Below are 57,671 nucleotides of genomic sequence, written 5' to 3' on the forward strand. Positions count from 1 at the left end.
CGCGCCTGCCTTCGCAGCGCCGCTTCGCGGCAAGGAAGCGCACCTTGTCGGAGGGCATCACCCTCACCGCCGCCGAGGCCGCGCAGCTCGACCGGCTGGAAGCGCTGGGGCTCGATGCCGTAGCCTGATGCCGATAAAAAAAAGCCCTCCACCGGAGGGCTTTTTGCTGGCCGTTTCCGTGACGCGGGATCAGGCGGCGTTGCGCGTCGCAACGCCGGACTGCTTCGACCAGCCCGCATACCAGTCATCGAACAGCTTCAGCTGCGTTTCCACGAAGCCGCGCTGGCTGGCGCTCAGCGTATCGCTCTCGTTGAAGTGGAGTTCGTATTCCGGGTTCCCCTTCAGCACCATCATGTGCTTGAAATAGAGCACCAGATCGGGGCCTTCGTCATAGGCGGAGAGCACGGCGAGCGCCTGCTCCAGCTCCTGCGCAAGCCGGCGCGCCCCGACATCGCCCTTCGCCGCCGCCTGACACAGCGACACCAGATGCAGCACCTCGCGTGGTAGCACACAGCCGATGCCGGTGATGGCGCCGGTGGCGCCGCAATTGACGAAGCCATGGAAGACGCAGGTGTCGACGCCCACCATCAGCGTCACCTCATCGCTGCCGCTGGTGATGTTTTCTGCGGCATAGGTCATGTCGGCGGCGCCGCCGAACTCCTTGAAGCCGACGAGGTTCGGATGCTCGGCCCTGAGCGCGAAGAACAGATCGGCGCGTGTGGCGAAGCCATAGTAGGGGCTGTTGTAGATCACGGCCGGCAGGTCGGGAGCTGCCGACAACACCGCCTTGAAGTGATTGCGCTGCGCGGCCGGAGAAGGCCCGCGTGACAACAGGCGCGGAATGACCATCAGGCCCCTGGCGCCCACCTTCTGCGCGTGGGCGGCATGGGCCGCGGCACTTGCCGTGTTGACCGCTCCCGTGCCGACGATGACCGGCACGCCGGCCTTCACCAGACGCTCCACGCCCTCCATGCGCTCGGCGTCGGTCAGCAGCGGCCAGTCGCCCATCGAGCCGCAATAGACCACGGCCGACATGCCGGTGGCGATCAGCTCCCTGCCCTTGCGCACCAGCGCATCGAAATCGGGTTTGCGGTCAGGGGTGCAGGGGGTCATCAGCGCCGGCATGCAGCCGGAAAAGATCTGCGCATTCATGAGGGCTCTCCCTTGTGCCGGATTGGATGAATGCCATAATACCATTTGTATTTTATTTGTCGACAAGAAATTGCGTGGCAGAGAAAGGCACTGGCGCAAGCTGTTGCGCTGAAGGCGGGCGGATGGGGATTGCGTGGCTACAGCGCGATGGGCCGGCGGCGGTCGCGGGCGATCATGTCCTGTATCTGGCGCACGATCTGGTCGGCATGGGCACTGGCCAGCCGGTCGGCTTCGGCCACGTCGCGCGCCCCGATGGCTGCGATCATGTCCTCGTGCTCATCCACATAGCGGCGGGGCAGATGGTCGTCGAAGGACGAATAATAGACGCGCAGAATGCGCCGTCCCTCATCCAGCAGGCGGCAGAACAGGCCGGTGTAATAGGGATTGCGCCCCGCCTCGGCGATCGCGGCATGGAATTCGCGGTTGGTGGCGATCATCGCCAGCGCATCGTGCGCCTCGACCGCGCGGGTGAACTCAGCCTGCCGCGCGCGGATGATCTCCAGATCGTCCTCGGTGCGGAATTCGGCGGCCAGCCGCGTGGTCACGCGGTACATCAGCGTCAGCGCGTCGAAGAAAGTATGGAGGTTGAGGAAGTCGATGCTGGAAACCACGGTCGAGCGGTTGGGCAGCGTCGTCACCAGCCCTTCGGCGGCCAGCCGCACCAGCGCCTCGCGGATCGGCGTGCGCGACATGGAAAGCCGCTCGGCAAGCTGCACCTCGTCGATGGGGCTGCCGGGCGCCAGCCTCAGGTCGAGGATGTCGTCGCGCAGGATTTCATAGACGCGCCGAACCCCCTCTCCGCGCTTGCGCTCTGCCTGTGATGTCTCCGTTTTTTCGCTCATGCCGCCACCTGTTGTCGACATGACGAATACTGGTTTCGCGCATCGCCTTCAACACAGGACCCGGCCGCCATGGCCGGCGGATACGGTATAAACTTGATTATTTTAATCATATTATGTAGTAAACCGGCTGATATTGCAGTCGGATTCCCCATTACGGGCGAGAGAATGCAAGAAATGGCGATTTATGGACAACCGCATCCCTGAGCAGGGAATGACCCTCAACGATCTCGTGCGCCTCGGCGCCGAGCTTGCGCTGGGCGTCGAGCCGGTCGATGTCGGCCCCCGGATCATGGAAACGCCGATATATACGGGAAGGCTGCTGGCGTTGGAGGTGCAGCCCGGCCTGATGCTGAGCGCCAGCGACGTGACCTATGCCAGCAACCAGAATTTTGCCGTCGAGATGGAGCCGGCGCTGGTCTGCGGCATCATGCTGAGCGGCGGGCCGGTGACGTCCATGGTGGAAGGCTACGGCCGCTTCGTGCGCTATCCGCAGCAGGTGTCTCTTATGGGCTTCAACGCCCCGCTTCGCTATTCGACTCCGCTCCGGCAGGGCGCGCATTTCACCTCCGCCGGCTTCGTGCTGCGGCCTTCCTTCTTCGAGCGGTTTGCCGATGGCGTTGCCGACGACGGGTTGATGGCGCTGCGGGAACTGACGGAAGGCGGCTTCCGCACGGGCGTCATCTCGCATTCGCCCCTGATCACCGAAATCGCCAGACTGTGCCTCGACCATCCTTATACGGGGCAGCTCGAAAGGCTGTTTCTGGAAAGCAGGGCGCTGGCCTTCGTGATCGAGGCGGCGCAGGCCCTGAAGGATGAGCGCCGGCTTGTCGCCATGCTCGGCCGCCGCGAATATGACCGGGTGATGCATGCGCGCGAAATCCTCGACGCCGATCTCGTCGCCACGCCCACCACCATGGAGCTGTCGCGCCGGGTCGGCATCAACGTCACCTCCCTGCAGGCCAACTTCAAGACGGTGTTCGGCAAGACCATTTTTGCCCATGTGCGCGAGCAGCGGCTGATGATGGCGAAGGTCCTGCTTCAGGAGCACCGGCTTTCGGTTTCGGAAGCGGGCCGGCGGGTCGGCTTTTCCCGGCCCTCGGCCTTCAGCGCCGCCTACAGGAAGCATTTCGGCCATCCGCCGCGCGCGGAATTTCAGCCGGCGCGCTCCATGCATGTGATCTGATCGCCACCCGATCTATTGGGTTTCGCGAATGTTTGCCTGCGTTTCGCGAAAGTTGAGTGCTGGTATCAGGAACAGGCCGGCCGGTATTCATAGCCCCTGTTCGCAAACTCCGGGGCATCTGCATGAACACCATCACGCGCACGCGTCTGATTTCCACCACCGCACTGGCTCTGCTGGGCGCCGGCTTGCCGGCGAAGACGGCTTTCGCGCAAACGGCCGATGCGCCTATTGTGCTTGCGCCGATCGTGGTCACAGGCACCAAGCGCCCGCAGGACGATGCGAAGCTTCCCGTCGCCACCACCATCCTCGACCAGAGCAACGTGCCGCCTGCGACGCTCGATCCGATCACGGAAATCGCCCGCCAGTCGCCAGGCACGAACTTCCTCGATTTCGGCCGCTTCGGCGAAAGCTACATGACCATGCGCGGTCTCAGCACGCTGGGCACGGCCATGAATTCGCTCGACAGCGTCATCGGCATCTCCGTCGACGGCGTGCCGACCACGCTGTCGGGCATCGGCGCGCCCATCCTCGACATGGAGCGGGTCGAGGTGCTGAAGGGTCCGCAGGGCACCACCTTCGGCCGCAACGCCTTTGCCGGCGCGATCAACATCGTCAGCAAGCCCGCCGACGGCACCCGCGAAACCATTCTCAGCAGTGAGCTGGGCTCAGACGGCCATGCCTTCCTCGAAGGCACCACCGGCGGCTGGCTGCTGGAAAACGTGCTGGCCGGGCGCGGCACGCTGCGCTTCCAGAATTACGACGGCGACGTGCCGAACCCCATCACCGGCCAGAAGGAGGGCGGCGCGCAGCTGGGCGCCGGCAAGGCCTCCGTGCGCTACACGCCGGACGATACCCTCACCATCGACCTCAGCGGCGGCTTCTCGAAGGAGACGCGGCACAATTCCGCCTTCGTGTGGCTGGAATCCCCCAATTTCCCGGAGAGCGGCGCGGATGTGCGCCCCGACAACCGCCAGCAGGTCGCCAATGGCTCCCTCAAGGTGGCGAAGGAATTCGAGCCGTTCACGCTCACCTCGACGACCAGCTATCAGGACGTGAAGATTCACAACAAGGGCGACTTCACCGACGCCTTCATCTTCAGCCGCATCACCGGCCTGCCGCCGGCCTATTTCAACGATCACAACGCCGAGAAGGTGGATCTGAACGACCGCGAGCGGGTCTTCAATCAGGAGGTGCGCCTCAACTCGAATGAGGGCTCGACGATCCAGTGGGTGGCCGGCGCCAGCTATTTCAGGTCGGATTACACCAGCTACCGCATTCAGAACGCCGGCATCTATGCGCCGACCATGAACGGCACTTTCGACAACCGCATCGAAAGCCAGACCGTGGCGGCCTTTGCCGATGCCAGCGCGCCGCTGGGACAGGGCTTCAATCTGTCCGGCGGGCTGCGCGTGGCCCATGACCGCCAGAAGCTGGACGCGCTCTATGTTTCCAACGGCTTTCCGGGCACGCTGCCGGCCTTCCAGCAGGACAACACTTTCAGCGACACCTATGTGACCGGGCGCATGGCGCTGTCCTATGAGTGGAACGACCGGGCCATGAGCTATGTCTCGCTGGCGCGCGGCTATTCCTCCGGCGGTTTCGAGAAGACCACCTCCTATGCTGGTTACGGACTGGTTACCGAGGCCTTCCTGCCGGCCACGTCATGGACCTATGAGATCGGCACCAAGGCCGAGATCAACGACAGGCTGCGTGTCAGCGGCGCCATCTTCTACAACGACGTCAAGGACGGGCAGGTCGTCGGATTTGATACGAACACCTCCCTGCCCTTCATGACCAACCAGAATTTTGAAAGCTATGGCATCGAGGCCAATGTCGACGCCACACTGGCCGAGGGGCTGGAACTGACGGTCGGCGGTGCGCTGATCGGCTCGCGTCTCGTCGATGTTTCGGCAACTTCGCTGGGCCTTGGCGCGCTGCCCGGCAACGAAGTGCCGCAGGTGCCGGGGTTCTCCGCCAATGTCGGGCTTTCCTATCGCTTCCTGGCGGATGCGGTGGGGCTGCCCGGCGAGATCACGCTCAGCGGCACCTACCAGTATGTCGGCACCCGTTATGCCGACATCCAGAATGCCGCGAAGATGGACGACTATCACATCCTCAATGCGGAGATCGGCTGGGAGAAGGACAATTTCCGCGTCTACGCCTTCGGCCGCAATCTGCTCGACGAGCGCCCGCTGTCCTACGCCTTCACCTATCCGGCGCTCATGCCCGGCGGAGCGAGCGGAACCACCGCCTATTTCGGCCGCGGCCGGGTGGTCGGCATCGGCACCTCCGTGCGCTGGTGACGGCGCGCGATCCGCACACGGGGCAAGTGACATGATGTCTTCCTGCAACCCGGTCGCCCTGTTGCGGGGCGGCCGATGAGCGCGCGTTTCCAGCGGACCATGATGAAGGCCCTCGGGGCCACCGATCACATCATGACGGTGCTGTCGGTGACGGACCTGACGCCGGGCTACCGGCGCATACGCTTTTCGGCCCCCACCATGATCGACGGCCGCGAAACCCCCACCGCCTCCTTCGTGCGGCTGTGGGCGCCGGACCCGGACGATCCCGACAAGGTCCATCAGCGCGGCTACACGCTGGTGGAGCCGGATGCTGAAAAGGGCGAGGTGAGCTTCGACTTCGTGCTGCACCAGCCGATGGGGCCGGCCTCGGCCTGGGCCGCCGCCGCGCAGCCCGGCGACACCATCGCGGCCTCCTACTACATGTTCCACAAGTTCGAGCCGCCGGAAAACCCGGAGGGCTATCTGCTGATGGGCGATCCTGCCGCCCTTCCGGCCATCAACGCCATCCTCGAGGTGCTGCCGCCGGAGGCCGACATCGTGGTCATCCTTCAGGCGCATCTGCCCGAGGATCGCGATATTCCGGTGACGCCGCATCCGGGCGCCGAGGTGATCTGGACCGGGCCAGGCACCAATGCGCTGGCCGAAGCGGTTCCGGTGCGCGACTGGTCGAACTGGTATGCGTGGGTGGCCGCCGAAAACGCCGCGATCAAAGTGCTGCGCGCCACGCTCAACCAGACCCACGGCTTTCCGCTGACCGACATCAAGCATGCCGCCTACTGGATCAGGGGCAAGGCCATGCGGCTGCGCAAGGAAAGCGGCGCGGCCGAGGCCGAGCCAGCCCCCCTCCCGCCGCCACCCGCTGAGACGGTGGCCGCGCGCGAAGCCGCGCCGGCAAAGCCCCGCTGGCGCTCGCAGCGCGGACAGGAGCTTCTCGATTCCCTGCGCTGGAAGCTGCGCGCCGCCGGCCTGTTGCAGGCCATCATCTCGCTGATGCAGCTTGCGCCGCTGGTGCTGCTGGCCGAGCTTGGCCGCCGTCTCCTTGGCGGAGAGAAAAGCTGGGATGCGCTTTCGCCACTGATCATCTGGGCTGTCGTCCTCTATGGCGCGGCGGCGACGCTTTCGGCGGTGCTGATGCTGTGGCTTCACATGGTCGATGCCGGCTTCGGCCATACGCTCAGGCAATCCATCATCGCCAAGCTGGCGCGGCTGCCGCTCGGCTGGTTCACCGACCGTAACGCCGCAAGCGTGCAGCAGGCCGTGCAGGAGGACGCCGGGCGGCTGCATTACATGGTCACGCATGCCGTGCCCGACATCGTCGCCGGCATCGTCACGCCGGTGGCGGCCATCGCCTATCTGTTCACGGTCGATGCAGCGCTGGCCGGGCTGCTGTTCGTGCCGCTGCTCGCCTTCGTCTTCCTGTTCGCCAACATGATGCGCGGCGTGGCCGACAAGCTGGTGCAATATGCAAACTGGACCAAGCGCGCCAATGCCGCCGCCGGCGCCTTCATCGACGCGCTGCCGGTGGTGCGCGTGTTCGGCGGCGATGGGCGCTCGGTGCGCTCGGTGCTTGAGGGACAGGCCAGTTTCATCAATGGCTGGCAGCGGCCAATGGCGGGGCGCAAGGTGGCGGCCCAGCTTTCCATCCAGCCGCCGTCCTTCCTGCTGCTGATCGTGGCTGTCGGCAGCTGGCGCATCATCTCCGGGCGCATGGAGGCGGCAGACCTCCTGCCGTTCCTGTTCCTCGGCACAGCCTTCGGCGCGCAGATCACTTCCGTCCTCTACGGCTTCGTGCCCATGCGCGAGGCAAGGCAGGCCGCGCGGCGCATCGGCGACCTGCTGGAGGAAACCGAGCTCGACCGCAGCCGTTCCACCGGCGTCATCCCGCCGGGGCCGCTCGGGCTGCGCTTTGCGGATGTCAGCTTCGGCTACCGGCCGCGCAAGCCGGTGCTGAAATCCATCGATCTCGTTCTGGCGCCTGGCACGCTGACCGCGCTCGTCGGCCCGAGCGGCGCCGGCAAGTCGACGCTGGCCGGCCTGCCGGGGCGCTTCCACGATGTAACCGAAGGCAGCATCCGGCTGCTTGCAAGCAATGGAGAGATCGACATCCGCGACGTGACGCCGGAGGCGCTGCAGCGCAGCGTCGGCTTCGTCTTTCAGGATGTGCGGCTGATCGGGGGCTCGCTGAAGGACAACATCGCCCTTGCCCGCCCCGGTGCCTCCATGGCCGAGATCGAGGCTGCGGCGCGCGCGGCACAGATCCACGAGCGGATCGTGGCCGCCCCGCGCGGCTATGACAGCATCGTCGGGGATGAGGTGCGCCTCTCCGGCGGCGAGGCGCAGCGCCTGTCGATCGCGCGCGCCCTGCTTGCCGATCCGCCCATCCTCGTGCTCGACGAGGCAACCGCCTTCGCCGATCCCGAGTCCGAGCATCTGGTGCAGAAGGCGCTCGGCGCGCTCATCGGCCGGCGCACCGTTCTGGTGGTGGCGCATCGCCTGCACACCATCGTCCATGCCGACTGCATCGCCGTGATGCAGGACGGGCGCATCGTCCAGCGCGGCCGCCATGAAGAGTTGCTCGCCCGCCCCGGCCTCTATCGCGACCTGTGGCAGGCCGGCGAAAAGCGGCCACCCGAAACGAAGGCGCCCGAGCCTGAAACAATGGCGGCAGAAGGCAAGGCATCATGATCGTCGCCTCCCTGTTTCCACCGCAGGCACGTGCCCGCCTTCCGCTGTTCACGCTTTTCGGCCTGACGGCGGCGGCACTCAGGGCGCTGTCGGCGCTGCTGCTCGTGCCGCTGCTGGGCAGCCTGTTTTCGCCCGAACCGCGCGCGGCTCTGCCGTGGCTCGCCGCGCTGGCCGCCTGCGTGGTGGCCGGCTGGATGCTGGAACGGCGCATGGTGGTGCGCGCCTTCGATCTCGGCCTTGCCATGATGATGTCGATGAACACGCGCCTCGTCGACCATCTGCTTGCCGTGCCGATCGGCTGGTTCGGCACCGGGGAGCAGGAAAAGGCAAAGCGGGCGCTGGCGGGTGCGGTTCCGGAACTGTTCGCCAGCACCGTCAATCTGGGCACGCAGGCGCTGATCTCGATCGCGCTGCCGCCGGCCATCGCGCTCGGCCTGCTGTTCGTGGCGTGGCCGCTGGGTGTCGCGGCGCTCATCGCCGTGCCGCTCCTGTTTGGCGCGCTGCTCGCCGGCGGCGGCTTCATCCGCCGCGCGGAAGCCGACTTCTCCGCCGCTTCCGGCAAGGCCGCGGCCTGCACCGACGAGTTTGCCCGCAACCAGCTCGTGCTGCGCGCGGCCGGGCGCACCGGCACCGCCGGCACGCCTCTGGGCGAAGCCATCGAGGCCCAGAAGGCCAAGAGCCTGCGCCTGATCTGGTTCACCGTGCCCGGCACGCTGCTGTTTTCGCTGGCCATGCAGGCCACGCTGGTGGCCATGATCGCCATTCTGGCGCTGATGTATGCGCAAGGGGCCATGGATGCCGCCCGCACCGTGGCGCTGATCGTGGTGGTGCTGCGCTTTCTGGAGCCGCTGAACACGCTGTCGGATCTGTTCGTGGCGCTGGAATCGACCCACGCGGCGGCGCAGCGCACGCTGGCCGTGCTCGACGTTCCGGCCCTGCCGTCGCCGGCGCGCGATGCGGTGCCGCAGGCGCCCGCAATTGCGTTCCGCAACGTGCATTTCCACGCCAACGGCAATCATATTCTCGACGGCATCAGCTTCGATGTGCCGGAAGGCAGCACCACGGCGCTGGTCGGGCCGTCGGGATCGGGCAAGAGCACCATCCTGTCGATGATCGCGCGCATGCATGACGTGAGCGAGGGCGAGGTGCGGGTCGGCGGACATGACGTGCGCGCCTATGCGCCGGAGACCCTGATGGACCAGCTGTCCATCGTGTTCCAGAACGTGCAGCTGTTCGAGGGCGGCATTGCCGAGAACATCCGCCTTGCGCGCCCGGATGCCACCGATGCCGGGTTCATGGAAGCCGCGAAAGCCGCCTGTGTCGATGAGATTGTCGAGCGGCTGGGGAGCTGGGATGCGCCGGTCGGCGAAGGCGGCGGCAATCTGTCGGGCGGCGAGCGCCAGCGTGTCAGCATCGCCCGCGCGCTTCTGAAGAATGCGCCGATCCTGCTTCTGGACGAAGCCACCAGCGGTCTCGACACCATGAACGAGGTGGCGGTAGCCGCGGCGCTCAGCCGTTTCGGCCATCGCACCGTGCTGGTCGTCGCGCACCGGCTGGAAACCATCGCCCGCGCCGACCATGTGGTCTTCGTCGAAGGCGGCCGCATCGTCGAGGCGGGCGAGCGCGAGGCGCTGATCGCTGCCGGCGGGCGCTTCGCCGCCTACTGGAGCCATCGCCGCAGCGCCCGCGACTGGACCCTCGATCATCAGGATAAACCCCGATCCTGATGGTCAGCTGTGCCGCAGCCCCGCTTCCGGGGCTGCGGCATTTCCGTGCGTCAGCGCACCACCAGAACAGGCAGCGTGGTGTGTGCCAGAACCTCGGAGGTCTGGCTGCCCAGAATGAGCCGCGCGGCTCCGCGCCGGCCATGCGAGGACATGACGATCAGGTCGCAGCTTTTCAGTTTCGCCGTGCGCACGATGGCCTCGGCGGGATGGTCGTCGATCTCGTGCAGCAGATCCACCTCGACGCCATGTTCTGCGGCGCGCTCCTCGATCGAGCGGAAGCGGTTCTTCATCTCCTCGTCGATCTGCTGGTCGTAGCGGCCGATCGGATCGGCGATGCCGCCGATGGCGGCGGCGCGTGCGGCTGCGGTGTCCAGAGGCTGCGACACGCTCAGCACCGTCACTTTCGCTCCCAGCGGGCCGGCAAGGGCAAGGCCCTGCTCGATGCCCCTCGCAGCCAGTTCGGACCCGTCGGTCGCAATAAGGATATGCCTGTACATCTTCACCCTCGCTTTTGTTGCGTGATCTGCGGCCGTCATATGATCAGGGTTTCTCGACCCGCGCCACCTGATAAGTCTGCATGGTTCCGTCCTGCATGATCGAGACATATTCCCCGGTGACGAAGCTTTCCTCGCCGAGGCGGAAGCCGATCTCGTTGTCGGCGTCGCCTTCCTCATAGTCGAAATACCATTGCCCGCCCGGCTTGCGCCGCAGGCGGCCGATGCGCTCGTCGCCATCATCGGAAAAGCGCCGGACACGGCAGAAGGCCTGATGGGTCTTCCATGTGGCGGCGTCGAGGCGTCCGGCCTCGTCCAGCGGTACGAGAAGATCGTAGCCCTCTTCGCGGTCGCCCTGCGGGTGGCCTGCGGTCCGCGCGAAAAGAAGTCTCACGTGGCGGAAGTTCGGTGTCAGGTCCTTCAGTGCCGTCATGCTCTGGTCTCCTTTTCTTCCACAATGCCGGGGATTGAGCACCTTGCCTTGATACGGATCAAGAAAACAGAGAAGGACTATTGTCGCGGATGACAATAACGTCTTTGCGCCACAGTTGCTGTTACAGGATATGTGCTATAGGCGAATCGCCGGAGCGGCCTTTCCATGCTGCGGCTGAATCAGGTCCCGTCAAATCAGGCCGGCTCCGCCCGCCATAAAGAACGAATCCCGATATCGTGACGACCATCCTCTCCTACCAACGCTACACCGTGTTCGTGAGCGTCGCGCTCATCACATTCGCATCGCTCGCCGGGGCCGCGCTCTACAGCAAGTGGCTTCTGGTGCCCGCCGTCATCGCCGGCGCGCTGTTCCTGCTCGGCGTGCATGACGTGCGCCAGCGCCGCCATTCCATCCTGCGCAACTATCCGGTGGTCGGGCATCTGCGCTTCCTGCTGGAAAGCTTCCGGCCGGAAATCCGCCAGTACATCATCGAAGGCGACCATGACGAGGTGCCGTTCAGCCGGCAGGATCGCGGGCTCGTCTACCAGCGCGCCAAGGGCGTTGAGGACAAGCGCCCCTTCGGCACCATCGAGAACGTCTATGGGTCCGGCTATGCGTGGCTGACCCATTCGGCCACGCCCGTCACCATCGCCGATACGGATTTCCGCGTGCGCATCGGCGGCTCGGCCTGCCGGCAGCCCTACAGCGCCAGCCTCTACAACATCTCGGCCATGAGCTTCGGCTCGCTGTCGGCCAACGCCATCCTTGCCCTCAACACCGGGGCCCGCAAGGGCGGCTTCGCCCACGACACCGGGGAAGGCAGCATCAGCCGCTATCACCGTCAGGGCGGCGGCGACCTCATCTGCCAGATCGCTTCCGGCTATTTCGGTTGCCGCAACGACGACGGCAGCTTCTCGCCCGAGAAATTCAGGGTGCTGGCCGCCGATCCGCAGATCAAAATGATCGAGATCAAGCTGAGCCAGGGCGCCAAGCCCGGCCATGGCGGCATGCTGCCGGCCTCCAAGATCTCGCCGGAAATCGCCGAGGCGCGTGGCATTCCCATGGGCGTGGACTGCGTTTCCCCGGCCGCCCACAGCACCTTCTCCACGCCCATCGGCCTGATGCAGTTCATCGATCAGCTCCGCACCCTTTCCGACGGCAAGCCGGTCGGCTTCAAGCTGTGCATCGGCCACCGGCGCGAATTCATGAGCATGGTCAAGGCCATGCTGGATACCGGCATCATGCCCGACTTCATCGTCGTCGACGGCGCGGAAGGCGGCACGGGCGCTGCCCCGGTGGAGTTCGCCAACCGCGTCGGCATGCCGATGCTGGAGGCGCTGACCTTCGTGCACAATACGCTGAGGGGCGCCGGCATCCGCGACGAGATCAGGATCGGTGCGGCCGGCAAGATCATCACCGCCTTCGACATCGCGCGCACGCTGGCGCTGGGGGCCGACTGGTGCAATGCCGCGCGCGGCTTCATGTTCGCCATCGGCTGCATTCAGGCGCAGGCCTGCCACACCAATTGCTGCCCGGTCGGCATCGCCACCCAGGACAAGGGACGCCAGCGGGCCATCGACGTGGGCGACAAGAGCGAGCGCGTGGCCCGTTTCCACCGCAACACCATGAAGGCGCTGGGCGAGATCGCCGGTGCCGCCGGCCTCACCAATCCGAGCGACTTCATGCCCTACCACTTCATGTTCCGGCAGAAGGACAACGAGTTCCTCGACGGCAACGAGGCCTACCCCTATCTGCCGGAAGGCTTTCTGGTGGCGGGCAAGGAAATTCCCGAGCTTTCCGAATGGTACAGCCGCTGGGACCGCGCCAACGCGCAATCCTTCGCGCCGCCGGAAATCCCGCACGGGCCGTTCCAGAGACGCCGGGCAGCCTGATCCCTCTCCGCGAAACGAAAAGACCCCGCCGGCCGGCGGGGTCTTTCTTTCGTGTGCCCGATGCACCGGGCCGGCAGCCCGGTCGCGTTCAAGAATCCCGGCTGCCGGCGGCGGAAACCTGCTTCGCCGAAAGGAACATCAGCGTCGAGGCAACCGTGCGGCGGTCCCAGCCGGCCTGTTCGGCCCGGTCGAGAAGGTCTTCCAGCAGTGGCAGGAATACCTTCCGGCATTCCGTTTCATGCGCCAGAAACGCACCGGCCGGCTGCGTTGGCGGGGGAACGTGGTCTGAAAGCTGCATTGTCGTCACATCGTCCTGCGACCCGTCGTTGACGGCCCGCCCCCTTTTTCAGGGGAAGCGGGCCTTTCACGACCGGATCAGAAGTCCATGCCTCCGGCGGGCATTGCCGGGGCGGCTTCCTTCTTCGGCTTCTCGGCGATCATGGCCTCGGTGGTGACCAGCAGGCCGGCGACCGAAGCCGCATCCTGAAGCGCCGTGCGCACCACCTTGGCCGGGTCGATCACGCCCTGCGCGAACAGGTCGCCATAGTCACCGGTCTGGGCGTTCCAGCCATAGGAGAACTCCGGCTTCTCGCGCAGCTTGCCGACGATGATGGACCCTTCCGCACCGGCATTCTCAGCGATCTGGCGCACCGGCGCCTCGATGGCCCGGCGCACGATCTCCACGCCGTGCTTCTGGTCCTCGTTGTCGATCTTCACGCCGTCCAGCGCCTTCGCGGCGCGCAGCAGGGCAACGCCGCCGCCGGGCAGGATGCCCTCCTCGACGGCCGCGCGCGTGGCGTGCAGCGCATCGTCGACGCGGTCCTTCTTTTCCTTCACCTCCACTTCCGTGGAGCCGCCGACGCGGATGACGGCAACGCCGCCGGCGAGCTTCGCCAGCCGCTCCTGAAGCTTCTCGCGGTCGTAGTCGGAGGTCGTTTCCTCAATCTGGGCCTTGATCTGCTTCACCCGGCCTTCGATCTCCTCCTTCCTGCCGGACCCGTCGATGATGGTGGTGTTTTCCTTCTCGATGACGATCTTCTTCGCGCGGCCGAGCATCTCCAGAGTGACGTTTTCCAGCTTGATGCCGAGATCCTCGCTGATCGCGGTGCCGCCGGTGAGGATGGCGATGTCTTCCAGCATGGCCTTGCGGCGATCGCCGAAGCCCGGCGCCTTGACGGCGGCGATCTTCAGGCCACCGCGCAGCTTGTTGACGACCAGCGTGGCCAGTGCCTCGCCCTCCACATCCTCGGCGATGATGAGCAGCGGCTTGCCTGATTTGACCACCGCTTCGAGCACGGGCAGCAGGGCCTGAAGGTTGGACAGCTTCTTCTCATGGATGAGCACATAGGGCTCTTCCAGTTCCACCCGCATCTTCTCCTGATTGGTGATGAAGTATGGCGACAGATAACCGCGGTCGAACTGCATGCCTTCCACGACTTCCAGCCCGGTCTCGGCGGTCTTGGCTTCCTCGACGGTGATGACGCCCTCGTTGCCGACCTTCTGCATGGCCTCGGCCAGGAAGCGGCCGATTTCGGTGTCGCCATTGGCCGAGATGGTGCCGACCTGCGCGATCTCGTCGTTCTTCGTGATCTTGCGGGCATTGGCCTTCAGTTCGGCGACCACCGCATCCACGGCCCTGTCAATGCCGCGCTTCAGGTCCATCGGGTTCATGCCGGAGGCGACGGCCTTCGCGCCTTCCCTGACGATGGCCTGCGCCAGAACGGTGGCGGTGGTGGTGCCGTCGCCGGCGAGATCGTTGGTCTTGGAGGCGACCTCGCGCACCATCTGTGCGCCCATGTTCTCGAACTTGTCCTCAAGCTCGATTTCCTTGGCGACGGAAACGCCGTCCTTGGTGATGCGCGGCGCGCCGAACGACTTGTCGATCACCACATTGCGGCCCTTGGGACCGAGGGTGACCTTCACCGCATTGGCGAGAATGTCGACGCCGCGCAGCATCTTCTCGCGGGCTTCGGTGCTGAATCTGACTTCCTTGGCAGCCATTGGATCACTCCTTCATTAGGCAGCTTACTTTGACTGGTTGATGGGGACTGGTTGATGGGACTGGCTGATGCCGGAAGAAGCCGTCAGGCGGCCTTCTTCACGGCGGCGGTCTCCTCGATCACGCCCATCACGTCGCTTTCCTTCATGATCAGCAGGTCCTCGCCCTTGAGCCTGATCTCGGTGCCGGACCATTTGCCGAACAGGATGCGGTTGCCAACCTTGACGTCGAGTTCGACCAGCCTGCCGTTTTCGTCACGGGCGCCGGGACCGACGGCGATGACCTCGCCTTCCTGCGGCTTTTCCTTCGCGGTGTCGGGGATGATGATGCCGCCGGCCGTCTTTTCGTCGGCCTCGATGCGGCGCACCAGAATGCGGTCATGCAGGGGACGGAACGTCATGTCTTTGTTCTCCTCTCACGGACAAACGGACTGCACCGTTCCACCCGGATCGTGCGAAGCGGAACGGCACGCGCGACCCTTTCCGGCGTCGCGCGGCTATCGATCTGGTTTCTCGGATTTCGGGTTTCAAGAGGTGTCGGCAAAAATTTTGGCACTCGCAGCACATGATTGCTAGTGCTATGAAATCACGATGTTTTTTACACCGGCAAAGCTTTTCGATCTTGAATTTGAACGATGATCGGCCACACTGTGAAGGCGTGGGTGGAATGGTGCCGGCGGCAGCGCGCAAGGGAGGTTACGAAACAGGCCCGCCTTCATCCCAGCGTCACCCGCATCCGACCGTCGCCTTGCGACCGGGGCAGGCGCGGTCCGGACACGCACTCCCAGACAGGCATCCCCGGACATGCGCAAGGATGTACCAATGGCAACCACGGCACGCAGCGATTTCCAGCTCCAGATGATGGGCTACGGCCTGACCACGGCCGAAATCCATTACCATCTGCCCGATCACCCTTCCCTGCTCCAGCTCTATATCTGGCAGGAATATGACCTGGCCCCGCATTTCCCCGAGCTGAAGAGCTTCCTCGATTACTGGGCGCGGGAACTGGATGGCCCGCTGCATTCGGTGCGGGTTGCCCATCGCCACCTGATCACGCCCGCCGAGTGGCGCGCGGTGGACAGGGAGATCTCCATTCACTGAGGGCCGACCCCGAAGCGCGATCACCGAGGGCTCTCCCCTGATGCGGCGCGAACCTGCCGCGACCGGCACGCCGGATCGCCGACATGAGCAGCCCATATCGTCCACATTGCCCGCTGGCCGGTCCAGCGGGCAATATGCTTAGGTCCACGCCATCTCCTTCCCGTTGACGCCGCATATGTAAGAGATAATTCTAATCATGCGGAGATCCGCAGGATTTCATCCCTGTATGAGGGTCCGGGCTTGCAGGAGAATGCCGCCAATTCCGGACGCTGCCGGACTTCGTGATCCATTGGGCATCGTGCTACCGGGCATCGATCCACTTCCTCAACGCGTTCTGGCGGAGCAGAAAATGAACATTATTTCCCTTTCCCGGCGCACCCTTTTCAAGGGTTCGGCACTTCTGCTGGCCTCCACCGCCCTGCCCCGGTTCACCTTCGCCCAGAGTGGCAGCCGCCTCGTCGTCGCCGCCGATTCCGAGCCGCGCAACCTCAACCCGGCCATCGTCGCCTCGAACGGCGTGTTCTTCATTTCCTCCAAGGTCATCGAGCCGCTGGCCGAAGCCTCGTTCGATGGAGGGGGCGATGGCGAGGGCGGGCTCGCACCGCGCCTCGCCACTTCGTGGGAAGGCTCGGACGACGGGCTTTCGGCCACGTTCAAACTGCGCGAGGGCGTGAAGTGGCATGACGGCCAGCCCTTCACCTCGGCCGACGTCGCCTTTTCCGCGCTTCAGGTGTGGAAGCCGCTGCAAAACCTCGGCCGGCTGGTGTTCGCCAATCTCGAAGCCGTCGACACGCCGGACGACCACACCGCCGTGTTCCGCTTTGCGAAGCCGACTCCGTTCCAGCTCATCCGCAACGCGCTGCCGGTGGTGTCGAGCGTGGTGGCGAAGCACATCTTCGAGGGCGAGGCCGACATTGCCGCCAGCGAGGCCAACAACAAGCTCGTCGGCACCGGCCCGTTCCGCTTCGCCGAGCACCGTCCGGGCGAATATTACCGGCTGGAGCGCAACCCCGACTACTGGGGCGAAGGCGAGCCGAAGCTGGACGAGATCATCTTCCGGGTGCTGCCCGACCGCGCGGCGGCGGCCGGCGCGCTGGAAGCTGGCGAAATCCAGCTTGCCGCCTTCAGCCAGGTGCCGCTGACCGACCTCGACCGCATCTCGAAAGTGCCGGGCATCGAGGTCTATTCCAAGGGGTATGAGGCGCTGACCTACCAGCTTGGCGTGGAGATCAATCACCGCCGCGCGGAACTGGCCAACGTCAGGGTGCGGCAGGCCATCGCGCACGCCATCGATCGCGATTTCGTGGTGCGCACCATCTTCCTCGGCTATGCGGAGACGGCCACCGGCATCGTGCCGAAGAACGCGCCCGAATTCTACAATGGCGACGTGCCGCTCCATCCGTTCGACGTGGACAAGGCCAACGCCCTGCTCGACGAGGCCGGCTATCCGCGCAAGGACGGCGGCGCCCGCTTCGCGCTGCGCCTGCTGCCCGCGCCCTACTTCACCGAGACGCGCCAGTTCGGCGACTATCTGCGGCAGGCGCTGGCCGCTGTGGGCATCGACGCCACGGTGGTCAACAACGATGCCGCCGCGCACCAGAAGGCGGTCTACACCGACCACGATTTCGACCTCGCCGTCGCGCCCACCGTGTTCCGCGGCGATCCGGCCATATCCACCACCATTCTGGTGCGCTCCGGCACACCGGCCGGCGTGCCCTTCTCCAATCAGGGCGGCTACGAGAACAAGGAGATCGACGCGCTGATCGACAAGGCCGGCGAGACGGTCGACACCGCCGCGCGCACCGCGCTTTACAAGCAGCTTCAGGTGCTGGTGGCTGAAGACCTGCCGATCATCAACGTTGCCGACTGGGGCTTCATCACCGTGGCAAGCTCACAGGTGAAGAACGTGTCCAACAATCCGCGCTGGGCGGTTTCCAGCTGGGCCGACACCGAACTGGACGCGTGACAGGTCACGGCCTGCCCCGCCGGACCATTTTGGGCGGGGCATGGAATTTCGATGGTCGCGCATGAAGCACCCCTGCCCTTACCCCTCCACAACGGGCCGACCTCTCGCAATTCCCTCTCTCGCGGGAAGGGATCAGTGGCGGAGGGATGCTGCGGGCCGCTGCCGCCGAAACCCGAACCGATCCGGGGCAGCCGGCGTTCTGACGAACGCAGCGCCGGTGCTCCAGCTTGTTTTCCGTGGTGGCATTCGTGCCACGTCAGGCGATTCCGTCTGCCTGCGAAATGCTCTAGAGTCTGACGCATGAACCGTGCGCTTCGCCTTCTCCGGCGCAGGCTGATCAGCAGCATTCCGGTGCTGCTGATCGTCATCGTCGGGGCCTTCTTCCTGCTGGAGCTTGCGCCCGGCGATGCTGCGGACGCTTATCTTCTGTCCATCGGCGGCGGCGATCCGGCGCTGGTGCAGGCGCTGCGCCAGAGCTATGGCCTCGAAGGCTCCACCCTGTCGCGGCTGTGGCTCTATCTCACTTCGCTCGCCCGGTTCGATCTCGGCTGGTCCGTCACCTTCAACCGGCCGATCGCGGGGCTGATCGCGGAGCGGTTGCCCAACACGCTGTGGCTGATGGTCGGCGCGGTCGGGCTTTCCTTCACCGCCGGCTCGCTGCTCGGCATCGTTGCCGGCTCGAAACCGGGAAGCTGGCGCGACCGGCTGCTCTCCACCGGCTCGCTGGCGCTTTATGCGGTGCCGAGCTTCTGGCTCGGCCTCGTGCTGATCGTGCTGTTTTCCGTGCAACTGCGCTGGTTCCCGACCTCAGGCATCGAGACCATCGCGTCGGGCAAGCAAGGACTGGCGCGGGCGCGCGACATCGCATGGCATCTGGCCCTGCCGGTGGCAGCGCTCGGCCTGATCTATCTCGCCCTGTTTTTGCGCATGATGCGCGCCGGCATGGCAGAGGCCTGGCGGCAGGATTATGCGCTGGCAGCCCGGGCGCGGGGCATCGGCCCGGCCCGCATCGCCGTGTTCCACATTGCCCGCAACGCGCTGTTGCCGCTCGTCACCATGCTGGGCCTGCACGCCGCCTCGATGCTGGGCGGCTCCGTCGTCATCGAAAGCGTCTTCGCCATTCCCGGCTTCGGGCGGCTGGCGCAGGAGGCCGTGGCCGGGCGCGACGCGCCGCTGCTCACCGGCATCATCCTCGTCAGCGCCGTGCTGGTCATTCTGGTGAACCTCGCCGTCGACATGGCCTATGCCTTTCTCGACCCGCGCGTCGGCGCGAACGAGGTGGTGGCATGAGCGCCATAAAACGCCTCTTGCGGTCTCCCGCCGGCGTGGCCGGTCTGGTGCTGCTGGCCCTGCTGGTGCTGGCCGCACTCAGCGCGCCGCTTCTTTTCCCCGGCGATCCGCTGGCGATTGCCGGCCCGCCGCTGACGCCGCCCTTCACCGATCCGGCCTTTCCGCTCGGCACTGACCGGCTCGGCCGCAACGTGCTGGCCGGGCTGTTCCATGGCGCGCAGGCTTCGCTGGCCGTTGGGCTGGCGGCTGCCGCCGTCTCCATCATTTTCGGCGCGCTGGTCGGCACGATAGCGGGTTTTGCCGGCGGGCTGGTGGACGAGGCGCTGATGCGCGTCGTGGACGCTTTCCAGACCGTGCCGGGCTTTCTTCTGGCGCTGGCCTTCGTCAGCGTTTCGGGCGCGTCCCTGCCCGTGGTCATCCTCGCCGTCGCGCTCGGCGCATGGACCGGTCCCGCCCGGCTGGCGCGCGCCGAGGTGCTGTCGATCCGCGAGCGCGACTATGTGGCGGCGGCCCGCGTCATCGGCATGCATCCGGCCGAAATCGCGCTGCGCGAAGTGCTGCCCAACGCTTTGCCGCCGGTGCTGGCGCTGGCGGCGGTGATCGTCGGCAACGCGGTGCTGATCGAATCCGCGCTCTCCTTCCTCGGCCTCGGCGATCCCAACATCGTCACCTGGGGCTCGATGATCGCGGAGGGGCGCAACGTGCTGCGCTCCGCGCCCTTCCTGTCCATCGTGCCGGGCGTCGGCCTCGTCGTCACCGTGCTCGGCGTCTATCTGCTGGCTGAAGGGCTTTCCGATGCGCTGGCGAGCAGAAAGGCGCGGCCATGATGAGCGATGTGCTGGCCAGCCTGCGCGGGCTCACCGTGACCTATGGCAGCGGGGAAAGCGCGCATGTCGCACTTCACGGCCTCGACCTCGACATTCTCAAAGGCGAGCGGCTGGCCGTCATCGGCGAAAGCGGCTCGGGCAAGTCGACGCTGGCGCTGGCGCTGGGCGGCCTGCTGCCGCCGGAAGCGCGCATTGCGGGCCACATCGGCTGGCCGGGCTTCGCCGCGCAGCCGCGCGCCGGCCGCGACATCGGCTTCGTGTTTCAGGATGCGGGCGCCAGCCTCAACCCGGTCATCCCGGTCGGCCGTCAGATCGCCGAAGTCGCACGCCTGCATCTCGGTCTCACGCGCCATGCGGCGCGGGAGCGCGCCCGCGCCTTGCTGGAGAGGGTGCGCATTCCCGACCCCGACCGCGCGCTTGGCGCCTATCCGCACCAGCTTTCCGGTGGCCAGCGCCAGCGCGTGGCGATCGCGGCGGCCATCGCGGGCGAGCCGTCGCTGCTGATCGCCGACGAGGCGACCAGCGCGCTCGACACCATCGTGCAGGCCGAAATCGTGGCGCTGCTCGACGAGCTGGTTCGTGCCGAAGGCATGACGCTGATCTTCATCACCCACGACATCGCGCTCGCCTCCGGTTTCGCCGATCGCATCGCCGTGCTGCACGATGCGCGTCTGGTGGAAGCCGGCCCCGCCCCCACCCTGCTCGGCGCACCGAAAGAGGCCTACACGGCAAAGCTGCTCGCCAGCCATATCGGGCTCGACACGCCGCCGCTGATCACGGAGAAGCAGCCATGAGAGCGCCGCTGCTTGCCGTTCACAACCTCACCAAGACCTACCGCTCGGGCGGGCGCGAGGTGAAGGGGCTCGACAATGTGTCGATGTCGGTGGCGGCCGGCGAAACCATCGGACTGGTAGGGCCGTCCGGCAGCGGCAAGTCCACGCTGGCGCGGGTGGTGATGCGGCTGATCGAGCCGGATTCCGGCACCATCGCCTTCGGCGACGAAAACCTCGGCGCGCTGAGCGGCAAGGCGCTGCGCTCCATGCGCAAGCGCATCCAGATGGTGTTTCAGGATCCCTCCGCCGCCTTCAACCCGCGCGCCACCGTGGCCGACGTGCTGGCCGATCCGCTGCGCATTCACGGGCTGGCCTCGCGCGCTGAGCGCCCGCGCCGGATCGCGGAACTGCTGGACAGCGTGGGCCTGCCGGCAAATCTCGCGGCGCGGCCCGTCCATGCCGTTTCCGGCGGCCAGCGCCAGCGCGTCGCCATTGCCCGCGCGCTGGCGACCGAGCCGGAGCTGATCGTGCTCGACGAGGCGGTGTCGGCGCTCGACGTCACCGTGCGCGGCCAGATCCTCGACCTGCTGGTTGCCCTGCAGCGAGAGCGCGGCCTCGCCTATCTGTTCGTCTCGCACGATCTGGCCGTGGTGCGCGCCGTCTCGCACCGCATCGCCATCATGGATCGCGGCCGCATCGTGGAAGCCGGCCCCGCCGCCACGGTCGTCGCCGATCCCCAATCGGAAACCGGCCGCGCGCTGGTCGCGGCCATCCCCCGCCTTCACATCCCCCGGCTTCACACCTTACAACCCCACACCTCCCAACCTCATGGGGAAGCATCCCAAAATGCCTGACTTCGACCGCCATTCGCTGCTCGACCTGCCGCCCTATCCGGCCGCGGGATATGCAAGGCTTGCCGACCGCATCGCGGCGCTGATCGGCACCGGCAACGACGTGGTGTTCGTGCAGGCGGAAGCTGTGGTGGCGCTGGAGGCGGCGGCGACCAGCCTCGGCCGGCCGGGCCTGCGCGCGCTCAACATCGTCACCAGCCCCTATGGCGAGCTGTTCGGCGGTTGGCTGAAGCGTGCCGGCGCAGAGGTCATCGAACTGAGGGCCGAACCCGGCCTGCCCGTCACCGTCGAAGCGGTGGCGCAGGCGCTGGCCGGCGCGGACGGCATCGATCTGGTGGCGCTGGTGCATGCGGAATCGGCGTCCGGCATCCTCAATCCGCTCCCCGAAATCGCGGAGCTGGCGCGCGAAAAGGGCGCGCTGCTGCTCGTCGATGCGGTGGCATCCGCGGGCGGGCACGAACTGGATGTGGACGCGCTGGGCATCGACATCGCCGTCATCGGCCCGCAAAAGGGGCTGGGCGGGCCGGCCGGCATTTCAGCGCTCTCCGTCAGCCCGCGCGCATGGCAGGCCATCGACCGGACGGACACGCCGCGGCACTCGGTGCTGTCGCTCGTGGATATAAAACGCAACTGGCTGGATGCGGGGCGCGGCGTGCTTTCCGGCATGCCGTCTGCGCTGGAGTTCCACGCACTGGAAGCTGCGCTGGACCGGGTGGAGGCGGAAGGCATCGCCGCCGCCATCGCCCGCCATCTGCGCGCCCAGCGCGCCGCCCGTGCCGGGCTGCAAGCGCTTGGCGCGCGCCTGTGGGTGAGCGATGAAAACGAGGCCTCGCGGCTCGTCACCACCATTCTGCTTCCGGAAGGGCTGGATGCGCACCGGCTGGCGCAGCATGGGGCGGCGGTTGCGGTGGGCTTGTCCGCCGGGGTCGGCGTGGTTGCTTCGAGGCTCTTGCGCCTTGATCATACCGGCCCGCGCGCCAGCCGGGACACGGTTCTGGCCGGCATCCGCGCCGTTGCCCGCGTCCTGCGCGAGGCGGGCGTGGCTGTCAGCGAAACGGCGGCCGAAGCCGCCGTCGATGCTCTCTGGACCAGTTGAAGCTACCCGTTCAGAACTTGTAGCTCAGGCCGAAGCGCAGGTCGTGCGAGCTGTCGATCGTGACCTTGCGGTCGAGCCCGGCAGCGGAGAAGTCGGCGCTGCCATAGTCGGAGTAGCGGTATTCGGCCCTGACGATCGCCTTGTCGGTCACGGCATGCTCGATGCCGGTGCCGATGGTGAAACCGGTATGGGTCTTGGAACCGCTGACCGGATCGCGCGGCGTGGCCAACCAGCCATTGGTGAAGGAGGCTTCGTGCTCGTATCCGGCTACAGCGACGCCCGCCGCGACGTAAGGCAGATAGCGGCCATAGGCATAGCCGATGCGGCCCCTGAGCGCTCCCGACCAGCTCTGCTTCGACTTCAGCGTCGCGTTCAGGTAGTCCGATGCGTTGGCGCGGTAGACGCTGAACGTGTCAGGCCCGCCGGAGCTGTCGGCAATGTTGAGGTCGGCGTCGACGCCAGCCACGAAGCCGTTGCCGAAGTCGTGATTGTAGCCGGCATAGACGCCGCCGAGGAAGCCTTCGAGGCGCTGCCTGTAGGAGCTGGTGTAGGATACGCCCGAGGCATCCAGCGCATAGTCGTTGCCGTTGCGCGACCAGTCGTGCCCGGCGCTGACGCCCGCATAGAAGCCGCTCCAGTCATAGGAAGCCGGCGCGACCATGCCGCCCTTCTGGGCCGCGATCGCCGCCATGATGCCTGCATCCGGGTCGGCGGGCTTCGAGGACATGCCCGGAACGCCGATCTTGGTGCTGAAGCCGGCGATGAAGGTGCGGCCCTTGCCGGCAAGCTGCACGCCGTCGCCGCTCAGGGGAACGGCATAGACCTTGTTGGCCACGTTCTCGACGGAGAAGAACAGCCGGCTCGCCTCGTTGAAGTCGTAGGAGCCGTAGATGTCGAAGAGCGTGTAGGAAGGAACGTCGGTGAGGGTCGCTTCCGGAGTGGTGAAGCTGATGGTCGCGTAGGTGCCCTTGCCGACAAAGCGGGCCTTGCCGCCGAGGGCCAGCTTCTCGTCGAAGAAGCGCATGCCCACATCGACCATGCCGTAGTATTTCGGCAGGATGTCGATGTCGGCATTGCCGCCGCTGCCGACCATGCCGCCGGCGGGGGTCTTGGTCGTGGCGTTGGTGTAGGAGAAGTTGGCGTAGGCGAAGCCGGCATCGTATCCGCCCTCGATCTCGACGCCGCGCATGCGGGTGGTGCCCGGCACGTTGATCCACATCGCCGTGTCGTACCAGCATTCGGCGGCACCCGCGCAGCGCTCCATGCTGATGGTGCCGTTGGTGATGTAGTTCTTGATGCGGTTGTCGAAGTAGCCGACCTTCAGGCGCGCGGTGTCCTTTTCGAAGAACAGGTCGTTCTTGGCGATGTTGAAGCCCAGATCCCAGCCCTTGCTGGTTTCGGGCTCGAGATCCATGTTGTTGTAGATGCCGCTGCCGAGCTGGGCGCCGATGCCGACCAGACCCCAGAACGACTCCTGCGCGGTAGGCGGACGATAGGTGTGCGAATAGGTGGTGTAGAGCTGGAGCCAGTTGGTGGGGTTGGCCGCCAGCGTGAACTTCGGATTGACCTTGCCGCCATCGCGCGAAACATGCTCGGCCGGGCAGTTTTCCGGACCCACGGGACATTCGGCGGTGCCGCCGGCACCCGTGCCCTGCGTTCTTGCCTGCCGGGTGCCGGACAGGTGCCAGTGGTCGTAGCGCAGTCCGGTGATGAAATCGAACATGCCGTAGGAGAGCGTTGCGTCGGTGAAGGCGCTGGCCTTGGCGAGCTTGCCGGGCTGGTTCACGCCGCGCCGTTCCGAAACGCGGTAGTCGTCCATGTGGTAGGACACGCCATAGTCGAGCTTCAGGCCGAAGCCCTTGGTCAGGTCGAAGGTGCTGGTGTTGGTGATGTCGCCGCCGAAGGAGATGGCATCGGTTTCACGACCCGCATAGCTGCCGCCGCCGGCGCCGGGGTCGTAGAGCATGTTGGCCTTGTTGTAGTAGAGGTTGATCTTGGTGTCGAAGAGATTGCTGTCCGGCGTGAAGGCGTAGTTCAGCGAATAGGTGTTGTTCTTCACGCCCCACATATAGCCGGAATTGCGGAAGTCATTGTCGTAATAGACCCAGCCCAGCTTCAGCGCATGGGTGTCGTTCGGCTTGATCTCGATCTTGCCCAGCCCGCCGAGCGGCCGGTTGCGCTCGTAGAAGGTGGTGCCGTCGCCGTTGCGGTAGTCCTTGCTCTGGCTGTCGGCCCAGGCGCCCATGACGCTCATCTCGCCCTCGCCGCCATTGATGGCGGTGCGCATGCCGGCAGCGGTCATGCCGCTCCAGTCATAGCCGTTCGAGCCGACTTTCCATTTGGTCATCACGCCGGCGTTGGAGCCGGGAAGCAGGATGTCGTCGATGCCGATGGAGCGGAAATTGGCCGCGCCCGACAGCGTGCCCGAACCGGCCGCGCCGGAAACCGCACCGCGCGTGATGTCGACGCCGGCGATGAAGTCGGGCTGCAGATAGAGATAGGTGCCGCCATAGGCGCCGTGGCCGGCGCCGTTGCGGAAGGTCTGCGGCACGCCGTCGATCATGGAATTGACGCGGCCGTAGCCGCTCATGCCGCGGATGTTGACGGAAAGTCCGGGCTGGTTGCCACCGGGGCGCGAGAAGGTGCCGGGGGTGTTGCGCAGCGCCTGATTGACGTCGCCGCCATAGCGCCCCTGCAGATTGGCGGCCGTGGTGGTGCTGACCGCTGCAGGCGTGCGGAACGGCGCATCGCCCACGCCCTGCGCGGTCACGTCGATGGTGTCGAGCACCACCGAGCCCGCTGCATCGGCCGTGCCTTCGGCGGCGGGAACGGTCGAGATCGCGACCGTGTTGGCGGCGGTGAAGGAATAGCTCAGCCCCGTGCCGGACAGAAGCCGCGACAGCGCGCCTTCGCGCGTGGCGGTTCCGCTGAAGCCGGCGGTCGTCTTGCCGGCGGCCGTGGAGGCCAGGAACGTGACCTGAAGCCCAGCCTGCCTGCCATAGGCGGTTATGGCCTGGCTGAGCGGGCCGGCCGGAATGTTGAAGCTGATCTGCGCAGACTGCGCCGTTGCCGGCCCCGTGGTGGCGGGCAGAAGAACGGCGAAGGCCGTGGTGCCGAGCAAGGCGGCGGCAAAGGCCTTGCGGCCAACCCTGAACACAGCCCGATTGCTGAACGCGTAACCCATTGCAGACGACTCCGATCGATCGAGAAAGATTTGGACTCGCCTGCCTGTTTGCTGGGTAACACGGTCTCCTGAGGCTGTTACAATCGGGGGCCGGAAATATTCGGGCCTGCCTGCAATTTTTTTTCCGGCACGCGCCGGATCGGCCCGAACAGGAAAAATGCGCGTCAGATCGGGGAAATCACCGTCAGCCCCGAAGAGAGGCGGCGCACGCGGGCGCCGGTCGGCTGCACCACGGCCTCCAGCGCGGCAAGCGGATCGCGCAGGTCGTAGAGACCGCTGACCCGCTGTGCGCCGATGGACGGGTGGGCGCTGACGACGGTGCCGGGTATCCAGCGGCTGATGCGGGCGACAAGGGCGGTCACCGTTTCCCGGTCGGCGACGATCGTGCTGTCGCGCCAGCCCGCCACCTCTCCCGGCTCGCGCCTGCCTCGGGTCACCGTCGCGCTGGCGGGATCGTAGGACAGCCACTCCCCCAAGGTCAGCATCTCGTGGAGCGCCGGCGCGGTGCCGGGGGCAGCCGCTTCCACGGCCCCTTCCGCAACGGCCATGCTGACAATGTCGGCATCGCTGGAAAGCTCGAAGGCCGTGCCGAGCGCCCTTGCCTCGACGCCATCGGCCGAAGCGACGAACGGCCGGGCGCGGTCGCGCGCCACGTCGAAGAAGCACATGCCCATCAGCAGTTCGACCCGGCGCTCGGTGCGCGTCAGGGTCATGGCGAGCGCGGATTGGGGGCCGAGCGTCGCCATGCTGCCGTCGGGCAGCTCGATGCGGCGGATCTCGCCCGTGCCGGTCACATGGTCGGCCTGCGCGCGCACCAGCGCGCCGGGTATCGTCAGCGCGCCGAGGCCGGCCACGCCCGCCACGCCCAGTGCGCCGCCGATGAGGTTGCGCCGCGTGACGTTGCGCTGGCTGCGGCGCTGTTCTTCCAGAAGCTGGCCGGACGCACCATGGATGCCGCTGACACGGCTCCAGATGTCTTCGTGCCGTTCGCTGCGGGCGCGCCAGCTGCGCGCCATCTCCACCGGCACGGGATTGGCGGGGTCGTTCTGCATGCGGATGACGATATCGATGGCTTCCGAGACGAGCCGATCAAATTCGTCTGAGTTCTCGCCCATGGAAAACCTTCAAGGCCGGTCGGTTGCCCGCGACATGCGGACGCCTTCCTCATGATACAAAGCAGAGTGGAAAATATTCACCCCCATCACGCAAGAATCGGGGCGGAAGAATTACAGATCCGCCCTCAATTCCCTGCGACGCCTATTCCACCCGAAGCAGAAGATGCCGATAGGCGCGATGGACGAGTTCCCATGCGCGCGTGTTTGAAAGCCCCAGCCGCTCCGCCACTTCCGCAATGGTCATGCCATCGATGCGATGAAGAATGAAGGCCTCGCGCGTCTTGTCCGGCAATTCTTCGAGCGCATCGGCGATCTGCCGCAGCATCTGGCGCGAATAGACGACCATTTCCGCCGAGGGCGCGGGGTCGGCCACGCGGATCATGGCATCCTCGTCGACATAGACGGTGGGGTCTATGGCCTGCCTGCGGTGATAGTTGATGCTGAGGTTGCGGGAGACTTCGAACAGATAGGCGCGCGGATTGTGGTTCTGCGTCGCCTCGCCCGGCGGACTGGCCATGACGCGCAGGAACGTATCCTGCGTCAGGTCGGCGGCCACGTCCTCAGCCAGCCCGCGGCGGCGCAGCGCGCGGGCTATTTCCTTCGCATGTCTGCGGAACAGTTCCTGAAAATCCCAGGCCAACGCCCCGAACCTTTTTGTTTGTGCAAAACCGTTGCGCCTTAGCGGAAAGGTAAAAATCACGCAATGGCAACAGCTTAGAGCGAGATGAGCGGGTCTCGTGAAGTGGCGGCCCGCTGCTTCTGAAACTTAACTAAAATTATCATGTTAATATGGGGTTTGACCAGTTCCGCAGCCGGCACGGAATAAAAAAAGCCGGTATAACCAGCTTCTCTGGATCATCTTTTGTCCAAAACTGGATCAATGGGGGTGGCTGGCTCGCGGGTCAGGCGCTGGCTGGCCCCTTTGGCTGGCCCTTTTGGCCGGCTTTGGGGGAAACAGGTATTCTGAAAATCAGTCGTCGTGGTGACCGCCGCTTTCTTCCTCGCTCCTGCCTCTGCGCCAGTAGGAAACGACGAGGTGGTCGGCCCGGGCGAGCCTGACCTCCTTGCGCAGATAGGTGCGGATGGCGCGGAAGGCATCGAACTCGCAGGCGGCCCACGCATAGACTTCGCGGCCATCCCTGGGGAAGGACACGCCCTTCACCGCATCGGCAAGCTGCGTGGTGGTTCCGGCCTCCGCGCCGTTGCGGTGCAGCCAGCGGATTTCAAAGCCTTGCGGGGCGGCAAGCGCCTGCTCCTCGCCGGCATCGGCCACCTCGACGATGACATGGCCGCGTGCCTGCGGCGGCAGGGCTTCCAGCATGCGCCCGATTGCCGGCAGTCCGGTTTCGTCGCCGGCGAACAGATACCAGTCCGCCTCTTTCAGGCCGCCGCCGCCGGGGCCGATAATGCCCATGGGCTGGCCGATGGCGGCATGGCGCGCCCAGTCCGCCCCCGGCGCGGTTCCCGGTCCGCCCTCCGTGTGGGCATCGCCGTGGAGCACGAAGTCGAGATCCATGGTTCCCGCCGCCACATCCACGTTGCGCACCGTGTAGACCCGCAGGCGGGGCCGGTGCTCGCCATCCGGCCAGCGCACGATGCCGTTGGGGTCGAGCGTCGGCCATTGCGGCGTGGGCGCCTCGGGGTGCTGGACGAGGATGCGCAGGTGCAGCGCCTCAAGCGTATCGAAGCGGGAGAGATCGTCGCCGCGCAAGGTGATGCGGCGCATATGCGGGGTGACGTCGCGGACGGACGCCACCTCCATGACGCTGAAATTGGGCGGCACGGTCAGGTCGCTGCCATCGCCCGTCCAGGCGATGCGGAAAGCCTCGTCGCCCACGAACTGCATGACCTGCTCGGCAATGGTCATCTTGACCAGATAAAGCATGTCGAGGCTGGAGGCTTCGGCGCGGACCAGCAGGCGGTCGGTTTCGCTCTCGAAGCTGCTGGTCCACAATTCGGTCGAGGCATCGAGCGCATTGTCCCAGCGGGAAAGCTCCGCGCCATAGAGCTTCAGATGGTCGCCGATCCTGCTGATGAAGGCCGGCGAATTGCCAAGTTCGATCCGGGCTTCGGTGAAATATCCGGTCATGTGAACTCTCCTTGTGTCTGCGTGCGTGAAACCGCAGGTAAGTCCCACGGTTCCTTCCGCATCGACCGCACTGTGCGGCTCAGGCCATCGCGCCCGCGGTGCCGGCCGTCTGGAGGCGCTGGCGGGCCTTGTCGAGCGCATCTGCCTCGCTTGTCGCCAGCACCATGGGATAGGGCGAGGCCTTGGCGCGGCCGGGCAGCGCCAGCTCCATGGCCTGCCGTTCCGCTTCGTCCTCGAAGATGAAAACGGTTGCCGCGACCAGTCGGCCGAGCTCGGCCTTGCGCGCCTTCATCCACAGCACCATCGGCTTGCCGGCGCCCGGCTGCGGCCGGTCGCCCTCGCGCACGATGACGACCATCGCGCGGCCACGCGCCAGCAGCGCATCATATTCCGCGACCCAGTCGCGGCCATCCTGCTCGGTTTCGAGGGCGCCGACGCCCAGATGGATGTCGGGTTCCAGTTCGCGGAAGAATTTCATGTCGCTACTCCTCGATAATGATCAGGCTTCATCCATGGCGGCAGCGGCGGGCGCCGCGCGGCGGCCACGAACGGCAATCGCCAGCGCAAGGGCTGCGATCAGGCCGCATATGCCGGCGATGGCGGTGGCGAACGAAAAGCCCTGGGCGAAGGCCGATGTCAGCAGCTCCCGGAAGGCGTCGGGCGCCATGTCGAGCCCGGCCGGCATGGCGTGGCGGCGCACGGCGCTGCCGGCAAGGGCTGCGGCGTCCGCCACGCCCGAGCCGGCCAGCGTGTCGCTCATGGAGGCGATGGCGCGGGCGCCCATCACCGTGCCCAGAAGGGCGATGCCGATGGTCATGCCGCCCTGACGCAGCGCATTCATGGTGGCCGAGGCCGTGCCGGTGCGCTCGCGTGGTGCCGCCTCCATGGCCGCCGCCCCGGTCGAGGGCACCGCCAGACCCATGCCGATGCCCAGAAGGGCAAAGAGCGGGGCGATCGCCAGATAGGAGGTGTGCGAGGTGAACAGCACCATGGCCAGCATGGATCCTCCCAGCAGCACATAGCCGAGGATCATCAGCCGCCGCAGGCCGTGCGCACGCGCCAGCCGGCCGAACAGCGAGGCGAACAAAGCCATGGCCGCAAACACCGGCGCCATGCGCCAGCCGGCCTGCGTGGCCGACCAGCCCTGCGCCTTCTGCAGGAACAGCGAAAACAGGAACAGGCTGCTGTAGCCGGCAAATCCCAGAATGAAGGAGGCGAAATTCACCGAGGCGAAGGCGCGGTCGCGGAACAGGTCGACCGGCAGAACGGGCCTGGCAGTGCGCATCTCGGCCAGAATGAACAGCACGAGCGCAACGACGGCGACGGCAAGTGCTGCCATCACCACCGGCGCGCCCCAGCCGGCGTTCCCGGCGCTGATCAGCGCATAGGTGAGCGCGCCCAGAAACACCACGCTCAGCAGCTGTCCGGCCGGATCGAGCGCCGCGTGATCGGGATCGGCGCTTTCCCTGATGCCGGCCATGCCCAGCACAAGCGCTGCCGCGCCGACCGGCAGGTTGATGAGGAAGATGCTCTGCCAGCCGATATTGTCGACCAGCAGCCCGCCCAGCATCGGGCCGACGATCAGGGAAATGCCGCTGAACGACGACCAGCCGCCGATAACATGGGCGCGCTCGCCCGGATCGGGGAAAGCCTGGGTAAGGATGGAAAGCGCACCGGGAATGACCAGCGCGCCCGCAATGCCCTGCAGCGCGCAGCCGGCGATCAGCACGGCGAGCGAGGGTGCGGCCGCGCAGATCGCCGAGCCGGTCACGAACAGCGCCACGCCACCGAGCCATGCGCGCTTGCGGCCATAGCGGTCGCCGATCGGACCCGCCGAAAGCATGAAGGCCGACAGGCACAGCGCGTAGGAGCCCACCACCCATTGCAGGCCGGCTAGATCGGTGGACAGCCCTGCCTGTATGGCGGGCAGCGCCACGGTCACGATGCTGATGGCGAGCGTGGCCATGAAAGTGCCGAGATAGACGGCGGCGACCGCCATTCCTTTGCGGGATCCGGGGCTTTTTGGCGAGTTGGGCATGCGTGTGAAACCGTAATGTTGAGTTTATTGCTCATCATTTATATTATCGACCGACCGTCGGTCAATAGCTTGATTGTTTGCCAAACCCGTCCAATATGCAATAGAGCATCGATGGAGAGGCTGGCGGGCCGCCTCTGTGAGGAAGCATGTGAAAACAACCAGATAGGATGCTTTCACCGCATGGCCGGGACGAAAATCGTCAGGCCTGATGAAGGAAACGCAATGGAGTGGCTGGAATGAGCGCAGCGACAAGCCCTCGCCAGGAGCCGTCATCTGAACCGGAATTGGAATCGGATTTGAAACCGGAAATGCCGCGCGCGCGCCGCCAGCGCCGGGTTCTGCCGGCGGAAGTGCGCACCGGGCACCTGATCGCGGCGGCGGCCGAGCTGTTCCTTTCAAAGGGTCTGGATGCCACCACCGTCGATGACATCGTGGCGAGGGCCGGTGTCGCGAAGGGCACCTTCTATCACTATTTCACGACCAAGGCGGATGTGCTGCTGGCGCTGCGGGCGCGTTTTTCGCAGGACTTCAATTCACGCGCGCAGGCCGCCATCGATGCCTGTGCGCCGGATGACCATCATGCCCGCTTCAGGGCATGGCTGCGCGGTGCGGTCAGCGCCTATGTCGCCAATTTCCGCCTGCATGACGTGGTGTTCCACGACTTCACCCATGACCGCCGCCGCTCGCAGGAAAAGGATATGGTGATCGACCAGCTGGCTGCCCTGCTGGACGCGGGGCAGAAGGCCGGGGCATGGAACCTGCCCGACACCCGCGCGGCCGCCTTCATCCTGTTCGACGGCATGCACGGCGTCGTCGATGACGCCATCGCCTCCGCCCGGCTGGACCCCGAGCCGCTGTGCGAAATTCTGGAAGATATGCTGGGGCGGATGCTGATCCGCTAGATCATTTCATCGTTTCACGGCATCGATGAAACGATCTGTCCGTTTGTTCTACCGCATTGATGCGACGCCAAATCTATCCATTTGGCTTCAAGATGCTCTGAAGGTAGCTGTTGCCCGAACCGCAGGCGCTTTCGCAGTCGGGCGGGCTCACCTGACGGCGCACAGATGCGGTAATCACAAAGGCTCCGGAGGCGTCCGGGTCTTTGCCGCTGTGTGATGACCGGCGCAAGGGTCGCTGCCCGGTCCGATCACGATTGCCGCGCCGCGATTGCCCCGTCTCTATCAGGAGGAACGTTACCGCGCAGCCGCCTGCGCGGCATGCAGCGTGCGGTAGCGTCCGTCCGGTCGTTCCAGCAGCTCGGCATGGCTGCCTTCCTCCACGATGCGGCCGTGCTCCACCACCAGAATGCGGTCGGCATTGGCGATGGTCGCCAGCCGGTGCGCGATCACCAGCGTGGTGCGGCCCTCCGACAGATCCGCCAGTGATTGCTGGATGGCCCGTTCCGTCTCGGTGTCGAGCGCCGAGGTGGCCTCGTCGAGGATCAGGATCGGCGGGTTCTTCAGGAAGATGCGGGCAATGGCCAGCCGCTGCTTCTGTCCGCCCGACAGTTTCACGCCGCGTTCGCCGATCACGGTGTCGAGGCCGGCCGGCAGCGCGGCGATGACCTGGTCGAGCCTTGCGCGGCGCGCGGCATCAGTGATCTCGGCCTCGCTGGCGTCCAGCCTGCCATAGGCGATGTTCTCGCGGATGGTGCCGGCGAACAGGAACACGTCCTGCTGCACGATGCCGATATGCGAGCGCAGCGACTTCAGCGTCATGTCGCGAATGTCTATGCCGTCGATGAGGATCGATCCGGCCTCCACCTCGTAGAAGCGCGGCAGCAGCGAGCAGATCGTGGTCTTGCCGGCACCCGACGAGCCGACGAAGGCGACCGTGTCGCCCGCCCTGACCTTCAGGTTGAGGTTCTCGAACACCGGCCGGTCCGAACCGTAGCCGAAGCGCACATCGCGATATTCGATGTCGCCTTTCAGCCCCCGAGCCTCGATGGCGCCCGGCCGGTCGGCGATGTCGGGCCTTGTGTCGAGGAAACGCAGGTAATGCTGGAAGCCGGCAATGCCCTTCGGATACATCTCGATGATGGTGTTGATCATCTGCAGCGGCTGGAAGAACACGTTGACCAGCAGCAGGAAGCCGACGAAGCCACCGGGCGTCAGCTCGCCATGCACCACGAACCAGGAGCCGGCCAGCATCACCACCACCTGCACGAACCGCATGGACAGGTAGGAGAGCGACATGGACGCCGCCATCACCTTGTAGGCTTCCAGCTTGGTGGCGAGATAGTTGCGGTTGTTCTCGGCGAACAGCCTGCGCTCGTGGTCCTCGTTGGCGAAGGCCTGCACCACGCGGATGCCGCCGACATTTTCCTCGATGCGGGCGTTGAACTCGGCCACGCGCCCATAGATGGCGCGCCAGGTGCGGGTCATGCGCCCGCCGTAATACATGGTGATGAAGGCCGACAGCGGCAGGATGATGGCCGTGATCAGCGCCAGCGGCACATGCACCCACAGCATCAGCAGGAAGGCGCCGATCAGCGTCATCACGGCGATGAACACGTCCTCGGGGCCGTGATGGGCCACCTCGCCGATCTCCTCCAGATCCTTGGTCAGCCGCGCTACCAGATGGCCGGTCTTGATGTTGTCGAAGAAGCCGAAGGAGAGCTTCTGGAGATGGTCGAAGGCCTTGCGGCGCATCTCGGTCTCGATGCGGATGCCGAGCATATGGCCCCAGTAGGTGACGATCACGTGCAGGCCGGCGCTCGCCGCATAGACGACCAGCAGGCCGAGCGCTGCAAGCGCGATCACGCCGAGATTGCCGGTCGGCAGCAGCCGGTCGATGAACACCGTCACCGCCATGGGGAAGGCCAGTTCCAGCAGGCCCGCCACCACCGCGCTGCCGAAATCGAGCGCGAACAGCTTGCGGTGCGGCCGGTAATAGGTGGCGAACCGCTTCATCACGTCGCGTTTCCGGAGCGGCTGGTCAGCAGTCCGCAATGCAGTATCGGTCATCGCCGCTTCCATTCCCGCGCTGGGGTTGATTGATCCGGGTGTCGCCGGGTCCGCAGCCTGCCTCGGCGTGGCGCGGAATGGCGATGCCTGTCGGTTTTCATGGGTACGCCGCGGGCCGGACTGCATGCGTCTTTCGCGATGCGCCGGCGCGGCCTCCCGCAATTCGCCCCTTTCGAGTCGGAGCCGCGGCACTATCGTCCGCCGGCGCGCCTTCTTCAAGCGGCTTTCCGCGCCCAGTTCGCGCAAACCGATGAGGCCAGCACCATTGCACTGAAAAAATTCGCAAAATGCCCCTTGAACCTCTAGCCGCTAGAGAAACTACAGTGGCCGGACTGGAAGAAGGAATTGCATCATGACCCGGTCAGGACCATCAGGCGGCGGCAATGCGGAAGCGCTCGTCTTCCGCGTCGAAGGCATGGATTGCGCCAGTTGCGCGGGCACCATCACCACCGCGCTCGGCCATCTGCCGGGCGTCTCCGATGTCAATGTCTCGGTGACGCGGGAACGGCTGGCGCTGTCGCTGGATGTGGCGCAGACCCCGGTGGGCTCCATCGAAAAGGCCGTGCGCAGCCTCGGTTTCGAGCCGACCCTGTTGGATGGCAAGGCCGGTTCCCCGCTGCCGTCGGCCGGAAACCATGAGCATGAGCACGGGCACGCTCACACCCATGCACACGACCACGCCCATGGCGCGGCCTGCGATCATGACCATGGCCATGACCACGCCGATGACCACGCGACTGCTGCCCCTGCCTCCCCTGCCGCTTCGGCTCCCCCTTCCGCCCGCAGCGAAAAGCGGTGGTGGCAAAGCGTGAAGTCGCGCCATGCGGCGCTCGGCGTGGTGCTGGTGGCGCTGGCCTTCGCGGTCGAGTTCATCTGGCCGGCAAGCAGCCGCTATGTGTTTTCCATGGCGACGCTGGTGCTGGTGGCGCCGATCGCCAAACGTGCCTTCGCGGCTGCCCGCATGGGCGCGCCCTTTACCATCCAGATGCTGATGAGCATCGCCTCCATCGGCGCGCTGATCATCGGCGCGGTCGAGGAAGCGGCGGTCGTGGTGCTCTTGTTCCTCATCGGCGAGGTGCTGGAAGGCTTGGCGGCGGCAAGGGCGCGCTCGGGCATCAAGGCGCTGGGCTCGCTCATTCCGCGCACCGCCATGGTGGCGGAAGGCAACAGCCTGCGCGAGGTCGCCACCGATGCGCTGGCCATCGGCCAGACCGTGGTGTGCCGCCCCGGCGACCGCATCCCGGCCGACGGCGTGGTGATCGCCGGCGTCTCGAGCGTCGACGAATCGCCGATGACCGGCGAGAGCATTCCCGTCGCCAAGCAGGAGGGCAGCAACGTCTTTGCCGGCTCCATCAACCATGACGCCTCGCTGCGCATCCGCGTCGAGCGCGCCCCGTCCGACAACACCATCGCCCGCATCATCGCGCTGGTGGAGGACGCGCAGGAAGCAAAAGCCCCGACCGAGCGCTTCATCGACCGGTTCTCGCGCGTCTACATGCCGGCCATCGTGGCGCTGTCGGCGCTGGTGGCCATCGTGCCGCCGCTGGCCGGCTTCGGCACATGGGACGAGTGGATCTATCGGGGCCTTGCCCTGCTGCTGATCGGCTGCCCCTGCGCGCTGGTCATCTCGGTGCCGGCTGCCATCGCCTCCGGCCTGTCCACCGGGGCAAGGCAGGGCATGCTGATCAAGGGCGGCGCCGTCATCGAGACGCTCGCCCAGACGAAGACCATCGCCTTCGACAAGACCGGCACGCTGACGCTCGGCAAGCCGAGGGTGACGGACGTGGTCGCCACCGATGGCGACGCCGCGCGGCTGATCGCCGTTGCGGCGGCGATAGAGCGCGAATCGAGCCATCCGCTGGCCACGGCAATCGTCGATCATGCGGCGGAGCTCGCAGCCCCCTTCATCGCCGGCGAGGACATCCGCGCCATAGCCGGCCGCGGCATGGAAGGCCGCGCCGGCGGAAAGGCCATCTTCATCGGCGCGCCGCGCTTTGCCGGCGAGGCGGGCAGCGTGTCGAAGGAACTGGCAGAGGCCGCCGCCGCGCTGGAAAGCGACGGCAAGACCGTGGCGGTGATCGTAGCCGACGGCGTGGCCGCCGGCCTCATCGCCATGCGCGACGAGCCGCGCCCGGATGCCGCCGCGGGCATCGCCGAACTGTCGCGCCTCGGCATCGACAGCGTGATGTTGACAGGTGACAACGCCCGCACCGGCAACGCCATCGGCAAAAAGCTCGGCATGCAGGTGCGGGCCGAATTGCTGCCGCAGAACAAGGTGGAGGAAATCCGCAAGCTCGCCGCCAATGGCAAGGTCGTCATGGTCGGCGACGGCATCAACGACGCCCCGGCCCTTGCCGCTGCCAGTGCCGGCGTCGCCATCGGCTCCGGCACGGACGTGGCCATGGAAACGGCGGACGCCGCGCTGATGGGCAGCCGCATCGGAGACGTCGCCGGCATGATCCGCCTGTCGCGCGCCACCATGCGCAATATTCACCAGAACGTCGCCATCGCGCTTGGGCTGAAGGCGGTGTTCCTCATCACCACCGTCACTGGCCTGTCGGGCCTGTGGATCGCGGTGCTGGCCGACACCGGCGCCACCGTTCTGGTGACGATGAACGCCATGCGCCTGCTGGCCTTCAGGCCGTCGAAACCGGCCCGCTGACTGCGGCGCTTCAAACGGAAAAGGCGGCTCCGTCGAAAAACGGAGCCGCCTTTTTCATGGGTGATCCCGGAGGCGGGACCGGAGGCTGAAAATCAGCCGAATACGCTGCGCACCTGCGAGTGGACGCGATTGAAGGCCGCCTCGGCACCGGCGATGACGCGGGCTTCTTCTTCCGAAGAGAGGTCGACGGCGTCGAGCGCTGCCGTGAAGGTGCGCCAGTGCAGGCCCCGGCCTTCCGGCGCGCCGGCCAGATGGCGGGCGCCGAACTCTTCCGAGAGGCCGAGCTTCAGCGCGTCCTTGAGCAGGAAGGCAGCGCCCAGATTGGAGCCTTCGGCGACATAGAGCCAACCCATGGCGGTCGCCACATCGGCCTTCTCGCCGGCTTTGAACGCCGGTTCGCTCTCATAGGCGGGAATGTCGAAGCCGAGGTCGGTCAGGTCCTGCTCGATCTGCTTCAGGCGGCGGCGGCCCTGAAGGTCGGGCAGCAGGCCGTCGAGCGCCGCATCGTCGTAAAGCGCATCGATCTCGCGGTGGAAGGCATGCTGGACCTTCACGAACAGCGCATAGCGCTCGCGGCTGGCGAAGGGCTCGCCCGCCATGATCGATTTGTCGAGGCGCTCATGGGTGTCGCCCGTGGCCGCTTTCAGCCGCTTGGAGCGGGAAAGCTCGGTGGGTCGGTCCAGAACGGCGGCTTCGGTCATGATCAAAATCCCTCGATTGCTGGTGGCTCGCGCCCGCTGCCGGGCACGCGTCGGAGTTTTACCGTCAGGCTGGAGCTCCTTGAGCGGCCGGGCGCGGCATCAATAAGACATTCATGTAGTCATGGCTGGCGCCGTTGTCTATCGCAAGATTGGCGCAGCCCGCATCGTCTTTGGCGCAGCCGTTCCAAACCGCGGGCGACATGCGAAACGCTTCCCGACGCAGGCTGCGCTCAACGGAAAAATGCATCTTCCCAGGCTCCCCATTCATGGTTTTTTCTTCCATATTGCGGCGCAGGTGGTGGCGATGGAGATCCGGCTCCACGGTGGAAACCCGCAAAAACCCGGCGCGCTGCCATGCTCAGCGGATGATCGTCAGGAAGGGCAGCCGGGTGATGCGGATCGGCAATGTCTGCTCCATGACCTCAAGCACCGCATCCGGGTCGCGCAGATCGAACACGCCGGTCACTTCCAGCGCGCTGAGGCTTGCGCCCGCGACAAGGATGGAGCCGCTGCGATAGCGGCCGATTTCCGCCACCACGTCGCCCAGCGGCTGGCGGTTGAAGATCAGCTTGCCGCGCCGCCACGCGGTTTCGATCTCGGCATCGACGCTTTCCGCCGGCGCGAAAATGCCATCGTCGCCATAGCGCACCCGCTGATCGGCATGGGCGGTGAGCGGCGAGGCCTCCTGTCCCGGTCCCGATATCGCGACCACGCCTTCCAGCACGGTCACGGCGACCTCGCGCGGCCGGATATCGACATCGAAGACGGTGCCGACGGCACGCGCATGGCCGCCCTGCGCATCGACGACAAAGGGGCGCGCCGGATCGTGGGCGACCGTAAAGGTCGCCTGTCCCCTGAACAGGCGCAGCCCTCGCCGGGCTTGCGTGAAATCGACGGACAATGCCGTGTCGGCATTGAGGAAAGCGGTGGAGCCGTCCGGCAGGGCAATGCTGCGCTGCCCGGCAATGCCGGTCGTGTGATCGGCGAACAGATGCGGTCCTGCGATCCCGCTGCCGTAGAGGGCTGCCCCCGACACCGCGACCGCTGCGCCGCCCAGCACGGCGCGGCGGGTGACGCGCTGCCGGTGGGCGTCGCGCAGGCCGCTGCCGGCGATGCCCAGCCCGTTCCAGATGGCTTCGGCCTCAAGTGCCGCTTCCTCATGTCCGGGGCTGCGGTTGCGCCATCGGGTGAAGGCGGCATGGTCCGCCTCGGAAGCCCGGCCGGAATGAAGCTTCACCAGCCATTCGAGCGCTTCGTCGCTCAGCGCCGTATCGGCATGCCTTTGCCTGCCCTCCGCTTTCATGAGCCGGCCGCCTCCACCTCACTGGTGATGCTTTGCTCCGCACCGGGAGGGAGCCCTGCACGAGCCCCTACAGCAAGGACGAAACGGAGCGGGGAATATTGCACTTCGGCCTGCGAAAAAATCAGTGCTGGTCGCGGAAGTGATCGCGGCAATGCCGCAGCGCCTGCACCAGATAGCGCGCCACCATGCTTTCGGAAACGCCGAGCCGCGCCGCGATCTCGCGATGGGTGAGGCCGTCGCAGCGGTTCATCAGCAGCGCCCTGCGTGGCCTGGCGGGCAGTTGCGACAAGGCCAGAACCAGCAGCCGCAACTGGTCGCGGTCGATGACCACGCGCTCCGGCGAGGGGCAGGCATCCTCGATGGCCGCCAGCACCGCCTCGTCGCTGATGCAGCGTCCGCCATGGCGGTTTTCCCTGCGGGCCAGATCGATGGCGATGTTGCTGGCCACCCGCAGAATGAAGGCATGCTGGTCGCGGATGTCGATCGGCCCGCCCTTCATGCGCGAAAGCCTGAGCCAGGTTTCCTGCAGGGCGTCCTCGGCGAGTTCGTGCGAGCCGGTCTGCCGCTTCAGCCGCGACCGCAGCACGCTCCACTGGCGCAGGTAGAGGGAGATCAGTTCGTGATACGCGTCCGGGACAGTCGCATTCATCGCTTTCGCTGCTTTGCAGGAACGGGAATGACAACCCTCTTAGCGACATTGAAAAAATCACGCAACGTCAATGATTTGGAGGCGTTCTAAGCTTTCCTCCTGCAACGCGCTGCAGGATTCTGTCCTTCGCATGCCGCCCGCAGCCGGTTTCCGCTCGGGCGACGTGCATGTGTGTTGAAGCGCCATGCGCGCGGCAGCACATGGCGCTTCACGGGCCTCAGGCGGCTTCGGCCCGCTCGGGCAGCGGCAGCCCGAGCCACTCCTCGTAGAAGGCGTCGATATCCGGCTCGAAATCGTGGATCACCGGATACCACGGGGTCGGCGCCTCGACGTCGAGCAGGTCGCCTGAAATGGGGCAGTAATATTCGCGGATGACCTGCCACGTGCTGGTGGGCGCCATCAGCTTCGGATAAAGCTCCTCCATCTCCTGCGGCGTCTCGCGCACCCGCATCACCGCATGCAGCTTCCAGTTCTCGCGCCAGTCGCAGAACTCATGCCCGGCATGGCTCTTGACGACCCAGCGCTTGTCGCCGGCGCGCTGCACAATGTAGAGCTTGGGGCCGAGCGGCAGGATGATGCGGTCATCCCACGGCACCTGCTCCTGCAGGATTTCCAGATACATCTGGAAGCGTTCGCGGTCCTTGGGCGTGGACAGCATGGTGTGCAGCGTGTCGCGGTCGATCTTGCCGTCGACAAGGTCTTTGATCTTCGCTTTTGTGTAGGCCATTTTTTCCTCCTCATTGGGGTGACGGGCGCTCCGGTGCGGAGCGCCCGCGGTGCATCATTCGTCGACGAACTGAACGGTCTTCACGTCCGGAAGCTCGGAAATATCCATCGAATATTCGCGGCCATAGGACGGGATCGGCAGATCCGCTTCCAGAAGCTGCCAGTCGTCCGGCAGATCCCAGAACTTGCGGAAGCCCTTCGCCCAGTCCGGCCCGAGCTTGAAGGAGGCTGCGAACATTTGCTGGACATGCACGCCCGCATCCTTGGCCAGAATGCGCTTGCGCTCCTTCGCCATCCACTCCTTCGTCGGCACGGCTTTCGCCAGACGCTCCCTGCGGATTTCCGCGCGCCTTGCCTCGGTGCGGGCCTCATCGACCCCCACCAGCCCGTCGGCCGTCTTCACCAGCACCACGCCGTAGACCGTGTCGGCGAAACGGTCGAGCAGGTAGCCGCCATTGACGTCGTCGGCCACCTTCTGCGGCTCGCGCTCCAGCGGATCGCCGAAGCCGGGACCGCCGCGCATGTAGTTCAGATAGAGGTCGTAGTCCTTGAACATCGCCTCGGTGGTGATGGCCTGCTTGTCGCGCTTGATCTTCGCGTCAGGCAGCATGGCGTCCCATGTCGGGTTCTGCGGGTCGGTGTCGCCGCCGGAGGGGATTTCGCCGCCATCGGCGATGATCTTCTCCAGATTGGTGTCATGCGCGCAGAAGCGGTAGCCGGAGGCTGCCGGGTAGCCGCCCATCAGGCCCCAGTCGGAGCTGATATGGCCGTTGCCCATGAAGAACATGGTCCAGTCCTTGGCGTTCCAGACCATGCGCAGCGACTGGAACCCGCAGCCGCCGCGATACTTGCCGGCGCCACCCGACGAGGCCTTGATCTCGCGGCCGAGATAGATGAGCGGCTCGGCCAGCTCCCAGATCTCCATGTCGCCCATGTCGCCTTCCGGGTTCCAGATGGCGGCGGCATGGCTGATGCCGTCGGCGATGGCGGAAGCGCCGACGCCGTTGGCCGCGCATTCGAACGAGTTGACGGCGTGGATCTCGTCATACTGGTTGAACCCGCCGCCCTGCAGCCAGTTGGAGGTGTTGGCGTTGCCGGAATTGACCTCTTCCAGATAGCCGCGCCCGAAATAGGCCCGGCTGAGGCCGCGCCACAGCGAGGTCCACGACGAAACCAGGAAGTGCCACGAGTAGCTGAAGGCCACGCGCCGGTCGTCCGGGTTCATCCACGTGCCCTTCGGCAGTCGGAATTCCGTGCCGTAGGCCGCCCCGTCGTTGATCATTTCGGTCGGGATCAGCGTCTGCGTCATCATCACCCAGATGCCCGAGGTGAAGGAGACGGCGTGGGCGTTGTAGGTGTGCCAGCCCCAGCGCGACGAGCCCTCGAAGTCCAGCCGCCATGTGCCGTCCTTGCGGATCGTCATTTCCGAAGGCGTGTGCATGATGGTGTCGACCTTGGCGAAGTCGGACGGCACCCGCACGTCCTCATGTTCGTAAGGCACGTCGACAAAGCCGACCTGGCGATACTTGCCGGGAATGGTCATCGCCTTGATGCGGGCCTGAAGGCCGACACGGCCATGCTCGACCGCCTCATAGGCAAACTTCCAGTAGGCTTCGATGCCTTCGTCGGCGATCACCTGCTCGACCAGATCGCGGATCATGTGGCAGCCGGCGACGCGGGTGCGTTCGTCCAGCATCCAGTAGCGCGTGGTGCGCACCATGCGCTGCGATTCATGCAGCCAGTCGCGGAACAGCGTGTCGTCGGCACCGATCTTGCGGCAGGTGATGGAATAGCCGTCGCCGAAGCGCTGCACCTGTCCGGTCGACATCGAGCCCGGACCCACCGAACCCGTATCGATGACGTGGGTGACGCCGCCCACCCAGCCGATCAGCTTCTCTTCGTGGAAGATCGGCACGATGGTGTGGATGTCGCAGGGGTGCACGTTCCCGATCAGGGAGTCGTTGTTGCAGAAGATGTCCTTGTCGTTGATGCCGGGGTTATGCTCCCAGCCGTTCTCGATCATGTACTTGATCGCCGCACCCATGGTGCCGACATGGATGATGATGCCGGTCGAGGTGAGGATGGCGTCGCCGGCGGCATTGTAGAGGGTGAAGCAAAGTTCGCCTTCCTGCTCGACGATCGGCGAAGCCGCGATTTTCTTGGCCGTCTCGCGGGCGTCGACGACGCCGGCGCGGAGCCGCGAAAACAGCTTGTTGTAGAGAATGGGCTGGCTGTCGCGCAGCTCCATCTTGCTGATGCCGCCATAGTGACCGGTCTTCTTCGTGGCATCCATCAGGCGGTCGCGGTGCTCTTTCAGAGTCTCGCCGCCCCGCACGATGCCGTCCAGTTTCGTGTGCATGTTCATCTTGGTCTTCCTCCCTAGATTTCCTTCAGGTGGAACAGGCGGTGGCCGTCCAGATAGGTTTCAAAGCCGCCCGGCACGACGAAGGTGGTGGCGTCGGATTCGATGATCGCAGGCCCCTTGATGCGGTTGCCGGGACGCAGCGTCTCCATCTGGTAGAGCTGGGCATCCACCCACTTCCCGTGCCGGTAGAACTTGCGGGTGCCGAGCTTTGCTTCCTCCGGCGGTGTTTCGCCGCCCTCTTCCTCGAAGGGTATCTTCGGCTTCGGGATCGGAACCGTGCCGCGCATGATGGCGCCGGTGACGGAATAGCCAAGCTCAGGCGAGCGGGCGGACGCGGCATAGACGCGGCCATAGGTGTCGTTGAAGGCTTCGACGAGGCTGTCCCAGTCGCCGGCGGTCACGGCGGTGTCGATCGGGCTTTCGATTTCCAGATCGTTGAGCTGGCCGCGATACTGCATGCGGAAGCCCGGCTGGAGCGTGACCTGATCGGCGCTGTAGCCGTTGAGCGCGAACTCTTCCAGAACGCGGTGGGCGAGTTCCTGCCACGCATCGTTGAGCTGGGCGACCTGCTCCTGCTTGTGCGTGTCGGCTGCTTCCTGCGGAAGGTTGATGTCGAGCGACTTGTCGTAGCGATACTCGAAATCCGCGGCCGCGCAGCCGAAGGCCGAGAAGCCCGCCGCCCATGCCGGAACGATGACGTCCTCGAAGCCCAGACCCTCGGTATAGCCATAGGTGTGGACCGGCCCCGCCCCGCCATAGGAGAAGCAGGTGAAGGAGCTCGGGCTGTAGCCCTTGGAGGAAATCATCGAGCGCACATAGTCGCGCAACTCGCTGTCCAGAAGCTCGATGACGCCGGCCGCTGCTTCCTCCACGGTGAGGCCGAGCGGATCTGCCACCTGCTCCTTCATCGCGTTCCAGGCGCGTTCGCGGTCGAGCTTCACCTGCCCGCCCAGGAAGTTGTCCGGGTTGAGATAGCCGAGGATGACGTGGCAGTCGGAGATGGTGACGGTCTCGACACCGGATTCCGCCCAGCACACGCCGACGCGATAACCGGCGCTGTCCGGTCCGAGCTTGATTGCCTTGGTGTAGGGGTCGAGGCGGATGTAGCTGCCAGCGCCGGAGCCGACCGAGTCCATCGCCACCAGCGGCAGCGACAGCACGAGGCGCGCCATGTCCGGATCGTTGCGGATCGACAGTTCGCCCTGCGTGATCAGCGCCACGTCGAACGAGGTGCCGCCGATATCGGAGCAGGCGATGTTCTTGTAGCCCAGAACCTCGCCCAGATATTTGGCGCCGATGACGCCGCCGATCGGCCCGGAAACGATGGTGCGGGCCAGTTCCTTGGCCTTCCAGGAAATGGTGCCGCCATGGGTGGCCATCACCCGCATGTCGAATTTCGAGCCATGTTCCTTGAACGACCCCGAGATCTTCTGGAGCGTCTTTCTGGAAGGCTCGGCGGCGAAGGCTTCGAGGATGGTGGTGTTGGTGCGGTGGGTTTCCTTGCGCACCGGATAGTAGTCGGTCGAGGCAAACACCGGGATCGACTTGCCGGACCTGTCGACTTCCTCCTGCACGATGTCGCGCACGCGGCGCTCATGGGCGGGGTTCTTGTAGCTGTGCAGGAGCGAGATGACGATGCCTTCGACATCCTGCTCGATCAGCTCGCGGGCGGCCGTGCGCGCCATTTCCTCGCGCAGCGGGATCACGACCTTGCCGAACATATCGACGCGCTCCATCACGCCGCGCGTGAGGTGACGCGGCACCAGCGGATCGTCGAAATAGTGGGTGTTGAGGTGGATGCGGTCTTCATAGGCGAAGCCGAGATAGGCCTGGATGGCGCGGCCCATGCGGTGGAAGTCTTCCATGCCGGCATTGACGATGAGGCCCGTGCGCAGGCCCTTGCGCTGCACGACGCGGTTGAGCATCGCCGTGCCGGAATAAACGCCGGTCTGAATGGTGGAAACCGCCTCGTCGAGGGTCATTCCCCATTGTCCAAGTCCTTCGCGCGAGCTTTCGATCAGCCCGAGCGCTTCGTTTTCAGGCGTCGATTGCGCCTTGCCGACAACGAACTCTCCGTCGGAATCGACGAAGAACGTGTCGGTCATGGTGCCGCCGGCATCGATGCCGAGCACCTGGACCGTGCGACTGTTCTGTTTGTCCAATTGCATTGAATATCCTCCCTTCGAGACCACGTCCGCAATGTCGGGACAGGTCGCAGGGGGGACTGTGAAGGCAGAACGGACAGGCCGGGTGTCCGATTTTCGGACATCCTGACGGACATGTTGCGGACGCGAAGAAACAGGGCGGAGCCGAACCCGCCACGGCGTTTTTCATCGCTGCCGGATGCTTTGAGGCGAACCGAAAATGCAGTGAAAACAGGCACAAGGCGCGGGAAGCTGACATTCTTCGCAACGGCCGCGCTTCCGGAAGCATTGCGGAAGATGTGCGCTGCGGTCGTGCGTCAGCACAAGAGGCCGGGCTGTTTCAGCATCTGGCGAAAAGGCGACGCCATCCGCAAGCCGGCGCAATTCCTTCAGTCTTTGCGCCGGCGGTCAATGCCGTAGGAATCGAGCTTCAGATAGAGGGTGGAACGGGCGATGCCGAGCCGTCTTGCCGCTTCCGTGAGGTTGCCGCCGGAACGATCGATGGCTTCCAGAATGTCGGCCTTTTCCGAGCCGCGCAGGGTGAAATCCTCCCGTTCCGCAGACTGGCGGCGCATCTCGGCCGGCAGGTCCTTGTCGTCGATGAGGCCGCTGTGCGACAGGGCATCCAGCGTCGCGACGAGGTTGGACATTTCCAGCAGATTGCCCGGCCAGTGATAGGCCTCCAGCGTGGCGAGCGCGGCTGCCGTGAAGCGCAGGCTGCGGTTGCCGCCGGTGCGCGCGTGGCGCTCGGCCACCATGTTCAGCGAGGGATGATCTCCTGCCGGCGCGTGCGCAGGGGCGGAATGACCAGCCGCGCGCCGGCCAACCGGTAATAGAGGTCGCCGCGGAACCTGCCTTCCTCCATGGCCTCGTAAAGCGGCGTCGACGACAGCGACAGGAGCTTGATGCCGGTGCGCGCGCGGGCGCTGACCTGCTCCAGCAGGCTGAGCAGCAGCTTCTGCGCTTCCGACGGCGTGGCGCCGGGCCGGTCGAGGCACAGCGCGCCGCCGCTTTCGGCCAGTTGCTCCAGCATGGCCGAGCGGCGCGTTTCGCGGGCAAGGTCCTCGCGCAGCCCCTCATGGGTCAGGGTGGAGCAGTTCAGCATCTCGAAGCGGCCGGATGCCTGCGGGCTGGCGCGGTGGATCGCCTGTGCGAGAAAGGTCTTGCCGGTGCCGGTCTCCCCCTCGATGAGGATCGGGATATGCGCGCCGGCAAGGCGCTGGGCCTGACTGCACAGCTCGAACGTCACCGGGCCGATGCGGGCGATCCTGTCGAGCTCTGCGCCCGGGTTGACCGGCACCGGCCGCGTACGGCGCAGGGAAAGCATGACGCCAACCGCATCCTCGCCCTCGGCGATGACCTCCAGATCGGCCCCCGGCAGCGCGCCGGACAATTCCTCGGCGATCACTTCCGGCACCTGCTCCATCAGGTCGGGAATGCGGGCGCGCAGCGAATTGAGAGCCTCGGGATCGGCGCACAGGCGCCGGAAATCCTCGGTGGCGAAGAGATCGCGGCCGGCCCGGTCGAGAACCAGAACGGGATCGGAACTCAGCCTTGGGCGCTGCATGTGCAGGCGCTCCACCAGCCTTGCCCGCTCCATGGCGTAGTGGCGGCCGAGATCGGACTCGATCTGCAAGGCCAGCGTCGCCGACAGCGCTGCCGCGTTCATCTGCTCCACATCGTTCGGCCATGAGATATCGACGACGCCGAGCAGTCTGCCATCGGCCGGATCGGTGATCGGCGTGGCGGCGCAGTTCCAGCGGTGGATTTCCTCGCAATAATGCTCGACGCTGCTGATCTGCGTGGGCCGCCGCAGGTGAATGGCGGTGCCGATGGCATTGGTGCCGATGGCGGATTCGCACCAGCGCCCGCCGACATGCAGGTGGTTTTCGCGGCCCCGCGCCTGCGTGGCCTCGTCGCCGGCCACGTCGAGCACCACGCCCTTGTCGTTGCACAGGAGCAGCATGTTGCCGCTGTGGTTCAGGAGATAGCCGGCTTTCTGAAGGGCTGCGCGGGCGCCGAGCCGCAGCCTGCGGGCATCGCGCCTTCCTGCGAGCAGCTCGCTTTCGCCCACCTTGGGCGCGCTCTTGAGACTGGTGACGCCACTGCGGGCGCTGCGCTGCCAGCTTTGCAGCACAAGCTCTCTGACACTGAGAGGTACACGCCCAACGGCCATGAACGCTTCCCAGTCACTTTTGGTAATGCTGGTGACCATCTGTTCCTCCCGAGCAAATGGCGAAGACGGATCATAGTGCAGCATGCTTCGCGATGTAAGCGCGATTATTCTGGTGCTTGCGTAAAAGTGCATGCACCCAGGCCGGCAACTTTCGTTGCCGCTTATGCGGCGGCGCGGCCCTCCTGCGCGCCATCGCCGGTATCCTCGCCGTCCAGCCTGACAAACGCCTTGATCGGCAGGTGGTCGGAAGCGATCCGCGCCAGCGGCGTGTCGTGCACGATCACCGGCGAGACGATGTCGGTGCGGTTGGCGATGATGCGGTCGAGCGCCAGCAGCGGCAGGCGCGAGGGAAAGCTCGGCACCGCGCGCGGCATCGGTCCGAAGGCCGCCTCGAACATCGACAACGCCGATCGGTCATTGAGACGCCATTCGTTGAGATCGCCCATGAGCACGGTCGGCGTGGCATCGCGGGCGTTCATGATGTCGAGGATCATGCGGGCCTGAAGCGTGCGCGAATGGCGCAGAAGGCCGAAATGAGCGGCAACCACGCGCAGACTGCCGCCGGCTTCCAGATCGATCTCGGTCATGATGGCGCCGCGCGGCTCCAGTCCGGGCAGCGTGAACTGGTGCACGTCGCGCACCGCGCCGCGCCGGAACAGTACCACATTGCCGTGCCAGCCATGCGATTTCGCCCGTCCGAAGACGGGCACCGGCGTCAGACCGGCCTCGCGTTCGAGCCTCGCAAGGTCGAGAAGACCCTGCCGGTCGCCGAAGCGCTTGTCCACCTCCTGAAGGGCGATGACATCGGCGCCGATTTCATGGATCACCCGGCCGATACGCTCGGGGTCGAACCTGCCGTCCGTGCCCACGCATTTGTGAACGTTGTAGGACGCCACCACCATGCCGTGCCGGCCGCCATGTTCGACTGCGGGGACTTCGCCCGCATGGTCGCGCCGCACGCGAAGCCGCTCCAGTATGCTGGCGGGAAGGCCAGCCCCAAGCTTCTGCATGATGTCTTCGTCTCCCCTGACTGCGCATGAATCGGGATTCGGTTCCTTAAGGTAGGCAAGCGCACAAGCCCATGCAATGCCTGCGTAAGGCTAAGCACCTTCCTGTCAAAGATAAGGCGAACCCAGCCACAGAATGCGGTCCACCAGCCGGCGGGCGAACGGGCGGGCGCGCAGTTCGGCAAGTTTCACCGGGCGGGCATGGGCCACGATGGCCGCAATGCGGGCGTCGATCTGGCCGGCGAAATCCCGGTCGAGGACTTCCAGATCGATCTCGAAATTCAGCCTCAGCGAACGCGGATCGATGTTGGAGGAGCCGACGAAAGCCCAGGTGCCGTCGATCACCAGCAGCTTGGAATGATCGAACGGGCCTTCGTCGCGCCACACCCGGCAATGGCCTTTCAGGACCTGATCGAACTGGGCCGTCATCGCCCGGTCGACGAGCAGCAGATTGTTGGCGGCCGGCACCACGATGTCGATGGTCACGCCCCGGCGGGCGGCGGTGTTCAGCGCGCTGATCAGTTCCCGGTCCGGCAGGAAATAGGGCGACATGATGCGGATGGTGCTGTTGGCCACCGAAAACGCGCCCATCAGCATCTTGTGGTTGCTTTCGAGGCTGGCGTCGGGGCCGGAGGGAAGCGCCCGCATCAGAAGCGGCGCACCGGGCTCCACCTCGGCGGGCTGGATTTCCCATGCCTCGCCCTCCAGCCTTTCGTCGGTGGCAAACAGCCAGTCCTCGGCGGCAATTGCGAATATGTCGGCCACGACGGCGCCCCGGATGCGGAAATGGGTGTCGCGGGCGCTGGCGTCGCCGGCGAATTCGGACGTGAAGCCCTGCCGGATGTTCATGCCGCCGGCGAAGGCGACGGCCCCGTCGACCACGAGGATCTTGCGGTGGGTGCGCAGATTGGCATAGGGCAGCCGCAGGCCGACGATGATACGCCCGTTGAAGACGCGCGCCTGCACCCCGCCTTCGCGCAGATAGCCGACGATGCTGGGCACCGAATAGCGCGCGCCGACCGCGTCGATCAGCACCCGCACGGTGACGCCGCGTTTCACCGCCGCAATCAGCGCATCGGCAAAGCGCAGGCCGATCGCATCGCGGTCGAAAATATAGGTTTCCAGAAGAATGCTGCGTTGCGCGCCCGCTATCGCTTCGATCATCGCCCCGTAGGCCTGATCGCCGCTCTTCAGCATCCCGATGGAATTGCCGCAGACCATGTGATGATGGGTGAGCCTGTCGCCGACCCGCTTGAGGGCCGCGAACCGCCCCCCGAAGCGCTGCGCCACCAGCTCGTCGGTAACGTCAGCGCCCGGATGCGAGGATTTGCCGTGGCCGGCGGCAGAGCGCTCGGCGGCGATGTTATCGCGGCGCATGCGGTTGACGCCCGCCACGGCATAGATCAGCGCGCCGACGATGGGCGACAGCATGATCACGCCCACCCAGCCGATGGCCGAGCGCACTTCCTCCTTGGTCATGGCGGCATGAATGCCGGCGATGGCGGCAATCACGAAGGAAATGACCGCCAGTATATGCGGCCAGTATTCCTGCAACACAGTCCACACGCGCGCAACGCTCCAAAAAATCCGCAGGCCGGGGGACGGTCGGTGGCCGAAATCTGACCCCCGTGTCCTGAGTCCGGGCGCTTGATGAATGGAGCGAGTATGAAGCGATGCCGTTGCGAAGTCCATCGCCCGCACCACCCGTTCCCCCGGTGCCGGCGGGGTTTCACGCGCGGGCGAGCATCGGCCTTATGCCGGCGATGACGTGGATCGCCGGGGCCGGAAAGAAGCCGCGGCAGGGATCACGCGCCGGGATGCCGGATACGCGCCGGTCAGATCGCCGGCTCAGGGATCGGGAGCGACGGCGCAGACATTGGAGCGGGTGAGGAAGCGCTTTTCGCGGCCATTGTCGAGCGAGAACATGCCACCGCGCCCTGCCACCACATCGATGGTGAGGTCGGTGTGCTTCCACGCCTCATATTGGGATTCGCTGATATAGACGGGCGTGTCGCCGATCGTGCCCAGAAGCACGTCGCGGTCGCCGACGATGAAGTCGCCGCGCGGATAGCACATGGGCGAGGAGCCGTCGCAGCAGCCGCCGGACTGGTGGAACAGAACCGGGCCGTGATCGGCGATGATCTCGTCCAGCAGCCTGATCGCCTCCGGCGTGGCCGAGACTTTTCCGAGGGAAGTCGTGTCTCGCGAAGAAGCTTTGTCGGACATCAGAACCTCCTGCCGTCGCGTGAGCGGCGGCGCGGCCGCAGGGGCCGCACCGCCATGGCTTAAAGCGTGTCGCGATCTTTCAGATTCGCTCCTTACGCTTTAAGCTGTTGTATGTAAGCATGTCGTTATCCCGAAACCGGTTCCCACTTTCGGGCGACGTGCTTGAGTGCGTATCAGAAGAAGCCGAGCTTCTTCGGGCTGTAGCTGACCAGCATGTTCTTGGTCTGCTGATAGTGATCGAGCATCATCTTGTGGTTCTCGCGGCCGATGCCCGACTGCTTGTAGCCGCCGAAGGCCGCATGGGCCGGATAGGCGTGGTAGCAGTTGGTCCACACGCGTCCGGCCTGAATGGCGCGGCCGAAGCGGTAGGCGCGGTTTCCGTCGCGGGTCCACACGCCCGCACCCAGACCGTAGAGCGTGTCGTTGGCGATAGACAGCGCTTCCTCATCATCCCTGAAGGTGGTTACGGACACGACCGGCCCGAAGATCTCCTCCTGGAAGACGCGCATCTTGTTGGTGCCCTTGAAGACCGTCGGCTTGACGTAGTAGCCGCCGGCGAGATCGCCCGGCAGTTCGTTGCGCTCGCCGCCGGTCAGCACCTGCGCCCCTTCCTGCTTTCCGATATCCAGATAGGAAAGGATCTTCTCAAGCTGCTCGGAAGATGCCTGCGCGCCGATCATGGTGGCGGGATCGAGCGGGTCGCCCTGCACGATGGCTTCGACGCGTTTGATCGCCTTTTCCATGAAGCGGTCGTAGATCTTCTCATGGATCAGCGCCCGGCTCGGGCAGGTGCAGACCTCGCCCTGATTGAGCGCGAACATGACGAAGCCCTCGATCGCCTTGTCAAGGAAGTCGTCATCCTCGGCCGCCACGTCGGAGAAGAAGATGTTGGGCGACTTGCCGCCGAGTTCCAGCGTCACCGGAATGAGGTTCTGGCTGGCATATTGCATGATCAGCCGGCCCGTCGTCGTCTCGCCGGTGAAGGCGATCTTGGCGATGCGCGGGTTGGAGGCGAGCGGCTTGCCGGCCTCCAGGCCGAAGCCGTTGACCACGTTGAGCACGCCGGGCGGCAGGATGTCCGCGATCAGCCCGAGCAGGATGTGGATCGAGGCCGGGGTCTGCTCGGCCGGCTTCAGCACCACGCAGTTGCCGGCGGCGAGTGCGGGGGCAAGCTTCCACACCGCCATCAGGATGGGGAAGTTCCACGGAATGATCTGCCCGACCACGCCGAGCGGTTCATGGAAGTGGTAGGCCACCGTGTCGTGGTCGATTTCGGAAATCCCGCCTTCCTGCGCGCGCACCGCGCCGGCGAAATAGCGGAAATGATCGATGGCCAGCGGAATGTCGGCGGCCGTCGTTTCGCGGATCGGCTTGCCGTTGTCCCATGTTTCCGCAAGCGCCAGCGTGGCGAGGTTTTCCTCCATCCTGTCGGCGATGCGGTTGAGCAGAAGGGCGCGCTCGGCGGCACTGGTCTGGCCCCATTTTTCGCGGGCGGCATGGGCTGCGTCCAGTGCCGCCTCGACATCGGCCGCTTCCGAGCGGGCGATCTCGCACAGAACCTGTCCGTTCACCGGCGAGGTGTTCTCGAAGGTCTTGCCGGATTTGGAAGGTACGTATTTGCCGCCGATGAAATTGCCGTAGCTCTTAGCGTAAGGCGATTTGGCGGTTCGATGGAATTCCACTTTGTTCATGTCTTCCTCCCAGAAAACAGCACCGCCTCATGCGGCGCGTCGAAGTGAAGTGTTTCCTTACCTGTGCTCCGTGTCAGCCCTTCGATGGCAGATGCTTCAGGCCAACTGTCTCAGCCTTGCGACACTTGTCCGTGGAAAAATGCCGTGGCTGTCCAAAAAATGGGCCGTCCAAAAATCGGCCGACCAAAATGCCGGCGGCGGAAAACCGCCTGTCAGTTCGCACCGCGCAGGCCGAACCTGCCGAGCTTGCGGTGCAGCGTGGCGCGTGACATGCCAAGCGCGCGCGCCGCCGCCGTCACATTGCCGTTGGAGCGGATCAGCGCGCGTTCCAGCACCATGCGCTCCGCCTGCCGCAGGTCCTCCGAGAAGCTGGTGTCGCCGCCGAGCAGATCGGCTGCGGGCAGCGGACGGGCCAGCACTTCCGGGGTCAGGCCGAGGGCGATGCGGGCCGAGCGGGTCGCACCCACCACCAGATCGTCCCGGTCGACAGCCAGAAACGCGCCCGGCGCCTGATCGGGCGTCGGCGCCATCACGATGCGCGCGTCCGGATAGGCGAGCCGGAAGTTTTCCGCCTCGATGCGGCGCACCGCATCGCCAAGCGCCATGGCGATCAGGTGAATGAAGCTCTCGGTCAGGTCCGCCCGGCAGGACGAAACGTCGAGCGCGGCGGCGAGATTGCCTTCGTGGTCGTAGATCGGCGCGGTGGTGCACGACAAAAGCGTGTTCTTTGAATAGAAATGCTGGTCGCGGTGGATGGTCAGCGCACGCCCTTCCACGAGGCAAGTTCCGATGCCGTTGGTGCCTTCGCTCTCCTCGCTCCAGACGGTGCCCGTCCACAGCCCCCAGTGCTCGAACGTCTCGTCGTCGGCGGCAGCGCCGCGCCGCTCGATGGGCACGCCGTCGCGGTCGGCCAGCAGCACGCAGCAGCCGATGCCGCCCACCGCCAGATAAAGCCGGTCGAGGCTCGCCTGCGAGGCGCGCAGCAAACGCTCGACACGCTGGCGGGCGTGATTGAGCTCATGATCGGTAACCCGGAGCGGCGCCCTGCGCTCAGCCGGGTCGAGCTTGTGCAGCGCCGACGAGCGCCGCCATGAAGCGACCAGCGCCGATTTCGCGGCGGCGTCGGATTCGATGGCAGCGTGAATTCTGCTGGCATGCTGCGCAACTACGGATGCACCCATCGGCTCCTCCCGGGCGGCTTCCTTTGCCTCACAAAACGCCGTGCGTTGCTTCAGGAGTTACGCATCAGCGCATTGTTCCGAGGCCTGTTCCTGTCCGGGCATCCTCCACCCTGCCCGGCATTGCCTCAGGGGCCGTCACAGGCCCTTCCTTCGAGTGTAGCCTCCGGTCCGGTTACTTGCAAATCCGACCAAGGGAGCATGCCGGGCGCACACGCAGAATTGAAGTCAGTCCGCCTCGGGCAGCCAGATCATGAACGCGGTGCCTTTGCCGGGTTCGCTTTCGACCATGATCTTGCCGCCCTGACGGTCGATCAGCTTCCGGGTGATCGACAGGCCAAGGCCGGTGCCTTCGCGGCGCTTGGTGGTGAAGAAGGGATCGAAGGCCTTGCGCAGCGTTTCCGCCGACATGCCGATGCCGGTGTCGGCCACGGTGATGGTGAGGCCGCTGCGCCCCTCCATTTCAGTGTCCCGGGTCGCCAGCGTCAGCCTGCCGCCGTCAGGCATGGCGTGGAGCGCGTTGACGATGAGATTGACGAGCACCTGCTGCAGCTCGGTGCGGTTCATCAGCACCATGCGCTGCGCCTGCTGCCGGCGTTCGACGGAAACGCGGCTGCGGTTGAGAAGGTGCTGCACCAGCGGCAGGCAATCGGTGATCACGTCGTCGGGCGCATGGCGCTCCACATAGCCGGCATATTCCTCCGGCTTGGCGAACTGAAGCAGGCGGGTGACGATCTGGCTGATGCGGTGGATCTGCTCGTCCAGCAGCCTGAACTCTGTGCCGGCCTCGCGCGCCTTGTCGCCCATCACCGCGCGGATGACTTCCAGATTGCCCTGCATGACGGCGATGGGATTGTTGATTTCATGCGCCACGCCGGCGGTGATCTCGCCGATGGCGGCCAGCTTCTCCGACATGATGAGCTGGCGCGTTGTGGCCTCAAGCTGGCGGTTGGCGAGTTCCAGTTCACGCGTGCGCTCCTCCACGCGGATGTTGAGCTCATCGTTCCAGGCGCGCAGCTTGGCGTCGCGCGCCTGTAACTGGTCGAGCAGATTGTCGAGGTGGATGGCGACGCGGCCGATCTCGTCGCGCGCCTGGCGAACGCCGGTGCGCGCGCCGAGGTCGCCGCTTTCCACCCGCGCAATGGTGCCGGTCATGCGCTCCAGCGGCAGGAACACGGAGCCCGCCCAGCGCAGGAAAACCGGAACGCTGACGGCGGTGATGGCAAGGAAGGCCAGAAGGATGGTGATCAGCGTCTCGTGCTTGGCCTGCGTGAAGGGCGCTTCCAGAAAACCGACATAGAGCATGCCGACGCGGTTGCCGTAGCTGTCGGTCACCGGCTCATAGGCGGAAATGTACCAGTCGTTGACGACGAAGGCGCTGTCGAGCCAGGTGCGGCCCTTGTCCAGCACCGCCGCGCGCACGATGGCCGAAACGCGGGTGCCGAGCGCGCGCCGCCCCTCGAACAGGCGCACATTGGTGCTCACCCGCACATCGTCCACGAACAGCGTGGCCGTGCCCTGACTGCCTTCGGGCAGGCTGGCTTCGCGGTAGACGAGATCGTTGATCGTGTCGATGAATTCCAGATTCTGGTTGAGCAGCAATCCGCCCACCAGCGCGCCCTGCCGCCCGTCGGCAAGCCGGGCCGGGCCGGCGGAATGGATCACCATGCCGCGCGTTTCCTCGTCGCGGTCGGTCGGCACGGCATTGGGCGTCGGCACCAGCTCCACGCGCGCCCGTTCCACAAGTGCCGGCGAGAACACGGCCAGATCGGCACTTTCAAAGATGTCGATGGCGGTGGAAGGCCGCCCTTCCAGCGCGCCCTGAATGATCGGCCAGTCGGCGCGGGGCACACCTGAGGCCATGTCGCGGGCGGTCGCTGCGATCCTGCCCTGCTCGTCGACGAGATAAAGGAAGTCGAAGCCCAGCGCCTGCCGCTGCTCTTCCAGCAGATCGCGCAGCACGGCGGGCGTCCGGGCCTGCGGTTCAACGGCGTCCCGGTAGCGCGCCGATCCGCTGAGGGCTGCCATGCGCTCGCCGGTGTTTTCCAGCAGCCGCTCCAGATACTGATGCGCGATGGTGAGATCGCCATTGACCTTCGAGATCAGCGCGGCATCGAACTTGGAATTCCAGCGCAGGATGGTGACGCCCAGAAGCAGCGGCAAAAGCACCAGCGTCGGCAGAAGCGCGATGGCCAGAAGGCGGACGCGAACCGAGCGCGCTGCACTCATGCGGCCGGGTTGCGGCCCTCTTCGGTTCGGCCCGTTCTGGTCCGGCTTGCTCTGGTCCGGTGAAGGCCCTTGCGTGTCAGACATTCCACGCCGCGCATTTGCGGTCGATGGTCTTGCGCGAAACGCCGAGCCTGCGCGCCGCCTCGTCGCGATTGCCGCCGGTTTCGCGCAGCATGCCGAGAATATGCCGGCGCTCCATATCCGCCAGGCTGTCGGCTGCGGCGTCGGCTGCGTCGACGGGCGTCTGGCGCGTGTTCACAAGATGCTCGACCGGGAACCGGCCGAGGATCAGCGTGCGCTCAATCAGATTGTGCAACTCGCGCACATTGCCCGGCCAGTCGTAGCGGCCGAGTGCTGCGCGGGCGGCGGCATCCACCGGCACCGGCGGCATGCCGAGCTGGCGCGACAGCTTCTGCATGAACAGTTCGGCCAGATCGTACACATCGTTGCCGCGATCGTTCAGCGGCGGCATGTGGATCTGCATGACGTTGATGCGGAAATAGAGGTCGGCCCGGAACTGCCCCTGCTGCACCAGCCGCTCAAGGTCGGCATTGGTGGCGAAGACGAAGCGCAGATCGACCGGCACCTCGCGCTCCGAGCCGACAGGCCGCACGCGCCGGTCCTCCAGCACGCGCAGCAGCTTGCTCTGCATGGGCAGCGGCAGGTCGCCGATCTCGTCGAGAAACAGCGTGCCCTCCTGCGCATGCATGAAGATGCCCTCGCGCGCCCGCTCCGCGCCGGTGAAGGCGCCTTTCAGGTGGCCGAACAGTTCGCTTTCGATCATGTCGGGCGGAATGGCGGCGCAATTGACCGGCACGAAGGGCTTGTCGGCCCGGTCCGACAGCGAGTGCAGCGAGCGGGCGGCGACCTCCTTGCCGGTGCCGGAAGCGCCGGTCAAAAGCACCGATGTCGGCAGCGGGGCGACGCGCGTGATCGTCTCGCGCACCCGCATGATCGCTTCGGACTCGCCGATCAGCCGGTCGCGCAGCAGCATCTGGTCGGCGGCGGCGCGCAACTGGTAGCGCAGCACCTGATTTTCGCGCTGCAGCCGCACCCGGTCGAGGCAGCGCGCCACGGCGTTCAGGATCTGGTTGGAGCGGAACGGTTTCAGCACGAAATCGGCGGCACCAGCCCGCAGCGCCTGAATGGCGGTTTCGAGATCGGCGAAGGCCGTCATCAGGATGGTGTCGGCGAAGAAGCCGATGGCGCGCTGCTCGGCCAGCCATTCGACGCCGCTCTTGCCGGGCATGATGTTGTCGAGGATGACGATGTCGAAATGGTGCTTGTCGAGTTTGCGGGTGGCTTCCTGCGTATCGGCCGCCTCTTCCAGCCGCTTGCAGCGCGGACCCAGCGTGCGCACAAGGAAATTGCGCATGCCGGGTTCGTCGTCCACGACCAGTATCGACGCCTGTGCAAGCCAGGGACCGAATTCGGGATCGCCATCGGGTTCGCTTAGCCGGTGCACGGAATGTGCGGGCACTGTCATCCTCCCAATGCCGCTGTGAATGTCCGATTCCAACCTAGCGGTTCGGCAACGAAAAGACAGCCCCTGTTCGGATTTGGAATAGCGCTTCAGGGAAGCGCGGCCCGGTTGCCGCGCTGTCCTGTGCGGCGCGGCCCGTCAGGCGTGCGCCCAGTCCCAGTAGAGCTGGCGCGCCTTGCGGGCGAAGGGCCCGTATTCCAGCTTGCGATCGTCGAAGCCCAGAACCGGCATCACCTTGGTGATGTTGCCGCTGGAGAAGATCTCGTCGGCCTTGCGGAAGTCGTCAACGCTCAGCGTCTTTTCATGGACCGTGACGCCGGCATCGCGCAGCAGGCGGATGACGCGCTGGCGGGTGATGCCGTCGAGGAAAGTTCCGTTCGGAACCGGGGTGAACACCTCGCCGCCGCGGGCCATGAACACGTTGGAGGTGGCAAGCTCCGCCACATTGCCCAGCGTGTCGCACACCAGCGCATTGCCGAAGCCGGCGGCGCGGGCCTGCGCCAGCATGCGGGCGTTGTTGGGATAGAGGCAGGCCGCCTTGGCGTTCACCGGCATGGTTTCCATCGTCGGGCGGCGGAAGGTGGTGGTTGTGATGGTGAAGCCGCCGGGCTCGACCATCGGCCGCTCTTCCAGACAGAGCGCGAAGGTGGTGGAAGCGGGGTCGAGCGCCACCACGCTTGCGTCGCCCTCTTCGGCCCAATACATCGGGCGGATGTAGATGGCGGCATCGGCGGCAAAATGCTTCAGCCCCTCATGCACCAGCTCCATGATCCGTTCGGCGCTGAGCGTCGGCTGGAGGCCGAGCGCCCGGGCGGAGGTGTTGACCCGTTCGGAGTGCAGGTCGAGGTCGGGCATGACGCCTTCGAAGCGGCGCGCGCCATCGAACACCAGCGAGCCCAGCCATGTCGCGTGCGAGCCGGCACCGAGAATGCGCACATCCCCTTCGTGCCATTTATTATTGTACCACGTCCATTGGTTGGAAACCTGCGCCATCGGAAACCCCGGTTCTTAGAAAATTTTGCGAAATCTATCCGCAGCCGGCCGGCTGCGTCCAATGCAAATGTCGCTTTTTCGACAGACATATGCGGGCAACCGGATCGTCAGGAGGGCTGTCGGCATCATC

General features: G+C 65.6%; 47 protein-coding genes (2 of these 47 running past the window's edge). 15 read left to right on the forward strand and 32 right to left on the reverse strand.

Annotated features, from left to right (window positions below):
• On the forward strand, positions 1-128 hold the 3' end of the coding sequence (locus tag HNR59_RS16705) for an Ldh family oxidoreductase (protein WP_183832167.1). 910 nt of this gene lie to the left of the window's left edge; the window shows 128 of its 1,038 coding nt (coding positions 911-1,038); the start codon falls outside the window, past its left edge; it ends in the stop codon at positions 126-128.
• A 61-nt stretch (positions 129-189) separates the two neighbouring features.
• Here the strand turns inward: HNR59_RS16705 and HNR59_RS16710 are convergent, their stop codons facing one another.
• The gene (locus HNR59_RS16710) at positions 190-1,152 is read right to left on the reverse strand and encodes a dihydrodipicolinate synthase family protein (RefSeq protein ID WP_183832168.1); all 963 of its coding nucleotides are present in this window, start codon (positions 1,150-1,152) and stop codon (positions 190-192) included.
• Positions 1,153-1,289: 137 nt separating this feature from the next.
• Complete coding sequence (locus HNR59_RS16715) at positions 1,290-1,994, reverse strand: GntR family transcriptional regulator (RefSeq protein ID WP_183832169.1); 705 nt, start codon at positions 1,992-1,994, stop codon at positions 1,290-1,292.
• 184 nt (positions 1,995-2,178) lie between these two features.
• Between HNR59_RS16715 and HNR59_RS16720 the strand changes: the two genes are divergently transcribed.
• The 4 genes from HNR59_RS16720 (at position 2,179) to HNR59_RS16735 (ending at position 9,892) form a co-directional block, all read left to right on the forward strand.
• Positions 2,179-3,177 carry a helix-turn-helix domain-containing protein gene (locus HNR59_RS16720; protein WP_183832170.1) on the forward strand — a complete coding sequence of 333 codons (999 nt, stop codon included), beginning with the start codon at positions 2,179-2,181 and terminating at the stop codon, positions 3,175-3,177.
• 122 nt (positions 3,178-3,299) lie between these two features.
• Entirely contained in the window at positions 3,300-5,480 is a 2,181-nt protein-coding gene (locus HNR59_RS16725; RefSeq protein ID WP_183832171.1) for a TonB-dependent receptor, read from the forward strand.
• 75 nt (positions 5,481-5,555) lie between these two features.
• Positions 5,556-8,165 (forward strand): ABC transporter ATP-binding protein/permease, encoded by a 2,610-nt coding sequence (locus HNR59_RS16730; protein WP_183832172.1) that lies wholly within the window; start codon positions 5,556-5,558, stop codon positions 8,163-8,165.
• Positions 8,162-9,892: an ABC transporter ATP-binding protein gene (locus HNR59_RS16735; RefSeq protein ID WP_183832173.1), complete on the forward strand. Its 1,731-nt coding sequence runs from the start codon at positions 8,162-8,164 to the stop codon at positions 9,890-9,892. Before HNR59_RS16730 ends, HNR59_RS16735 begins: the two co-directional genes overlap by 4 nt.
• Before the next feature lie 50 nt (positions 9,893-9,942).
• On the opposite strand, the gene HNR59_RS16740 is transcribed toward HNR59_RS16735, so the two are convergent.
• Together HNR59_RS16740 and HNR59_RS16745 are read right to left on the reverse strand one after the other, a co-directional pair.
• Complete coding sequence (locus HNR59_RS16740) at positions 9,943-10,389, reverse strand: universal stress protein (protein ID WP_183832174.1); 447 nt, start codon at positions 10,387-10,389, stop codon at positions 9,943-9,945.
• A gap of 43 nt (positions 10,390-10,432) precedes the next feature.
• A complete protein-coding gene (locus tag HNR59_RS16745) occupies positions 10,433-10,819 on the reverse strand; it encodes a hypothetical protein (RefSeq protein WP_183832175.1) in 387 nt (128 codons plus the stop codon).
• Between the two features lie 236 nt (positions 10,820-11,055).
• Between HNR59_RS16745 and HNR59_RS16750 the strand changes: the two genes are divergently transcribed.
• Complete coding sequence (locus HNR59_RS16750) at positions 11,056-12,711, forward strand: FMN-binding glutamate synthase family protein (RefSeq protein WP_183832176.1); 1,656 nt, start codon at positions 11,056-11,058, stop codon at positions 12,709-12,711.
• A gap of 88 nt (positions 12,712-12,799) precedes the next feature.
• Here the strand turns inward: HNR59_RS16750 and HNR59_RS16755 are convergent, their stop codons facing one another.
• The 3 genes from HNR59_RS16755 to HNR59_RS16765 form a co-directional block, all read right to left on the reverse strand.
• Entirely contained in the window at positions 12,800-13,009 is a 210-nt protein-coding gene (locus HNR59_RS16755) for a hypothetical protein (RefSeq protein ID WP_183832177.1), read from the reverse strand.
• 77 nt (positions 13,010-13,086) lie between these two features.
• A complete protein-coding gene (groL, locus tag HNR59_RS16760; protein ID WP_183832178.1) occupies positions 13,087-14,712 on the reverse strand; it encodes a chaperonin GroEL in 1,626 nt (541 codons plus the stop codon).
• Between the two features lie 83 nt (positions 14,713-14,795).
• The gene (locus HNR59_RS16765; protein ID WP_183832179.1) at positions 14,796-15,110 is read right to left on the reverse strand and encodes a co-chaperone GroES; all 315 of its coding nucleotides are present in this window, start codon (positions 15,108-15,110) and stop codon (positions 14,796-14,798) included.
• 421 nt (positions 15,111-15,531) lie between these two features.
• On the opposite strand from HNR59_RS16765, the gene HNR59_RS16770 reads away from it, so the two are divergent.
• From HNR59_RS16770 to HNR59_RS16800, 7 genes are all read left to right on the forward strand, one after another.
• The gene (locus HNR59_RS16770; RefSeq protein ID WP_183832180.1) at positions 15,532-15,810 is read left to right on the forward strand and encodes an usg protein; all 279 of its coding nucleotides are present in this window, start codon (positions 15,532-15,534) and stop codon (positions 15,808-15,810) included.
• Between the two features lie 349 nt (positions 15,811-16,159).
• Positions 16,160-17,776 (forward strand): ABC transporter substrate-binding protein, encoded by a 1,617-nt coding sequence (locus tag HNR59_RS16775; protein WP_183832181.1) that lies wholly within the window; start codon positions 16,160-16,162, stop codon positions 17,774-17,776.
• 300 nt (positions 17,777-18,076) lie between these two features.
• Positions 18,077-19,066: an ABC transporter permease gene (locus HNR59_RS16780; RefSeq protein WP_183832182.1), complete on the forward strand. Its 990-nt coding sequence runs from the start codon at positions 18,077-18,079 to the stop codon at positions 19,064-19,066.
• The gene (locus HNR59_RS16785; protein ID WP_183832183.1) at positions 19,063-19,893 is read left to right on the forward strand and encodes an ABC transporter permease; all 831 of its coding nucleotides are present in this window, start codon (positions 19,063-19,065) and stop codon (positions 19,891-19,893) included. Before HNR59_RS16780 ends, HNR59_RS16785 begins: the two co-directional genes overlap by 4 nt.
• Positions 19,893-20,687, forward strand: coding sequence for an ATP-binding cassette domain-containing protein (locus HNR59_RS16790; RefSeq protein WP_183832256.1), 795 nt, complete (start codon positions 19,893-19,895; stop codon positions 20,685-20,687). The genes HNR59_RS16785 and HNR59_RS16790 overlap by 1 nt, the downstream gene beginning before the upstream one ends.
• A complete protein-coding gene (locus HNR59_RS16795) occupies positions 20,684-21,520 on the forward strand; it encodes an ABC transporter ATP-binding protein (RefSeq protein ID WP_183832184.1) in 837 nt (278 codons plus the stop codon). The genes HNR59_RS16790 and HNR59_RS16795 overlap by 4 nt, the downstream gene beginning before the upstream one ends.
• Positions 21,513-22,613 carry a pyridoxal-phosphate-dependent aminotransferase family protein gene (locus HNR59_RS16800; protein WP_183832185.1) on the forward strand — a complete coding sequence of 367 codons (1,101 nt, stop codon included), beginning with the start codon at positions 21,513-21,515 and terminating at the stop codon, positions 22,611-22,613. Before HNR59_RS16795 ends, HNR59_RS16800 begins: the two co-directional genes overlap by 8 nt.
• Positions 22,614-22,623: 10 nt before the next feature.
• On the opposite strand, the gene HNR59_RS16805 is transcribed toward HNR59_RS16800, so the two are convergent.
• The 6 genes from HNR59_RS16805 to HNR59_RS16830 all read right to left on the reverse strand — a co-directional run bounded on the left by HNR59_RS16805 (position 22,624) and on the right by HNR59_RS16830 (position 31,000).
• Positions 22,624-25,797: a TonB-dependent receptor domain-containing protein gene (locus HNR59_RS16805; protein ID WP_183832186.1), complete on the reverse strand. Its 3,174-nt coding sequence runs from the start codon at positions 25,795-25,797 to the stop codon at positions 22,624-22,626.
• 164 nt (positions 25,798-25,961) lie between these two features.
• Complete coding sequence (locus HNR59_RS16810) at positions 25,962-26,912, reverse strand: FecR family protein (RefSeq protein WP_183832187.1); 951 nt, start codon at positions 26,910-26,912, stop codon at positions 25,962-25,964.
• A 142-nt stretch (positions 26,913-27,054) separates the two neighbouring features.
• On the reverse strand, positions 27,055-27,552 hold the full coding sequence (locus HNR59_RS16815; RefSeq protein WP_183832188.1) for an RNA polymerase sigma factor: 498 nt from the start codon (positions 27,550-27,552) through the stop codon (positions 27,055-27,057).
• A 330-nt stretch (positions 27,553-27,882) separates the two neighbouring features.
• Positions 27,883-29,001, reverse strand: a complete 1,119-nt coding sequence (locus HNR59_RS16820) for a siderophore-interacting protein (protein WP_183832189.1) — start codon at positions 28,999-29,001, stop codon at positions 27,883-27,885.
• Between the two features lie 79 nt (positions 29,002-29,080).
• On the reverse strand, positions 29,081-29,479 hold the full coding sequence (locus HNR59_RS16825; RefSeq protein ID WP_183832190.1) for a hypothetical protein: 399 nt from the start codon (positions 29,477-29,479) through the stop codon (positions 29,081-29,083).
• 21 nt (positions 29,480-29,500) lie between these two features.
• On the reverse strand, positions 29,501-31,000 hold the full coding sequence (locus HNR59_RS16830; protein ID WP_246374779.1) for an MFS transporter: 1,500 nt from the start codon (positions 30,998-31,000) through the stop codon (positions 29,501-29,503).
• 335 nt (positions 31,001-31,335) lie between these two features.
• On the opposite strand from HNR59_RS16830, the gene HNR59_RS16835 reads away from it, so the two are divergent.
• Positions 31,336-31,941 (forward strand): TetR/AcrR family transcriptional regulator, encoded by a 606-nt coding sequence (locus HNR59_RS16835; protein ID WP_246374780.1) that lies wholly within the window; start codon positions 31,336-31,338, stop codon positions 31,939-31,941.
• A 294-nt stretch (positions 31,942-32,235) separates the two neighbouring features.
• On the opposite strand, the gene HNR59_RS16840 is transcribed toward HNR59_RS16835, so the two are convergent.
• Positions 32,236-34,008, reverse strand: coding sequence for an ABC transporter ATP-binding protein (locus HNR59_RS16840; protein ID WP_183832192.1), 1,773 nt, complete (start codon positions 34,006-34,008; stop codon positions 32,236-32,238).
• Between the two features lie 352 nt (positions 34,009-34,360).
• On the opposite strand from HNR59_RS16840, the gene HNR59_RS16845 reads away from it, so the two are divergent.
• A complete protein-coding gene (locus HNR59_RS16845; RefSeq protein WP_183832193.1) occupies positions 34,361-36,670 on the forward strand; it encodes a heavy metal translocating P-type ATPase in 2,310 nt (769 codons plus the stop codon).
• Positions 36,671-36,762: 92 nt separating this feature from the next.
• On the opposite strand, the gene HNR59_RS16850 is transcribed toward HNR59_RS16845, so the two are convergent.
• From HNR59_RS16850 to HNR59_RS16930, 18 genes are all read right to left on the reverse strand, one after another.
• Positions 36,763-37,371 (reverse strand): biliverdin-producing heme oxygenase, encoded by a 609-nt coding sequence (locus HNR59_RS16850; RefSeq protein ID WP_183832194.1) that lies wholly within the window; start codon positions 37,369-37,371, stop codon positions 36,763-36,765.
• Positions 37,372-37,435: 64 nt separating this feature from the next.
• Positions 37,436-37,693 (reverse strand): hypothetical protein, encoded by a 258-nt coding sequence (locus tag HNR59_RS16855; protein ID WP_183832195.1) that lies wholly within the window; start codon positions 37,691-37,693, stop codon positions 37,436-37,438.
• A gap of 36 nt (positions 37,694-37,729) precedes the next feature.
• A complete protein-coding gene (locus HNR59_RS16860) occupies positions 37,730-38,674 on the reverse strand; it encodes a FecR family protein (RefSeq protein ID WP_183832196.1) in 945 nt (314 codons plus the stop codon).
• 121 nt (positions 38,675-38,795) lie between these two features.
• Entirely contained in the window at positions 38,796-39,323 is a 528-nt protein-coding gene (locus tag HNR59_RS16865) for an RNA polymerase sigma factor (RefSeq protein WP_183832197.1), read from the reverse strand.
• 217 nt (positions 39,324-39,540) lie between these two features.
• A complete protein-coding gene (locus tag HNR59_RS16870) occupies positions 39,541-40,050 on the reverse strand; it encodes an acetone carboxylase subunit gamma (protein ID WP_183832198.1) in 510 nt (169 codons plus the stop codon).
• A 54-nt stretch (positions 40,051-40,104) separates the two neighbouring features.
• The gene (locus HNR59_RS16875; RefSeq protein WP_183832199.1) at positions 40,105-42,414 is read right to left on the reverse strand and encodes a hydantoinase B/oxoprolinase family protein; all 2,310 of its coding nucleotides are present in this window, start codon (positions 42,412-42,414) and stop codon (positions 40,105-40,107) included.
• Between the two features lie 14 nt (positions 42,415-42,428).
• Positions 42,429-44,582 carry a hydantoinase/oxoprolinase family protein gene (locus HNR59_RS16880; RefSeq protein WP_183832200.1) on the reverse strand — a complete coding sequence of 718 codons (2,154 nt, stop codon included), beginning with the start codon at positions 44,580-44,582 and terminating at the stop codon, positions 42,429-42,431.
• Between the two features lie 365 nt (positions 44,583-44,947).
• Positions 44,948-45,313, reverse strand: a complete 366-nt coding sequence (locus HNR59_RS20635) for a helix-turn-helix domain-containing protein (protein ID WP_210307391.1) — start codon at positions 45,311-45,313, stop codon at positions 44,948-44,950.
• A gap of 5 nt (positions 45,314-45,318) precedes the next feature.
• Positions 45,319-46,773, reverse strand: a complete 1,455-nt coding sequence (locus tag HNR59_RS16885; RefSeq protein WP_210307392.1) for a sigma-54-dependent Fis family transcriptional regulator — start codon at positions 46,771-46,773, stop codon at positions 45,319-45,321.
• A 122-nt stretch (positions 46,774-46,895) separates the two neighbouring features.
• Positions 46,896-47,744, reverse strand: a complete 849-nt coding sequence (locus HNR59_RS16890; protein ID WP_183832201.1) for an endonuclease/exonuclease/phosphatase family protein — start codon at positions 47,742-47,744, stop codon at positions 46,896-46,898.
• Positions 47,745-47,849: 105 nt separating this feature from the next.
• The gene (locus tag HNR59_RS16895) at positions 47,850-49,307 is read right to left on the reverse strand and encodes a phospholipase D-like domain-containing protein (protein ID WP_343060849.1); all 1,458 of its coding nucleotides are present in this window, start codon (positions 49,305-49,307) and stop codon (positions 47,850-47,852) included.
• 282 nt (positions 49,308-49,589) lie between these two features.
• Positions 49,590-49,967, reverse strand: a complete 378-nt coding sequence (locus HNR59_RS16900) for a DUF779 domain-containing protein (RefSeq protein WP_183832203.1) — start codon at positions 49,965-49,967, stop codon at positions 49,590-49,592.
• A gap of 173 nt (positions 49,968-50,140) precedes the next feature.
• Positions 50,141-51,658: an aldehyde dehydrogenase gene (adh, locus tag HNR59_RS16905; RefSeq protein ID WP_183832204.1), complete on the reverse strand. Its 1,518-nt coding sequence runs from the start codon at positions 51,656-51,658 to the stop codon at positions 50,141-50,143.
• Between the two features lie 212 nt (positions 51,659-51,870).
• On the reverse strand, positions 51,871-52,839 hold the full coding sequence (locus tag HNR59_RS16910) for a helix-turn-helix domain-containing protein (protein ID WP_183832205.1): 969 nt from the start codon (positions 52,837-52,839) through the stop codon (positions 51,871-51,873).
• A gap of 225 nt (positions 52,840-53,064) precedes the next feature.
• Positions 53,065-55,065, reverse strand: a complete 2,001-nt coding sequence (locus HNR59_RS16915) for a sensor histidine kinase (RefSeq protein WP_183832206.1) — start codon at positions 55,063-55,065, stop codon at positions 53,065-53,067.
• 76 nt (positions 55,066-55,141) lie between these two features.
• Positions 55,142-56,551 (reverse strand): sigma-54-dependent transcriptional regulator, encoded by a 1,410-nt coding sequence (locus tag HNR59_RS16920; RefSeq protein WP_183832207.1) that lies wholly within the window; start codon positions 56,549-56,551, stop codon positions 55,142-55,144.
• Positions 56,552-56,686: 135 nt separating this feature from the next.
• Positions 56,687-57,541: a branched-chain amino acid aminotransferase gene (locus HNR59_RS16925; protein ID WP_183832208.1), complete on the reverse strand. Its 855-nt coding sequence runs from the start codon at positions 57,539-57,541 to the stop codon at positions 56,687-56,689.
• A 128-nt stretch (positions 57,542-57,669) separates the two neighbouring features.
• Positions 57,670-57,671, reverse strand: partial view of a LysR substrate-binding domain-containing protein gene (locus HNR59_RS16930; RefSeq protein WP_183832209.1) — a 2-nt sliver only. Its footprint extends 916 nt past the window's final position; only 2 of the gene's 918 nt are visible here; the start codon falls outside the window, past its right edge — the gene reads right to left on this strand; the stop codon is cut by the window's right edge — 2 of its three bases fall inside, at positions 57,670-57,671.

This window comes from Aquamicrobium lusatiense, from assembly GCF_014201615.1.
In the GTDB taxonomy this organism is placed as follows: Bacteria; Pseudomonadota; Alphaproteobacteria; order Rhizobiales; family Rhizobiaceae; genus Mesorhizobium; species Mesorhizobium lusatiense.

Excerpts from the sequence above, each read along its gene's own strand:
- HNR59_RS16710 (WP_183832168.1), bottom strand. The coding sequence starts at position 1,152 with ATGAATGCGCAGATCTTTTCCGGCTGCATGCCGGCGCTGATGACCCCC.
- HNR59_RS16715 (WP_183832169.1), bottom strand. The coding sequence starts at position 1,994 with ATGAGCGAAAAAACGGAGACATCACAGGCAGAGCGCAAGCGCGGAGAG.
- HNR59_RS16720 (WP_183832170.1), top strand. The coding sequence starts at position 2,179 with ATGGACAACCGCATCCCTGAGCAGGGAATGACCCTCAACGATCTCGTG.
- HNR59_RS16725 (WP_183832171.1), top strand. The coding sequence starts at position 3,300 with ATGAACACCATCACGCGCACGCGTCTGATTTCCACCACCGCACTGGCT.
- HNR59_RS16730 (WP_183832172.1), top strand. The coding sequence starts at position 5,556 with ATGAGCGCGCGTTTCCAGCGGACCATGATGAAGGCCCTCGGGGCCACC.
- HNR59_RS16735 (WP_183832173.1), top strand. The coding sequence starts at position 8,162 with ATGATCGTCGCCTCCCTGTTTCCACCGCAGGCACGTGCCCGCCTTCCG.
- HNR59_RS16740 (WP_183832174.1), bottom strand. The coding sequence starts at position 10,389 with ATGTACAGGCATATCCTTATTGCGACCGACGGGTCCGAACTGGCTGCG.
- HNR59_RS16745 (WP_183832175.1), bottom strand. The coding sequence starts at position 10,819 with ATGACGGCACTGAAGGACCTGACACCGAACTTCCGCCACGTGAGACTT.
- HNR59_RS16755 (WP_183832177.1), bottom strand. The coding sequence starts at position 13,009 with ATGCAGCTTTCAGACCACGTTCCCCCGCCAACGCAGCCGGCCGGTGCG.
- groL (WP_183832178.1), bottom strand. The coding sequence starts at position 14,712 with ATGGCTGCCAAGGAAGTCAGATTCAGCACCGAAGCCCGCGAGAAGATG.
- HNR59_RS16765 (WP_183832179.1), bottom strand. The coding sequence starts at position 15,110 with ATGACGTTCCGTCCCCTGCATGACCGCATTCTGGTGCGCCGCATCGAG.
- HNR59_RS16770 (WP_183832180.1), top strand. The coding sequence starts at position 15,532 with ATGGCAACCACGGCACGCAGCGATTTCCAGCTCCAGATGATGGGCTAC.
- HNR59_RS16775 (WP_183832181.1), top strand. The coding sequence starts at position 16,160 with ATGAACATTATTTCCCTTTCCCGGCGCACCCTTTTCAAGGGTTCGGCA.
- HNR59_RS16780 (WP_183832182.1), top strand. The coding sequence starts at position 18,077 with ATGAACCGTGCGCTTCGCCTTCTCCGGCGCAGGCTGATCAGCAGCATT.
- HNR59_RS16785 (WP_183832183.1), top strand. The coding sequence starts at position 19,063 with ATGAGCGCCATAAAACGCCTCTTGCGGTCTCCCGCCGGCGTGGCCGGT.
- HNR59_RS16790 (WP_183832256.1), top strand. The coding sequence starts at position 19,893 with ATGAGCGATGTGCTGGCCAGCCTGCGCGGGCTCACCGTGACCTATGGC.
- HNR59_RS16795 (WP_183832184.1), top strand. The coding sequence starts at position 20,684 with ATGAGAGCGCCGCTGCTTGCCGTTCACAACCTCACCAAGACCTACCGC.
- HNR59_RS16800 (WP_183832185.1), top strand. The coding sequence starts at position 21,513 with ATGCCTGACTTCGACCGCCATTCGCTGCTCGACCTGCCGCCCTATCCG.
- HNR59_RS16805 (WP_183832186.1), bottom strand. The coding sequence starts at position 25,797 with ATGGGTTACGCGTTCAGCAATCGGGCTGTGTTCAGGGTTGGCCGCAAG.
- HNR59_RS16810 (WP_183832187.1), bottom strand. The coding sequence starts at position 26,912 with ATGGGCGAGAACTCAGACGAATTTGATCGGCTCGTCTCGGAAGCCATC.
- HNR59_RS16820 (WP_183832189.1), bottom strand. The coding sequence starts at position 29,001 with ATGACCGGATATTTCACCGAAGCCCGGATCGAACTTGGCAATTCGCCG.
- HNR59_RS16825 (WP_183832190.1), bottom strand. The coding sequence starts at position 29,479 with ATGAAATTCTTCCGCGAACTGGAACCCGACATCCATCTGGGCGTCGGC.
- HNR59_RS16830 (WP_246374779.1), bottom strand. The coding sequence starts at position 31,000 with ATGGCGGTCGCCGCCGTCTATCTCGGCACTTTCATGGCCACGCTCGCC.
- HNR59_RS16840 (WP_183832192.1), bottom strand. The coding sequence starts at position 34,008 with ATGACCGATACTGCATTGCGGACTGCTGACCAGCCGCTCCGGAAACGC.
- HNR59_RS16845 (WP_183832193.1), top strand. The coding sequence starts at position 34,361 with ATGACCCGGTCAGGACCATCAGGCGGCGGCAATGCGGAAGCGCTCGTC.
- HNR59_RS16850 (WP_183832194.1), bottom strand. The coding sequence starts at position 37,371 with ATGACCGAAGCCGCCGTTCTGGACCGACCCACCGAGCTTTCCCGCTCC.
- HNR59_RS16860 (WP_183832196.1), bottom strand. The coding sequence starts at position 38,674 with ATGAAAGCGGAGGGCAGGCAAAGGCATGCCGATACGGCGCTGAGCGAC.
- HNR59_RS16865 (WP_183832197.1), bottom strand. The coding sequence starts at position 39,323 with ATGAATGCGACTGTCCCGGACGCGTATCACGAACTGATCTCCCTCTAC.
- HNR59_RS16870 (WP_183832198.1), bottom strand. The coding sequence starts at position 40,050 with ATGGCCTACACAAAAGCGAAGATCAAAGACCTTGTCGACGGCAAGATC.
- HNR59_RS16875 (WP_183832199.1), bottom strand. The coding sequence starts at position 42,414 with ATGAACATGCACACGAAACTGGACGGCATCGTGCGGGGCGGCGAGACT.
- HNR59_RS16880 (WP_183832200.1), bottom strand. The coding sequence starts at position 44,582 with ATGCAATTGGACAAACAGAACAGTCGCACGGTCCAGGTGCTCGGCATC.
- HNR59_RS16885 (WP_210307392.1), bottom strand. The coding sequence starts at position 46,773 with ATGGTCACCAGCATTACCAAAAGTGACTGGGAAGCGTTCATGGCCGTT.
- HNR59_RS16890 (WP_183832201.1), bottom strand. The coding sequence starts at position 47,744 with ATGCAGAAGCTTGGGGCTGGCCTTCCCGCCAGCATACTGGAGCGGCTT.
- HNR59_RS16900 (WP_183832203.1), bottom strand. The coding sequence starts at position 49,967 with ATGTCCGACAAAGCTTCTTCGCGAGACACGACTTCCCTCGGAAAAGTC.
- adh (WP_183832204.1), bottom strand. The coding sequence starts at position 51,658 with ATGAACAAAGTGGAATTCCATCGAACCGCCAAATCGCCTTACGCTAAG.
- HNR59_RS16910 (WP_183832205.1), bottom strand. The coding sequence starts at position 52,839 with ATGGGTGCATCCGTAGTTGCGCAGCATGCCAGCAGAATTCACGCTGCC.
- HNR59_RS16915 (WP_183832206.1), bottom strand. The coding sequence starts at position 55,065 with ATGAGTGCAGCGCGCTCGGTTCGCGTCCGCCTTCTGGCCATCGCGCTT.
- HNR59_RS16920 (WP_183832207.1), bottom strand. The coding sequence starts at position 56,551 with ATGACAGTGCCCGCACATTCCGTGCACCGGCTAAGCGAACCCGATGGC.
- HNR59_RS16925 (WP_183832208.1), bottom strand. The coding sequence starts at position 57,541 with ATGGCGCAGGTTTCCAACCAATGGACGTGGTACAATAATAAATGGCAC.